Below are 54,909 nucleotides of genomic sequence, written 5' to 3' on the forward strand. Positions count from 1 at the left end.
GTCCCGGCTGTCGCCGTCGACCAGGTGATGCGACTGCACCTGAAAGCCACAGGCCGTCTCGCCGTAGTCGAGGTCACCCTGACCAAGCCGGGCAGCGGTGTCGTGACCGTCCCCCAGGGCACCCGCTCCCCCAAGCAACCCCAGGGCACTCTGGGACGCACCCGCAACGCTGCGGGCCGAGCCACCGGCTGGTACGTGGACGACGCGTGCGGCCACGACGGCCGCAAGCCGATCCGCGTCACCGGGCGCACCAAGGACGATGCCCTCCGAAAGTATCTGCGCGCGCTCGGCCTCTGGCCCGACGCGATCACCTACGCCCACTTCCACTACACGTCGCAGCGAGGCAACTGATCAATCGGCCGGAGACGGGGTGGCGCGGTCAGGGGCATGGCGTGGAGCTCGCCAAGCCCCGCGACGCCAGCCGTCCTAGCTGCACCTGGGCCACTGCTTCATTGCCGGACCCAGGCCAACCCTGAGCACCAGACCATCGAACGGCGACGGTCACGAGCTCGCCGTCATCCTGTTGAGAGAGGACCACTTGATGTGTAGTACGACGTCCCCCATGGCGGAGGGTCCGAACAGCGGAGCGGAGCCGGACGCGGTGGGCACGCTGCCCGAGTATGCGCAGGAGCCGGCGGTCGTCACAGCGCTGGGGGTGCTACGGGCGGGCGGTGTGACGCTGGCGACGGTGCCGGGCCGGAAGATGCTCTACCGGGAGTGGCACAGCGCGCAGGGGCCACAGGGCGCGTTCGTGTGGCCGGGGGCGGGCCGGACGCTGGAAGTGGTCTGGTTCATCAATGGGGCGCAGGACGAGCGGGGCATGAGGACGCGGGACACCCGGAGCGTGCGGGCCGCCCGTAACCAGGCCCTTGACGGCATCGCCTCGGTGTTCCAGGCCGCCGGCTGGAACGTGTGGCGGGTGGAGAGCCGCCGGACCGCTACCCGGCGCGCCCTTCGGATGGACGTGACACCACCGGCCGAGGACGACCCTCAGTCCGTCATCTCCGAGGAGGAAGCCGAAGCCCTGGTGGCCGAGTTCGGCATCGGGGAGGGCGACCTCGACGAAGCCGTGCACGACGCGGCCAACGAGGACGGGGCCGACGAGTACAACGGCGGCGCGCACCCGGAGTCGAGCGACGCGGACGCTTACGAGCAAGTTCACGAGGCGGCCGACGCGCGGGCGAGCAGCGTGAACAATCAGGGGGCAACGGCCCAGGTGCAGTTCCTCGCCGAATGCTGCGGCACCGTCGAGGGCCTCCGGTCACTCCTGGGGGATCTGACGTCGTCGCCTGCGGCGGCGAAGTCCATGTCCACCTCCTGACGCCCCCATCGCGGGCGGCGGCAGCGGAGGACCCCCCGCCCCGCAAGTTGCATAATTGGATTTAATCCCGTAGTGTGACAGTTGCAGTCAGGCTCCTGTAGCTCAGAAGGAAGAGCGGTCGTAAAACGGAACGACGACACGGTGGGACGGTTGCGGATGCACCGGGACCGGGCCCTGGCCAGCCAAAAGCTCCAGGGTTGGGGAACCTCAACGAGAAACCGCGCGAGCAGTTTCGAACCCCCGGCAGGGAAGCGCGTTGTCCAAGCCCACCTACTCGGCGCGGGTTCGAGTCCCGCCAGGAGCGCCTCTAGTTGCCATTCGACCGTAAATGCCTTACGCAGCTCAGAAGGAATCGCTAAATTGACTCGCCCCCGGCCTTTGCTGATGCTCGACGTCGACGGACCACTGAACCCATTCGACGCAAAGCCACACCGACGACCGCCCGGCTATCAAACACACCGCCTCAAGCCGGATAACTGGATTTCCCAGCACCCGGGGGTTCCTGAGAATCGAATCAGGCCCCTTCGTGTATGGCTCAACCCCGCACACGGCTCGGCCCTGATGGCGCTACCTTTCGATTTGGTCTGGGCCACCACCTGGGAGCACGACGCGAACGAGTGGATCGGTTGGCGTATCGGTCTGCCACGTGAACACGACTTTCCCGTCATCGAGTTTGACGACCAATTCACTATCCGCCCTGACGGTACCTACGTGAAAACATGGACGGTCGTCCAATATGCAGCAGGTCGCCCCTTCGCGTGGGTCGATGATCAAATCGAGGATGTCGACCGCGACTACGTCGCTCGACATCACAGTGGCCCCGCGCTCCTTCACCGCGTCGACCCACGCAAGGGGCTGCAGCACCACGACTTCGCCGCCCTCTCCGACTGGGCCTCACGGATCGGCAACGACTAACCCCTACACCCCCGGGGGCCGGCGTAACGCGGCGACCCAGGTCCGGGCGGGGCGGGCGGCGGGCATGACGTCAGAACGGCGTGCGACGGTCACGAGCCGCAGCGAGGCAGAGCGCACCGAGCTCCGGTGTGTCGCCTGCCCCTGACGCAACTGCGGAGAGGAGCTGCCGACGGATCCGCTGGACAGAACACCGCGCTCCTTCTTGGCCGGGCGCCCATCAGGGCCCCCGGCCGACTCACAGGCCGTCGCGCAGCAGCCGGTACAAGGAGTCAGGTGCCTCCAAGACGCCCCAGTTGCGGGGCGCGCACGGGCGCAGGGGCGGGGGCAGAACGATTCCCAGGTACGCACTGCCCCCGAGGTCCGACCAGGTCGGATCGATCACATAGCCGTTCGCGTCCGTACACCAGGCGTGGGCCGTCGGTACGGGGCTGCCGTCCGCGACGGCGAAGCCCTCGGTGTAGGCCAGGTGCGGGTGTTCCTGCTCGGTCGCCGCCGCGTTGGCGAAGCACTGCCGCTCCGGGAGGGCCTGGACCTCGGCCGGGAGGGCAGCGGGGATGAACCAGCGGCCGTGCGCGGCGACGAGCTCGTACACCGAACGATGCTTCCAGCTGGCGGTGCCGTCGTGGTCCAGCCGGCCCTCCAGCGCAAGGTGCAACTCCAGCCAGTCCAGAAGCACTTGCTCGGAGGGAGACGCCCGGCGGGCAGGGACAACAGCGCCGACGACGTCGCGGACCGTCGTCACGTCCGCCAGGACGCCCCCGCTGTCTGCATCACTCGGCATGCTTCCCTCCCCTGCCGGGGGCTCTCCCGGCGTTCCGGTCCGCTTCCTACCAGCACCGGAGGCTGCACGTCCAGCAGCAACGTGAGGCCGGACAGCGCGACGGGCCAGGACTCCTCGGGCGGGCATGCGAGACGAGACGGTCGTTCGCTCTGCCGGTGACCCGGCAGAGCCCCGACAGTCCGTCGGACAGCCTGATCAGCAGGCTTGCGAGGGTCAGCTGGTTGCCGGCACGTGCAGAGGGTGCCGGGGCAGGACGGCCGGTTGGCTGGGCGTCGGGGCGTGCTCGGCGAAGAGGATTCGAAGGCGCGTCGGTGGATGGGTGCACAGGCTGCGGGTCGTCGCCCAAACCCGGGGCAGGAGCGAGCGTGCTTGGTCGCGCTCAAGGTCCTCGCGCCACATGTCGGCCACAGCGGCCCGGCCGCAGAAGCGGACGGCCGCGAGGTCACAGGCGAGTTCGCCCCACCAGAAGAACAGGACGGTCAGCATCCAGGCGGCCGTTGCGGCAAGGAGGAAGGCAGGCAAGGACAGGAGGCCGGCGAGCAGGCCGACTACCGCCACGGCGAGGGACTCGGCGGCGAGGCGCTTGCCAGTGTCGCGGCGCTGGAGGTGGGCGAGCTCATGCTCCAGGACCGCGGGGAGGTGGGCGGTGTGACGGGGGTGGAGCCACCGCATGCCGAGCCAGACGTGTCCCCGGCCGCCGTGGCCGGTGGAGCGGGCATCGGCCCAGCTGCCGGTCTCGTCGGAGGTGCCCAGGGTGACCTTCTCCAGTCCACGCTCGGCGGTGGTGCGGCGTACGTGCTCGGTGGTCTGCCGCATCCTGGCAGCGATGCGTTTGTGCGTGTCGCTGTCGGAGGGGCGAGGCTTGCGGTCTGCGTGAACCTGCCAGGTCAGAGCCTGGGCTGTCGGCCCCAAGGCGACCGCCGACTGCTGACGGGCGCGCCCTTGAATCGCCCACAGCCCGCCCGCGGCCACCGCGACGGCGACGGCGATCCCGGCTGCCGGCCCGCGCAGGTGCGTCATGACGGCCTCGCTGATGATCGCCGTCGACACCACGGCCTGCGCGGCGTGGCGTTGCAGATTCTCCCCCAGTGTCATGGTGATCACCGTAGTCGGGCAGACGCGACCGTCCCGGCGTCTGCCGGTCGCGTCCCCTTCGCCTCGACACCGTGCCCATGGGGTCTCATGGCGGCCGCGGCGGCCGGTCCTCCGGTCTGCTACGGCGTGATGCTGCCGTTCTGGGTGTCGGCCCGTCGTGCGGCGGATGAGTTCCGTACGCCGGGTACAAGGCGCCGGGCTCTGTCCGCGACTGGTGCACCCACCAGTCCGACGTGACTGCAGGGCAAGCCAGCCCGCTCGCGACGGTGAGGTCATCCGCTCCAGGGGACGCGTGCGAGAACGAGTCCCCGGACGTCGGCGGCACCGGTCGCCCGGAGCCGACGCGCGACGTGCTGGAGCTGCGATCCGCTGGTGAGGACGTCGTCGACAAGGAGGACGGTGGCCCCTTTGATGTCGCCGGTGTCTCCGGTCCAGGTCAGAGCGGCCGCATGCGCGGCGGCGGCCGCGCGCTTCTCGTCAAGGGTGCGGCTCGCGGACCGGGCTGTCTCGGTCTGCTTCACCAGCCGGTGGCCGCCTGGCGGGCTGAGCGGGTACGCCCGTGTGACGTCCTCCGTGTAAGCGGCGTCCATGATCGCCTCGATGTGCTGGATGGGCTGACGCCCCTTGTGGGTCGGATTGCCGACGACATAGTCGACACCCCGCATGGCCTCGGGGTGGCTCTCCATCCAGCCGACGAGTAGGCGGCCGAAGATCATCGCCCAGCCCGTCTTCCCCTCGTACTTCAGTTTGTGGATCTTGTCGCGCAGGGCTCCGGAGTACATGGCCACCGCGTCGACGCGCGAGAACCCCCGTTCGGCCTCCGGCAGCGAGCACACCGCGTTGCTGCACGGCCTGCCGGGTGCGAGGCCCTGGGAGCAGACAGGGCAATGGGGCTCCGCGACGGGCTGGAGGGTGCGGCCGGCGCAGTCGGAGCACAGGCGGGCGGTGCCGGTGATGCGGTAGGCGCACACCGGGCAGTCGGGGAAACCTGCCGGATCCGGGAGACCTGCCGTCACAGGCCGGCCAGGGCGAGCTGCTGGCGCTGCTGTCCGGCGGCCTGGATGTCCGCGGCCTGGCCGAGGCGGTCGGTGATGTCGCTGGAGGCGGTGACCAGGATCGCCCGGCCCTCGTCGAGCATCTTCTTGGCCCAGGGCTGGGTGTCGGCGAGGGAGCGGATCAGGAAGACGAGCTTGCCGTGCTCGGCGGCCAGGCGGGCCTGCATCTTGGCGCCCGAGGTGCTGGAGGCCTCGATGACGACGCTGCCCAGGGTGGTGCCGGACGTGACGACGTTGCGGCGGGGGAAGGTGTACTTCGCCGGAGGGCTCGTGGGCCAGAACTGGCTCAGCAGAGCCCCTCCCGCGTCCAGGATGGCCTTGGCGAGCGGACGATTCTCCGCCGGGTAGATCGGGGCGGCGATGCCGGTGCCCATGACCGCGAATGTGCGGCCTCCGGCAGCGAGCGTGGCCTGGTGGGCGGCTGCGTCGATGCCCTTGGCGAGTCCGCTGGCGATCACGACGTCGTGGTCGACGAGCTCGCGGGCCATCCGGGCCGCCCGGCGCAGCCCGGCCTCGGAGGCCTGGCGGGTGCCGACGATCGCGATGGAGCGGGCGTCGCGCTGGTCGAGCTCGCCGCGGTAGAAGAGGAACGGCGGCAGGTTGCCGATCACCCGCAGGTTCGCCGGGTAGTCCTTGTCGAGGACCGTGACCAAGCGTGCGCCGATCTTGCCGGCCGCGGCCAGCTCGTCGTCGACGCGGGCGCGCGCGTCGTCGAGGCCGACGGTCAGGGCCTGCTGCAGCAGGGGGCGGTTCTTGGTTGCGGCACGTGAGTCCTCGTACAGCTGTCCGTCCATGAGCGCGGCCAAGCCCTCGGGGCTGTGGGCGCCGCGGGCGATCAGGCTCCAGTCGAGGGTGGCGTCGCCGGCGCGCAGCGCGCACAGGGTCAGCAGATCGTGCTGCTCAGCGGTGATATCGAGGTCCATCAAGGTGTCCTTCTACTCGTGGCCCCGGGATGTTCGAAGGATGAAGCGAGGTACTCGGGCCACTTCCCATCATGGCGTACGCGGTCCGCGTACGGGAGACAAGGGCACGGTCGACTCGATCCTCGGTACCGGCCGCCCGGGCCGCGCCGGCTCCGGCGGCCGCACAGAGGGCAAGATCATTCGGTGCTCTGCGCGGCGGCGATGAAGTGGGACATCGTGGCCTTCAGAGCATCATCGGGGCCCGGGCCTGCGGCTCCGGTGACGGGCGTCGTCACGAAGTTCGTGGCGGCCAGGTGGTAGCTGACCTGGAAGGGGTCGATCGTCGTGCCGGGTCGCAGCTGGTAGGCGGTGTGGCGAGAGGCGCCGTACTTGCCGATGGTCAGGGCGATGACCTGCTCCGCCTTGGCGCTGGTCAGGAGGGTGCGGGCCCATTCGATCGACTTGCCTTCGGTGGTGAAGTCGTCGAAGACGATCACGGTTTTGCCTTTGAGCTTGCCCTTGTACTTGGGGTTGATCCGGACGGTGCGGGCCTGGGCGCCGATCGAGATGTCCGCCGTGCTCGCCTCGCCGCGGCTCCTCCTCCACCGCTCCAGGCTGGTGTCGGGGGCCTGGCCGGTGCGCTCGAGGAGGTCTTCGCGGTAGTAGGAGCCGACCATGGCCTTGGCCTTGGTGAGGAAGCCGGCGAGCTGCTGGCTTACCTGGCCCGGGGAGCTGCTGGGGTAGACGCAGAAGAGGCTGCGGTGGGGCAGGGTGCCGTCGAGGTAGGCGGAGGAGAGCAGCCGCAGCATCAGGATGTCGCGGGCGTCTTGGGTGCCGACGGTGATGCTGCGGCCGCGGGTGAAGACGTCCTGGAGCTCGAAGGTCCGGGCAGGGGCCTGAGGGAAGCGCACGTTGGGGGGCAGCAGCGAGCGGATCTTGAAGGAGCGGGCGTCATCGTCGTGGCTGAAGGCCCAGCGAGGCTCGTCCAGGAGGAAGTGCTCCAGGAGCTCACCGACATCGCTCGGCTGGTCCGCCGACAGAGTGATCATGCCCTTCGCGTTCCGCACGTGGTTGGCCCAGCGGGCGAAGATGTGGACGACGCCGGCGTTGATGCCGGTGCGCCAGTCCAGCTCGGAGGTCCCCACGATGACAAGCTGATTTGCGCGCAGCTTGAGGCGGTCGGCGACCGTCAGCAGCCAGGCCGCGCCGCCGCGGGCCGGCTGGCCGGGGATGTCGTCACGGCACAGGTGGAGGGCGGGCGCGGGCAGGCCAGCGGCCCTCATGGCGGCCTCGGCGTCGAGGGAGTCGGTCGTGAGCAGCACGAAGGAGATGCCGCGTTCGCCGAGCCACTGCAGGAAGTCGGCGATTCCGTCGTGGGCGCGCCCGGGCGAGCGCAGGACCGCCTTGTAGTCGATCGCGACCGCGCGCACCGTGTTCATCTCGTCCATCGCCGCCCCCACTGCTGTGCCATGGTCATCAGCTGACCCTCCTGCCATGATCTCAGCCGGTCTGACCGCGCACCCTCGGTTTCCGGATCCCCCGCTCCCCTCGCAGCCGCCCGTACGACTCCGTCGACGGAGGATCGGTCACACACGTCACACCCGCCGCAACTTCGTCAAAAAGTCCACTCCTCTGCCTCGAGCGGCCTGTAGGGCGAGAGGGCCACACCGGCCCCTGGAACGGAGGCATGGACGATGGAAGAGCACGGCGCCCGCGCGGTGGCAGTCGAGAAGATCGTGGTGGGGTTGGCGCAGCGGCCTGGGACGGAACCGCCCTGCGCGGACGGAGCCGACGTGCAGCGCCGCGGTGACGTCGTGTGCGCCGCGGTGGTCGACGGGGCCGGCCATCATCCGGCCGTGGTCCGGTATGCGGCGATTACCCCGGCGGTCATCACCCACATCGGAATCGCGGTGGGCGGCCTGGCCGGCCTGATGACGGCCGGGCAGATGGCCGCGGCCTACGACCGGCCCCCGCACGCGTCCGCGGTCCTCGCCTGCGCGCAGCCGGGACAGCCGACCAGCGTCCACTGGATCGGGGACTGCAGGGCCTACGGGTGGGACGGGATCACGCTCAGGCAGTGGTCGACCGACCAGACGATGGGGAACTGGCTCCGGTGGAACGGGGGTGCCGCCGTGGAACTCGACGCCGTCAAGCATGACAACTGGTCGAGGCTCGGGTTGGCCCAGGCCGGGGCGGCGACGTGCCGGCAGGTTCAGGTCCCCTCGGAGGTCTCGTTGGTGCTGCTGATGTCCGACGGGGTCTCCGACCAGGTGCCCGCGGAAATGCTGGCCCGGCTGTGCCGCGAGCACGCGGACGACCCGCAGTTGCTCGCGGCGGCCTTGGTCGCGGCGGCCGCGGCGGACGAGGGCGGATATCGCGACGACGCCACCGTGATCGCTCTGCTCCGGGCAGAGGGGTGAGCACCCGCCCTGACCTGGTCGGGGACGGCTTGTAACGTTGACGGCATGTGTGTGGATATTCGTACAGTCTTGCGTAAGCAGGAGGAGGAGCTGCGGCGTTTTCGCCGGAGCCTTTTCTCCACGGACCCGGCCGACAGCGGCCTGGCCGCCGTGGTGCCCACAACCGTGCTGGAGCAGATGCGGGCGGAGGGAAAGACGGTGCCGCACAGTTTCGGACCGGTGCGTTCAGTGACTGACCGGCATGCCGTCCTGACCATCGTCGGGGACATCACGGACCAGGCCGTACTCCTGGAGCGGCCGGGCCGGGAGGGGAGCGTGCTGACGCTGTCGGTCGCAGCGAAGCACAAGCAGCTCGGCACGCGCCAGGCCGTTGACACGGCGGAGGCGCGGGCCTGGGTGGAAGCGATCGTGGGCCCGAGCTGGCTGCCGCATGTCTACTCTGCCGGCAACTTGAGCACCGTGGGCGGGACCTCAGCTCCGAGGCAGCTGACGACGGCGTACTTCTACCTGTTCCTGGGCGCGGACGGTGTCCCGCACGCGGAGCCGGAGCATGAGCTTGGCGTGACGCTGTCCCCGCTCACCGGCCTTGGCTGATGCGCCACTAAACTAAGCGGACGCCTGCCCGATTAAGTCCGGAACGCTTACGTGATCGCCGGGATATCCAAGGCTCATGGAATTACCCGATTCCGCCTTATTCCTGGTTGCCCACTACAGCGTCGTGGGGTTGGCGCTCGTCGTGGTTATCCGGGTGGTCAGGGTGGTCCCGCCACCGTTCGGCCAAATTCATGAGTTCCTGGAGAAGACTTTCGGCTGTAGCAAGGTCGTTGGCGTTTATGGCCTCGGCGAAGGTCTTTTCCAGATCATGGGCGGCGGTCCAATCGGCTTCGTACTCCTCGCGCCCGGCGGGGTACTGCTCGCCACGACGTTCCTCGAGCCGGTCGACCACGAACTGATAGGTACATACGCCGGTCTGCAGGTCAACGCGCATCGGTAGACATCCTTCGGTGGTCGGTGGTCGGTGGTCGGTGGTCGGTGGTCGGTGGTCGGTGGTCGGTGGTCGGTGGTCGGTGGTCGGTGGTCGGTGGTCGGTGGTCGGTCTGTCACCTGAGGGTCGCGCGGCACGGGCACGTCGAGCTGCACGATATGCCGCTGAGGGATCACCACCGACTCTGTATTGCTTAATTGGATTTATTCCTGTAATATCGAGGGTGAACCTCGGGTGAGACAGAGCCGCCGAGGGCCCGCTGCGGCCCACTGGCGCCTGCCCCGCAGCTCCCACCACTTGCCCCGGCGGCCGCTCTGCCGAGCCGCAGGCCGCCCCACAGGAGCCCTCGTGACCAAGACGACGCCCTTCGCCCCGATCCCCGCCGCACCTCCCACCGTCACCGGACTCGCCCGCCACGCCGAGCGAATGCGTGCACGGCTTGCCGACTTCTGGGGCAAGCCCGTCCGCGGCGTGCCGCTCGGCATGGACCTTTTCCAGGCCATGTACATCACCATGACCGGCGAGGACCCGACCGACGACGCTCTCAGCGCCTATCTCGCCCAGTGCGCCAACTTCGCCGCCGCCTACCGCACCAGCGATGTATGGGTCGCCCCTCACAGCATGGCCGCGCGCATCGCCGAGCACCCCTTCGTGAACAACGACAGCGTCGTCGCCGGGAACCTCGAAGACGCCGCCCCCGCCCGCGACGGGCTCGTCTACTTCCCCACCCCGATCAGCCTCGACGACCTACACCCGCTCTACGGCATGGCCTGGCACATGGAAGGCACCGGCGATGAGCTCGTCCTCGACGTCGAGACCATCACCGCCACCCGCCTGATCCCCACCCGCCTTCCGCCCCGGCTCGCCGCCTCCGCCGAACTGCCCCGTGGCCCGTACTGCCCCAACGGCGTGATCACCCTCCACGAGGGGATGCTCGGCGGCTACAGCAACTACCGCCTCTTCGGAGCGCCGGACCCGGCCAGCAGTCTCGCGATCCTCCTCGCCTTCTGGGATCTGCGCCGTCCCGCCGACGCGCCGGACACCCTCACCACCCCCGACGAGGACGTCGTGAGCGTCCCCCAGAACGACAGCACCGGCGCCAAGCCAACCAGCCGCAGCCGCAAGAACAAGCGCAGCAACCGGACCGTCCGCAAGCGCCGCATCCGCATCATCCGCGAACCCGTCCATGCGCAGGCCCCCAGCGACCCGGCCCGAGCGGCCACCGATGACTCCGGCCCCAAGTGGAAAGACGACACGCTCCGCTGGGAAGTCAGCGCGAGGTACCAGAACCGCTGCCCCAACCCCCGCCAGCACCGCGCCATCATCGAGGCCGGCGGCGAGTGCAAGCCCATCCGCGTTCCCGTCCAGGCGCACGTCAACGGCCCCAGGGGCCGCGACGTCGACCCCCGCCGAGCAGTGCGAATCGTCCCCCACCGATCCGGCACTCGCTCGTAACAGCCGCCCCGCCCCGGCCCGCCGCCGACCGCCGCGCGCGGGCCGAGCCGCCATCCCGCAGCATCACACCCAATGATATTGCTTAAATGGATTTATTGATGTAGGGTCGAGGTATCTACGGTGACCTTGATCCACGGAGGCATGATGCTCGTCCAGCAGTACGTATTCCTGGACATCGACGCCGTACAGGCCCTGACACCTGCTCAGGTAGAGACCTACCTCGCGAGCAAGGGCTGGACGAAGGCAGAGACGGAGCCGCCCGGCGGACAGATATGGACACGTCCCGACCACGAGCCCCTCCCTCCGCATCTCACGGCCCTCCCGGAGTACAAGCCCCACCTCGTGTGGCCGGGGTACGTGAAGTCCCTCACCAGCACCCGCTTCCGCGACTACGCCGCCCGCATCTGCGAACTGCTCCTGGCACTCGCCTTGTTCGAGCACCGGCTCGTCGCGGATGTGCTCGCCGATGTCCGCGCCCTTCCCGCTACCGAAATCCCGTGACTCCAGGAGGAGCTTCCCCATGACCCCCGACGAACTGACCGTGACCGGCCCGTGCTGGTCCTGTGCCGCCCTCACGACCATGTGCGCCCGGTGCGCCACCGCAGTGGAGATCGATCCTGCAACCGGGCAGCCGACTCTTGGCCGCACACCGACCTCGGTCCCGCGGCTTGTCTGCTCAGACTGCGTGACCGCCGCCAACAACCGCGCCCGCGAGCACGGGGGTCCGACCGTCGCGACCGAGCCCGAGCGCCACGCAAGCCACCGACAACACCTCTACATCTGACGGACCGGCGCCGCGGAACCCGGAAGACGGGGCCTGAAGCGCGCCGTCGGCCGCCGAGCACGCTCACCCGGTCGAGGCCTGGCGCGTCACAGCCGATTGTGGAGACGCCCGAGGAAGCGGCGCGGCGTCAAGCCGCGACGCGGGAGGCGTAGCGCCGCCTCCCGGTCAGCGGGGTCGGAGCGACCCGGGCGTATTCATCAGGAGCGCCGGGGGGGGCTGGAACGTCATGCCGGCTCGGGGACCCGGTGCCGCAGGAAGACGCAGGACTGCAGGCTTGCCAGGGCCGGGTGCGCCAGGACGTTCTCCAGCTCTCCGCTCCGGCCGGTCAGTACCCACGCGAACTTCCCGGGCACCAGGTGCGCCCACATGCCGTACAGCATCTCCAACGCGACGGTGCGCAGTTCGTGGGCGCCGAGCACCACGACCAGGCGTGGGGTACGCGTGAGTTCGGCAACGATCAGGCTCTCGGCATCCGCCAGGCTACGTGGCCGCGGGCCATGGGCACTGTCCAGGTGCAGCGCGGTGTACAGGGCATCCACCGCCGCAGCGCGGTCCCGCGGAGCCTTGGCATCGATCCACGCGACTTCCGGCGCCTCTTCGGACAGCTGTACCACCGCCCGAGTGACGGCCCCGGTGTACTGGAGTGCTTCCGGCCCTTCCACGCACATGATCGCCCTCATGGTGACGATCTCCTCCAGGTCTTCGTGCAGCTCCGTGTCGAGCACCGCGGGCCTCCCTGCCTGACGTCGTTTTACGGACGAGCCTGCACGTCGAAACAGGCCGGCGAGGGGTGAACGGTCAATGACCACTCGCACGAGGTGACCAGCACTTAGACTCCCAGTCCCGCGGGCAGCGCCGAACTGGGATGCAGCTGCGTGCCCGACTCGCACGCCCGACGCTCTCCGACCATGTCGAGGAGCGCCAAAGCGCTGATCACCGGATCAGGTATCTTCGAGCCCATCGCTCGTCAGCCAGGCGATCCACGCGCCGTCAGGGGCTCGGCCCAGGTGAAGGTCCGGCAGGTGACCGGCGGTGCGGGCACAGATACGGCCGTAGGCACCATGCCGATCAGGGCAGAGTTGGGCCAGGTCGCCGTCAGACAGTGCTGTCAGGTTGTCCGGAAGCTCTTGGCCCATCGCGGTCGCGCGAGCCTGTGCTCCGCGGCGCCTCTCGGCGGTGTCCACGCGCTCGGCGATCAGGCGGGCCCAGCGCAGATCGGTGTCCTCTTGGTCTACGGCGGGGGTGTAGAGGCACTGAGGCTGCCCGTGCTCCTCGAACTCGTCGACGAGCGTCATCCCGATCGACTCCAGCAAGCGGCGCGACCCTGCGTTCGCCGTCTGGGTGACCGCGACCATGGGGCCGCCCTTGGGTACGGTCTCTGTCCACCAGCTGACGGCCGCGGCCACCGCTTCCCGTCCCAGCCCTTTGCCCCAGGCAGAGGGGAGCAGCTGGTAGGAGATCTCGGCGGCGCCTTCGCACCGGTGGTCGGGGCCGATGGTCACCAGGCCGACCGGCTGGTCGTCGGCTGCCCGGACGACGGTCCAGGCGCCTGCTGTCGTCGGGTACGTGGTCTGCCGCGCGGCGACGCGCTCCTCCGAGGCCGGGCCGCCGAGGTGGGCGCGGACTGTGGCATCGGTCAGCAACTGGCGTACGAGGGGAGCGTCATCTGTGGTGACCGGCCGCAAGTGGAGACGGTCGGTACGCAGCTCGGCCGGCCACACGAGCCTCAGGGCGTCGTCGACGGAAGTCATGGCGTCAGCCTGCCAGGTGGCGGCCCGTCGCTGGGCCGTGCGGCGGAGGAACAGGTCCCGCTGGCCGCGTGACCACGAGCAGGGACATCAGTATTGTCTAATTGGATTTACTTCGATAGTCTCTAGATGTTCGGGCAGCGGGCTCCGCTCGCGCCCACTCGCGACGCTTCATCGAAGAGCGCACCTTCGGCGACAACGCCGACACCGAGAAGTGCGAAACGGAGTAATTCAGTGAACGGTTCCTGGCGCAGTGTGCCCATGCCGCAGCACGTCGCCCAGCTGCCCCGCAACACTGCGGGACGTCCAGTCCCCGGCAACATCTCCTGGTACGAGGCGGATGACGACGGTTCGATCCTCGTAACGTCGAACGACGAACTGGGAGGTCACATCACCTGCCCATGCACGCCGGGGCGCGGAAATCCCGCTTTCGGCGAGCAATGCCCGGTTCGGCAGCGCGAGTTCATGGTCCAGCGACTGTGCGGTCTGTGCACAAAGGGTATCGCCACCATGGAACAGCTGGCGTTCGTCGGCGAGACGGACGCCGGGTACTACCTGGAGCCGCCGCTCCATCAGGACTGTGCGGCGTATGCACTGCAGGTGTGCCCGCGGCTTCACGCCGCCGGCGACCGCATCGAAGTCGCCCTTGCCCAGACGTACACGCTGATGGAGGACCGGATCGTAGGCATGACGGCCGGGGGCGAGTTGCGGCGCGCGAGGTTCGCCTTCGGCGATCCGGTGGCTCGGCACCTGGCGGTCCTCGAGTTCTACCTCGCCGTCCCGGTTGCACCCACCCGGCAGACCGGGCCGGAATGGGTGGCGAACCGAACCCAGAGTGTTGCATAATTGGATTTATTCATGTAGCGTGTGGGCATGCCTGAGAGCTGATCGCTCTCCTTCACACGCCGGCCTCCTCACAGGCCGTTTCCCGGACGCCCACGTGGGTCCGGCACCGATGATTCACCCGGCGGTCTCCCGCCTTCTGGACGGAACCCATGCAGCACGACGCTTCTCCTGAACCCACACCCCCTGTACGTATCGGACGCGCCCGCTTCCGCGACCTGGACGCGGTCTGCGATCTGCTGTCGCTGGTCAGCCCTGGCGAGCCGGTCCCGCGCACAGTCCCGGTGGCCCTCTCCTTGCAGCCGGGACGGCTCACGCACGGAGACTGCCTGTGCCTGACGGCTCGACTCGGCGACCGCATCGTCGGCGTGCTGATGGCCAGCCCGCCTCACTGGACCGAGACCCACCCCCTACGCATCGAACTGGTACGCAGCGTCCTGTACATCGGGGGTGTTGCGGTCGCGCCCGACGTCCGGGGACAGGGCATCGCCAGCGAACTGCTGCGCGCGGCCGAGCATCACAGCCGCCTCGCGGGGCTTCGCCTGCTCGTGCTGGAGCACCCGCCCGGGCTCGCCGGCTTCTACACCCGGCACGGCTACACGGCGGGGCAGGAACGGCTGCTCGTCGCACTGCCCAACGGCATGCAGGTGCGCAAGATGCCCGGGCACCAGAGTGCTGTGAAGCCCCTCGTCCCCGGGGTCGGGCTCACTGAAGTGCCGGGGGCTCCGGCAAGGGTCGTCACCGGTCTGCTTCCCGGGTGTGCGGTGCCGCCGTCCGCCCGCTACCGCCACGGCCGCCTTGTCCTTTGATCCGCCCGGCCCCGGCCGCTCACCACGCCGCCTCCCGCCTCCCGCAGTCAGGCCCGTCGACTCCCGGAAGGACGCTTCCTTGATCACAACGCCCTCCCAGCACGCCGCGCTGATCGCCAGTGCGCTCGCGGACGTCATCCGCAGCGGTGCCAGGCAGCACCCCGACCGCGGGGCTCTGGAGCGCATCGCGGAACTGCTCGACACGGTGGTCATCGCCTTCGTCGACGCTGAGCCGGACGCGGACGCCGTCGCGGCTCCAGCGGACGCAGTCCTCGCGCTCCAGGACGCGGAGATCCTTGCCTCCCGGTCTCCGGGGGCCGGCCTGCCCCTGGGATTTACCGCGGCCGTCCTTGCGCCCGTCACGGGCCAAGCTCCCGAGTTGCCTGTCCCTGTCGGCGCGGCCTCCCCACAGCTCGCTGAACAGGATGCCCGGCTGCGGGCGCGGCTGGCGCTCGTTGAGGAGTGGCTGCTCGACACGCAGCACCCCGACATGGTGCCCGCGTACGCCTCCATGTCCCTCACCCTGCGCACCAAGCTGGCGCACATCGCCGCGGCCGTCGCCGTCGGCAGCCGGGCCTGACACCTCGGCTCTGCGCCCTCCTTACTACGGCCCGCCGCCCGGCGGGCCGTCCCGCGGCGGCACGTTGATGCGCCGCCACATCACCACATCTCATATGAATCGGGATTCTTCATGACCACCCTTGCCTCAGAACCGGTGCTGTCCAGCCGCGACGACTACCTGGCAGCGGTCCGCCAGGTGGTCGAGGCCGCCAAGGCCTACTTCGGCGACGGGGACAGCCCGCTCGACGACGTGACCTACGACCGGCTCATCCGAGCCATCGCGGCCTGGGAAAAGGACCACCCGCAGGACGTTGCCGCGGACTCTCCGACCGGCAAGGTCGGGGCGGGCGCGGCACCGACGGGCGATGTCCCCCACACGAAGGTGATGCTGTCGCTGGACAACGTCTTCAGCCGCGAGCAACTGCTCGACTGGGGAGCCTCGGCGGACCGGAGGCTGGGCCGCCCTCTCGCCGGTGGCTGGGCAGTGGAGGCCAAGCTCGACGGCAACGCCATCGCCGCCCGCTACGTCCGCGGCCGCCTGACCCAGGTTCTCACCCGGGGAAGCGGCAGCCACGGTGAGGACATCAGCCACGTGGCTGGCACGATCGTCGGACTGCCCGTCCGCCTGACGGAGCCGCTGACGTTCGAAGTGCGCGGCGAGGCCCTGTTTACCCGTGACCAGTTCCAGCGCGCGAACGAGGTGCGTGCCGCACACGGTGCGAAGCCGTTCGCCAACCCGCGCGCTGGGGCCTCCGGCACGCTGCGGGCCAGGGACCGCGACTACACGCTGCCGATGACGTTCTTCGCGTTCGGCGCGGTCGACCTTCCGGGAGAGACGTTCGTACGCGGGGGAGCCACGCACCTGGAAGTCCTGAAGGCGGTCGGCGATGCGGGGGTCCAGACGATCAGCGACACGCCGACCGGCAGCGTCGTGGTGGACACGCTGGCCGAGGCTGCACGGCGTGTCGAGGAGATCAGGGAACAGCGCGGCTCGCTGCCGTTCGACATCGACGGTGTCGTCGTCAAGGCCGTCAGTGCGGCTGAGCAGGCCGCACTGGGGGCCGGGAGCCGGTTCCCGTACTGGGCGGTCGCCCACAAGCTGCCGGCCGTGGAGCGCATGACCGTGCTCACCGCTGTCAGCTGGGAGACGGGCCGGACCGGCATCATCGCGCCGACCGCCGAGCTAAAGCCCGTCGAGGTGGAAGGAAGCATGGTGTCGCGTGCCACGCTGCACAACCCCGGCGACATCCGACGCAGGGATCTCCACCTGGGCGACACGGTGACCGTGCACAAGGCCGGCGATGTGATTCCCAGGGTCGAGGCCGCGGTGGTGGCCCGCAGGCCCAAGGACGCCGTGCCGGTGCCGCTGCCGGAGCGGTGCCCGAACTGCGGCGGAGAGATCGACAAGAGCCAGGAGCGGTGGCGCTGCGTCAAGGGCACCGCGTGCCGTCTGCCCGCCCTGATCGAGTACGCCGCCGGGCGCGACCAGCTCGACATCGACGGCCTGGGCGCCCGGTACGTCAAGGCCCTCGTTGACGCCGGAGCCGTCCGGGATGTCGCCGACCTCTTCACCCTCAGCACCGAACAGCTCACCGAGGCCTCCGGCAGCGCCAGGCGCGGAGCCAAGCTGGCCGAACAGATCCAGCAGGCCAAGTCACTGCCGCTCAACCGCATCCTCTGCGCTCTCGGCATCGTCGGCACCGGGCGCAGCATGTCCCGCCGGATCGCTGCCCACTTCGGCACCATGGAGGCCATCCGCCGCGCGGACGCGGCGACCCTGCGCGAGGTGGACGGCATCGGCGCGGAGAAGGCGCCCGTCATCGTCCAGCAGCTCGCCGACCAGGGGCCGGTCATCGACAAGCTCGTGGCCGCGGGCGTCACCCTGACGGAGCCCGAGGCCGCCAGCACGGGTCAGGGGCCGCTGACCGGCAAGGTCGTGATCGTCACCGGAAGGATGACCGGCTTCCTCGAAGGCCTCGGGCGCAGCGACATGACCGCGCTGATCCAGAAGGCCGGCGGCCAGGCGGGCAGCAGCGTCACCGCCAACACGGACTACCTCGTCGCTGCTCCGGCGGCCGGCGGCAAGCTGAGCACGAAGGCGGCCAGGGCCCAGCAGCTGGGTGTGGAGGTGCTCTCGCCGGACGCCTTCGCCGCACTGGTCATGGACTACCTCGGCTGATCCGGTGGACGCGGTGGCGGGGCGGGAGGCCGGGCTTCTCTCCCCGCCACCGCGCTCTTCCGTGGACTCACCCCCGTAGGTTGCTTAATTGGATTTATTGCAGTAGTCTTAGGGGAGTTGGGCGAGCGGTGGCGCCACGAGCGCCTCTTCGAGCACGCCGACTTCATGAGCAGAAACGAGAAGTACCTTGAACAAGCAGCAGCTGATCAAGGAGATCGCGGCCAACGGCAGCATCTCCACCGCCCGGGCCGCTGAGGCCCTGGAACTGGTACTGGACACGCTGGTCCGGCGCGTCCTGGACGGCGACGCCGTCTCCGTGACCGGGTTCGGCAAGCTCCAGGCGGTCCACACCCCCGCGCGCCGCGCACGCAATCCGCAGACCGGTGAACGAGTCCTGGTCCCCGCAGGCAGGCGGATCGTGTTCCGCCCGGGCGCCGCGTTCACCGCGATGGCGCGCGGCGAGCGCCCCGTCCCCGAGGCCGGACGCAGCGCCGCGCGAAAGAGTCCCAAGAGCGCGTAACGCCCAGCCCATGTCGTTCCCGCCGGGCCGGATCTTCCGGCCCGGCGGGACCACGAACGACGCTCCTCCTCCTCTGAGGAACGCCAACGTCAGCCGCACGCCTGTGCAGAAAGCACCGCTTCCATGACCGCCTCCGTCCGCGACGCCACCACGCACGCACTCGTCTCGATCCCGGCCGCGCACCGCGGGCGCGCCACCGTCACGGCCGTCCCGGAGGAAGGCGTGCTGATCACATTCGCGCCGCGCTACGTGACCTCCGAGGAGCGCGCCGCCGTCGACCGGCATGAGCTGGGCAGCAAGGCCCGGCGCCGTGCCGAGCACAAGCTCATCACCACGCTCGCCAGAGAGGCCCGCGCGGTGCGCGGCGCGTGCGAGGGGGCCTTGCGGGCCGCCGGGTACGACGTCGCCCATGAGGGGCGCGCGGACGACGTGCTGGGGCTGCTGGAGGGTTTCGTGCTGCGCTCCATGCGTGCCGTGCCGGTCGCGTACGGGCAGGCGTTCTCGTCCGCCGGACGGGCGTGGCAGTCGGGGGTCGAACACGGCTGGGACCACGCCGCCTTCGTCAGGGCGTACGGCACGGAGCACGACCGCCGCCGCCCCGCCGTGCCGAGCTACCACCGTGACCAGCACGAGGCGTACGAGCACGGCTGGCGTGAGGGCCGGAAGCGGTTCAACCGCGGCTGCTACACCGACAACACCCCGCGGTCCTAGGCGATGGGCCAGGCACTACGCGCCGGCCGCAGGGCCACGCACGCACCATCAGCCCGGCCAGGGGATCGGCCCCGGCCAGGCGGGCCGTCTCGCTCCGGCGCCCGTCCGAGCCGCAAGCCGACACAGCCTGTCCGGCGCGAGGCTCACGGATTTGTCCCGGCTGCGGCCGGTGAGATGCCAGATGGCGCCCACTCCTTCGTCCGAGCCGAGGGGAACCCGGCGCTCGCCGCGTGCCGGGCCACGGCAGCGGCTTTGACCGCGTACGCCGCTGAGCACCCCGGGCCCGAGGCGGCGGAGTGGGCCTTCGTGGCGCAGGAGCGGGTCGCCGAGTGCACGTACCGGATTGACGAGGGGGCCGGACAGGACGAGCTCCAGGGCCTGGCCGACGCTGCCCGCGGCGAGCTCGCCGCGCTGACGCTGGGCCTGCTTGGCGAAGCCGGTCCCATGACGGCCGAGCGGCTGGCGGCGCTGGACGCGGACACGCTCGCGCTCCTCACCTGGTACGCGGCGCCGTGGCCGGTTCGCTGGCTGTGGCCTCCCGAGACAGATGCGCACGGGGTGGCGCTCCGGCCGCGGATCGTGAACCTGTTCCACGGACCGGGCGGCTGGAGCGAGGGGATCTGCCGTGTGCTGGGGGCGGACGTCGACATGATCGGCGTCGACCTGGACCCCGGCGCGGCCGCTACCGCGAATGCCGCCGGACACGTGTGCATCGTCGCCGACGTCGCCGCCCTGGACCCTGAACACCCAGCGCTGCAGTGGGTCGTCGGTGTCATCCTCTCCCCGCCGTGCCAGGCCTTCAGTCCCGCAGGGCGCCGCCGGGGGCACGAGGTCGCGGCGATCGAGCTGGTCTGCTCGGTGATCCGATCCGTGGGAGGCGCGGCCGGCTACCTGCAGACCGTGCACGCCGACGGGTCCGATGCCGGCTGCGCCCCGCGCTCGGGAGAGACGTGGCCCGAGGTCCGAGGCCAGCTCGCCGGCCTCGAGGACGAGCGGGCCGGGCTGATGGCCGAGGCGGCCATCTGGCCGCTGGCCATGCTGTGCAGCAACGGATCGGTCGAGTGGGTCGCCGTCGAGCAGTCCAGCGCCCTTCCGGCCGAGATCGAGGAAGCGATCTTCTTCGAGTTCGAGCAGGCCGGATGGCGCACCACGGAGGCCATGACCCTGGACTCCGTGGAGCACGGGTCGCCCTCGCACCGCAAGCGGCGCTTCCTGACCGCCTACCGCAACCAGACGCCTGTCATCAGCGTTCACCCCGAAACGCCCTTCCCTGTAACGACGTTCGCCCAGTGCGTCGGCTGGGGGCCGGGACGTCGGGTCAACACCCGGGGACAGCGCGGGATCGACCCGCGCACCGGCCGACCCAAGGGCGGCGGGGGCTTCTCCGCGGACCGGCCCTCGAACTGTGTGACGGCCACGGCCTACGGCTGGAAGGACGAGGACAGCGGACAGCGCATCCACCAAAACGACATCGGCCGTCTGGTCGGCTTCCGCAGCGACTACCCGTGGACCCACATCGGGCGCGGCGAAGGCATCAGGACCCGAGCCCAGCAGGCCGCCGACGTGGTGTGTCCGATGACCGCAGCGGCCGTGATCGGCCGCATTCTGAACCTACACTGGGAGGAACAGACCCGCACATACGTCACCAAGCTGTACGACACCACCGAAACCGCGTAAACCCCCGGCGTCGGGAGCTCGTACGGCCCCCGTAGACAGCACCTACCTACCCAAAACCTCTACGTTCGACCGCAGTTGATGTCCCTCTTCAGGATCGCTGGTTGGCGCGCTTCTGCCGATGCCCGGCCAACTGCGCCCGCCGTTCGGCATCATGCGAAGTACCTCGTTGGTGCGCCCGCCTTGCACCGGCGCCCGACGACACTGTGTGGCCCAGGAAGGAACTCCTCTTTTGTCCCGCGTTCAGTTCACCGCCGGCTCGCCCGTCGGTGCCCTTACCGACCCGGTCATGATCGACAGCAAGGAGACCGTCGACCGCGACGACGCCATCGCGGTCCACCCGACGAGTGACGGATGGCGGCTGACGGTCTATGTCGCCGACGTCGCCTCCGGAGTCGCCCTGGGCAGCGACGCCGACCGCAAAGCCCTGCGGCGACGCGAGTCGGCCTACGGCGGCTGGCGTGGCCGGGCCAAAATGCTTCCACGGCCCGTGGAAGATCGACTGACACTGGCACCCGGGCGCGCATGCCCGGCGTTGGCGGTGCAGATGAAGGTCGGCCGGGACGGATCCGTGAATCACGTCGAGGTCGAGCGGGCCACGGTGCGCGGCGCCCTGGCCATGGACCACGCCGAGGTCGCCGCCGCGGTCCGCAACTCCGACCACCCCCTGCACGCCGGTCTGCGCCAGGCCGCCGCGGTGAGCGAAGTTCTCCTCGCGCGCCGGCGGGAGCACGGGGCACTCGCCCTGTACGACCTGCTGTCCGGGTGGGCCACCGACGAGGACGGCACTGTGGTGCGGCTGGCATCCTTCGAACGGAACATCGCCTATGTGATCGTTCAGGAGTGCATGATCGCCGCAAACACGGCGCTGGCCGGGTGGGCTGCCGAACGCGACCTTCCGGTGCTCTTCCGCAACCACTCCGCCTCCAAGGTCGCCCCGCCCCGGGACGTCCTGCTCCACGACCTTGACCTTGCCTTCACCGCCCGCTCCGACGCCCGGCTGGCGGCGCTGCAGCAACGCACTCTCATGACCCTCAGGGCCGCCGAGTACGCGCCGTTCATGGGCGGACACTGGGGCCTGAACCTTCCCGGCTACCTCCACGGCACCTCGCCGCTGCGGCGCTATGCCGACCTGGTGGTGCAACGGATCATCCTCAGCCACCTCGACAAGACCGCCAGCCCCTACTCCGCCGACGAGCTCCACGCCGTCGCGCAGGCCCTGAACGACGGCGCGCGCCAGGACCGAGAAGCCGAGAGCGAGTCGAGGAAGTCCGTCACGCACTCCCGCACACGGCGCGCCGCGGCCGATGACTCAGCCGACTACTCCAGGCTCGACAGCGCGGCCTTCCACGCCATCCTCAAACGAGGCTGCAAGGAGCAGATCGCCGGGCCCTCGCTCGTCGACGAGGCCGCCCGACGCGCCGCCGACCAGAATCTCACCTCCCTGGAGCAGCAGCTCGTCTTGCTCGTCGCGGGCGGGGCCGGATGGCAGCCGGCCCGCGTCGCGTGCCTGCAAGCCATCGCGGCGTCGCCGGAGACGGCCGTGTCCGTCCTCTCGGTACACGCCCAGGTCAACGGGTGCGAGCTGCCCGAGTTCACCGTCGAGGCCCGAGGCCAGGGGCACGACGCCGTCTTCCGTGCCCAGGCATCCTGGACCTCCGGCGACGACCAGGTCACCGGCGCCGAGCGCTCGGCCTCCACGAAGAAGGGAGCCCGTCACCAGGCCGCTCTGAGCCTGCTCGCCCGCCTGGCCGACCTGCCCGACCCCTCGCGTGATCTTGCATCCTGGGATCGCACCGGGGCCGCACCCGCCTCGAAGGCCCTCCCGCCCGCTGAGGACCGTTCCCCGGTTTCGGTACTCAACGAACTCGAGCAGACCCGGGTCATCACCGGCCTGACGTACGGAATGTCCAGCGACGGCCCCGGCCATCAGATGGTCTTCTCGTGCACGGCACGCGCCGATATGGGCGGTCAGAGCCTGTCCGCCACCGCTTCTGCGACGAAGAAGGCAACTGCCAAGGCGAACGCGGCAGACGGCCTGCTCACACAGATCCGTGCCGCACGGACGGAGTCGCACGCGTAACACCGCCGAGGGCGCCGAGGGCGCCGCGGAGGCCACGAGCCCCCGCGGCGCAGTGCCCGCTGCACCGGCTCAGGCCGCCGGTGCAGCTTCTTGGTCAGCCACGACTTGATCGCGCTGTGGCCGGGACGTCCGGGCGATCCCTCAACTGGCCTCGGGCAACCGCGCGCCGGAGTCCGCAACGCGCCCGATGTGGGCTCGGTGTTCCTGGCGCGCGGTGTCCAGTAGCCGCCGCCAGGACGTGACTGTCGGGCGACGGCGCAGCAGGGCGCGCCGCTCGCGCTCGGTCATGCCGCCCCACACGCCATGCTCGACGCGGTTGTCGAGGGCGTGGGCGAGGCATTCCGTGCGCACGGGGCATCCGAAGCAGATCACCTTCGACCTGTTCTGTCCCGCCCCGTCGGCGAACAGTTCCTCGGGGTCGGCGGCCCGGCAGGCCGCGTGATCACTCCAGTGTCCGTCCGTTCTCACCCCGGTGCCGTCCTCTCCCCGTTCTGGCATGTGACTGCAACCTTACGCAGCGCCAGGTCAGAAGCGGTACGGCAAATCCGTGAGGGGCCGACACGAACGGCGCGGGATCCGCGGCACGGTGCCGCCTGGGCCTGATGCCGGTCGTCCGCTCCGTCCGTCTCAGTGTTGGAAGCCACCGCGCCGGTGGCGGCGTTGCCCGGCGCCGCCGCGCGCTACGGCACGTACCTTCCGGCCTCGCGGGTACGAGGGCTGCCGCGTCATGACCCTTTCTCGTCATCGGTCCAGCGGGGTGGTGAACTCGAGCCGGGTGCGGTCCCCGGCCAGGGCAATGTGGGCCACCTCCACCACTCGGCCGGTGGGGTCCTGCGCGACCTTTTCGATGTGCAGCACCGGGTCAGACGTCCCGATTCCGAGTTCCACGGCCTCGGCCGGCGTCGCAGACCGTGCAGTGACGTGCTCGGTGACCTTTCCGAATTCGATTCCCACGGTTGCGAGCTGCGATTGGGTTCCGCCGGGCCACGGTTCGTTTCGGCTGTCGAGGAGCTCCTGGTTCTGGGCGATGTCTTCGCGCACGAGGTACGAGCGGACGATGCCGAGTGTGTGCCGCTCGTCGACGTGCTGCGTGCGATAGCTTCGCTCGACCAATGCGGTTCCAGGCGAGACTCCGAATATCTTCGCCAGGTGACTGCAGGCCTCCGTCTCCCGGTAAACGGCGGAGAACACGAGGTCCTGCTTCTTCAGCCCGGTGTCGTGCTCTGTCGCCCCCGTCGCCTTGCGTTCCGCGAGCGGCTTGCGCACGCGCGCCTTCTCCCAGGCATGGCGGGTGTTGCTGCGGGTCACCAGCCGGCGGAGCGGCCTCGCGTTCCTCTCGTCCGAAGTTCCGCGTCCGCGCCTTGTGTCAGTGGTCACTGCCATTACACATCCTCAATCCGTAGCGCTCGTGTGCGTGTCCATAGAGGTGTGCGACCGGGCCTGCGTGTGACATCCCAAGAGGAGTCGGCCCGCAGCCCGGTGGCGGAGCCGTACGGGCGCTGATGCGGGCGCGCCGTCACACGGCCGGTCAAGGCAGCGTGCATTGGGCGCAGGAGGATGCCCGAGCCACGGGAGTTGTCGATGGACGAGGTCGGCGCGCTGTCGTGCCAGGTCGACCGGGCCGACCCTGGGCACGGTGGTCGGGGTCTGCGTCTGCAAGGCATCGCAGGCGCACAGGGCGAGTTCACCGCTCTCCGAGCTCATTCCGCGTACGGTGGGCCCGCCGCCCCGCACCATCGGCGTGCGGGATGTCGGGAACGCGAACGGGAGGAAGAGCAGGATGACGCAGGCCGCGGTGAGCGAGCTGGACGAGCGGGTGCCGGGGCGCCGGTGGACTGTGCGTCTGGATGCCGCCGGTCGGGGCAGTACGGCGGTACGCATCTCGTGCAGCCGCCCCGCCTGCCCCGAGCAGCGTCTGCCGTCCGCGGCCGCCGGCCGTGCGGCGGCGGTCGCCCACCTCAAGGCGCATCTGCGCGCTGCCCCAGCCCCCAGGCCCGGCGCGTACTGCGCATGCAGAGCCGACGGCTGCCACACCCATCTGCCGGACACCGGCCGGCATGCCCGTGCCGAACCCTGGCGATGCGGCGGGCCGGTCGTCCTGGCCGTGATCACCGACCGGGAAGGACGCTGGTGGAAGGCCATGGAGTGCTGCTCGCGGTGCGCAGCCGCCACACCCGGCGCGAAGACGGCAGCCACCTCCCAAGCCCCCGGACCCCAGACCGGGGACGAACCCCCGACCCCCGTAGCCCCGGGGGCGGGCACGCCGCAGTTCTCCGACCGCCAGGCCGCAGCCAGGACAGGGGTGCCTGCTCCCCGTTCCGCCCCGGTACGCCGCCGCCCGCCACAAGCGAAGATCGCGCAGCGTGTCATCCCCCACGATCTGCGGCCGGTCGCCCTGCGGGACGAGCTCGTCGAACTCGGTGACCTCTTCCGCGCCTACCAGCAGCGCACCGAGCCCGACCTGAAGCTCCTCGCCGACCTCCACGAGCGCAAGGCACAGGCCTTCACCACCTGGGCCGACGTCAGCGGCATCACGAGCCTGCGGATGGAGGCCCGGCGCGCCGAGCAGGCCGCCACCGCCGCCCGCTTCCAGCACCAGCAGCGCACCGGCGGCATCGCGGACAGCGACGGGCCGGCCGTATCGCGCCTGTTGACCGCACCGACACAGGGGGATCACGCGCGCTCTGTCCTCGCGTACGTGGCCGACCACAGCCCGCTGCCCGGCTCCGAGGCACGGCTGCTCACGCTGATGCTGACTCTGCGCACTGCGCACAAGGGCACCGGCAACCTCGTCGGCCAGGACCTCAACGCGCTGGGCCTGACCGACCCGGAGGACCTGGTCGAGAAGCTGACCGGCTGCGGCTGGCTCACCCTGCCCGGCACCGCCGGCGACCTGCTCGCCTCCCGGCCCGAGAACCCCACCCCGATCACCATCCCCTCCCTGGTCCCCCGCGACGGCGAAGCCGGCCCGTTCACGTTCGGCAAGAAGATGCGGCCCAAGCTCTCCGGCTGGGCCCAGAAGGTCATCTCGGACAAGAAGCTCCGCAAGGCCAAGGCCACCGCCGGCACGCGGCTCCTCGCGCTGACGCTGGCCACCCAGACCGACGCCGCGGGACGCCTCGGTCCCGGTGGCCAGGGCATCGCCTTGCACGCTCTCACTGCTTGGGTCCCGATCGAATCGGGCGAACTGCAGCACCTGGTCGACCAGCTGACCACAGCAGACTGGCTCGCCGAGACCGCCCTTACCGACACCCAGCTCACGGGGCAGCTGACGGAGCGCGTGCTTCCGCTCACCTGTCCGCTCCCGGCTTGAGGCACGGCGCCCGCCCGGGCGAACACCCTTACGGTACGGCCGTCTTGGCCCGGCCATCTGCGGGATGACGGGCAAGCCGGCCACTGCGAAAGCGTGATCGGGCCGAGCTGGGGATCGGTTCAGTGCCTTGAGGCGGGGGCTTTGTGGATCGCGCCGGCGCGTGCTCTGGGGCGCCGTGCGGTCGTTTCACGGAAGGCGACCAGTGGCCGTTGGCCGACACACGGATTCACGTGGTGGTGGGCATCCGGGTTCCGACGTCGCCCCAGGGTCGGTGCAGGTGGGGACAGCTCGAGGTCGGATCTGGTCTGTCATCCCGCAAGGTGTTCACCCCTGCCAAGGTCCGGGATGTTGACGGTGGTCACCCGGGCCGCGTCGATCAGATCGAGGACCTCTGTGGTGGGGCGTACGTCGCCGAAGGATCGGTAGATCGTGGCGAGCGTGGCGTTGTGGTCCTGATCTTGGCCGGTCGCGTTGGCGTCGGCGACCATCACCACTCGGTAGCCGCGGGTGAACGCGTCGCGGGCCGAGGACTCGCAGCACACCTGGGTGACCGTGCCCGTGATCAGCACGGTGTCGATGCCGCGCTCCTGGAGCAGGTCCGGGAGCAGGCAGCGGCCGGGAAAGAAGGCGCTCGGCGCGCTCTTCTCCACGAAGATGTCGTCCGGGCCCGTGACGAATCCGGGCCACAGCCGGCCGGGCAGCGGTCCGGTGCCGCCGGAGTTGCGGAACATCTCGGCGGCGTCGGGCCCGTGGAACTCGTCTCCGACCGGGGTGCGTTCGGTACGGGCGGGCACCACCCAGGCGACGGTCCCGCCGGCCGTCCGCAGCCGGTCGGCGAGCTGCTGGATGTTGGGGGCGATACCGCGGGCGTAGGGGTTGGCGTCGACGAAGAACGGCACCATGTCGATGACGACCAGTGCGGTGCGGGCGGGCGTGAGGCGCGGGAAGGCGAAGCGGCGGCCGCGGCGGTCCTGCTGGCGCCGGTACTCGCGCTCCTCGATGTGCCACGCGTGCATGCGGGTCTCGGTGTTCTCCACAGCGGGGTCCCTCTCAGTCGTGGTCGGGGCTGAGCTTGCGGTGGCTTCCGGACCGGCCGATATCGAGTTCCACCAGGGAGCTGAGGGTGGTGCCGCTGTTCCAGAAGCCGAGCAAGTCGACGTCGACGAGGCACAGGCCGTGCCGCGCGGCGAAGTCCCGGGCCGGCCGGGTGAAGACGCAGGACGCCACGAACACCGGTACATCCGCGCCGTGCTCGGCACGCGCGGTGCCGTTGAACGTCTGGATGTCACGGCTTCCCACCGAGCGGTGCTTGGCGTACCTCTTGCACTGCACCACGATCTTCCTGCCATCGGGGAGGTAGCCGATCACGTCGGCGCCGAGATCGCCCGCGCCGCCCACCCGCTGCACCTGGGTGCAGCCGTCACGGCGGCACAGACCGGCCACGTACTCCTCGAAGGCGCGGTCGTCCATCGCCCACACCGCCGCCAAGGAGCGCCGGGCTTGGAGCTGAGCGTCCTCGGCGAGCCGCTGCTTCTCGGCCCGTGCCTCGCGCCGCCCGGCGCGCACGAGCCCCGTGACGACGACTGCGAGTACGACTGCGGCTAACGCCGCCAACAGCACCGTGCCCATCCTGTGCTCCCTCCCCTGATGGCTACGCCGCCTTCTCTCTCCCCAGTCCGGACCCTGCCTATCCGCCGGACGCGGGAGGGCCCTTGGGTCGGCGGACAGCTGTGGGAGCGGACCGGAGAATGCCCCTGGACATCCTTATGCGGCCGCGGGCACCGAGGGGAGACCGGCAGTCTCGATGGCTGGCAGCAGATGCCGCAGGTGCTCGATGCCTCGGGGCGTGAGGGGGACGGTTGTCTCGCCGGCCTCCTGTTCGAAGTACGGATGCCGACCGACCGCGCGGGTGTGAGTGATCGTGATCCGCTCTTCTTCCACGCTGATCACGGCGGGGTACACCGTCTCGTCCAAGTCATCTCGGACGAGGAACCAGCTCGTATCGGTAGCGGCCCAGTCCGAGAGCGTCGACACCATGATGTCGTGTATCCAGGCAGGCCTGGCAGCAAGGAGAACGTTCAGGGCGACGTGAGCAGCGGGGAGCACCCGTGCCCGTGGTGCCGGAGTGGTCATGGTGCGAGTGTGGCCGGTCTCCGAGACGGGTTCAGGGCGCCACACCGTTCATAACGGTCCCAGGCCCTGCGAGCGGGGTGCTTCGTCGGCTCGGGATTCCCGGCTGCTGCTCCGGAAAGGTCGGATCGTGCCGTCCGCGTAGCGCGGCGGGCAGCTTCGTCGTTCAAGGGCGTCTGCGATGGCTTCGTTTGCGGGTGAGCAGTCCGAGCAGGCGTCGCTTCCCGCGTGGCTGCGTCGGCAGAGGGGTCATGTGATGACCGGATGCGGTGATGATGTCCAGAGCGGTCAGCAGGCGCTCGCGTGCCGGTTCGGGGTCCAGTTCCCCTTCGCCGGCCAAGAGCCACACGTCTCGTTTGTGGGGGTGTGGCTGTATGCCGCCAGAGGCAAAGAGGGCGATCAGCGTGGTCGCCAGCATCCCGTCGGTCAGACCGGTGCGCTCACTGAGCCAGGCGTGTGGGGGCGCCGTGATCTCGTTGGCCGCGAGCCCTTTGGGGGTGGGCATCTCGTCGATCCACGTTCGCACGGCGTCCATCACCGTGGCGGTGTTGGCGTAGGCCGCCATGAACTGTTCGAACTGCTCTTGGCGGTGGGGCGGGACTCCGTCGTACATCGACATGCCGTCAGCCTAATCCGGGGTGTAGGCGGCTCGGTCCGGTCTTCGCAAGGGGCTGGGTGAGCGGTCGACAACGGGCAGCGGAACGCCTTCGGCCCTCATGGTCCTGGAGACCCGCTCTGAGACTGGCGCCGCTGTCCACCGGTGGGATCCGTGGCAGTGTCGTGGGCGTCGGGCAACGCCTGCTGTCAGCCTGGCCCGAGAGGCCTTCACCTAGAGCGGCGAGACCCGGCGCCTTCGCCACGGCCACGGACCCCACCACCGTCCGCACCTCGCGGTGATGACGCGGGCGCCGGGCTGATGCCTTCGTTTCCCCTGGTCTTCGAGACCTCTGTCAAGAGCGGCACAGCCCGGCGCCTCCGTGATCACCGTGAAACTCCCGGCGGCCGGCCGAACGTTGATCGTCACGGCACGAGCCCGCCCCAGGGTCGACCTCTTGTTTCACCCGCGAGCCCGCGAGCTCTGCAGACAGACCGAGCCCCTGGGGTGCGCTGGTGTCGCGAACGGCTACTGAGATGGCGGACCTGTGAGTCCTGGGATTAGGACGCTGCGCGACCCGCATGTGCTCGTGACCTGCATAAATGAACGGATCTGGGAGGATGGCTTGACCGTGTTCTGCGGCATCGACTGGGCGGAGCGCCACCACGACGTCGCCGTCGTCGACGACACCGGCACCCTGCTCGCCAAGGCTCGCATCAGCGATGACGCGGCCGGCTACAGCAAGCTCCTGGACCTGTTGGCCGAACACGGTGACAGCCCGGAGACCCCCATACCCGTGGCCATCGAAACCAGCCGTGGGCTGCTCGTGGCCGTCCTGCGCACCAGTGATCGCAAGGTCTTCGCGATCAACCCGCTCGCCGCCTCCCGCTACCGCGACCGGCACGGCGTCAGCCGCAAGAAGTCCGACCCCGGCGATGCCCTGGTCCTGGCGAACATCCTGCGCACCGACATGCACGCCCACCGGCCGCTGCCCGCCGACAGCGAACTCGCCCAGGCCATCACCGTGCTGGCCCGAGCCCAGCAGGACGCCGTCTGGAGCCGCCAGCAGGTAGCCAACCAGGTCCGCTCGCTGCTGCGCGAGTACTACCCCGCCGCCCTGCACGCCTTCCAGGGCAAGGAGGGCGGCCTGACCAGGGCAGATGCCCGGGTGGTCCTTGCCCTCGCCCCGACCCCGGCGAAGGCCGCGAAACTCACCCTTGCCCAGCTGCGCGCCGCTCTCAAGCGCAGCGGCCGCACCCGCGGCTTCGACACCGAGACCGCGCGCCTGCGAGAGATCTTCCGCTCTGAGTACGCCCGGCATCGCCCGGCCGTCGAGGACGCGTTCGGCCAGCAGCTGCTGGCGCTGCTCAAGCAGCTGGATGCCGCCTGCCAGGCCGCGGACGACCTCACCACGGCCGCCGAAGCCGCGTTCAAGGAGCACGCCGACAGCGAGATCCTGCTCAGCTTCCCCGGCCTCGGCCCCCTGCTCGGAGCCCGGCTGCTCGCCGAGATCGGCGACGACCGGACACGGTTCGCCGACGCCAGAGCCCTGAAGTCGTACGCCGGCTCGGCCCCGATCACCCGGGCCTCAGGCAAGAAGCATTTCGTCGGCCGCCGCTTCGTCAAGAACAACCGGCTCATGCACGCCGGCTTTCTCTGGGCCTTCTCATCCCTTACCGCCTCACCAGGTGCGAACGCCCACTACCGGCGCCGACGCGAACACGGAGACTGGCACAACGCCGCCCAGCGCCACCTGCTCAACCGCTTCCTCGGACAGCTCCACCACTGCCTCCAGACCCGGCAGCCGTTCGACGAACAGCGCGCCTTCGCGCCACTCCTTCCAGCTCAACTGGAGGGCGTGACAGGGGCCCGCAAGCCGAGCCACTGATCAGCGTCCCAGGCCCGGAACCGTTGCGCTTCGGTGAACCCCAGCTTCGCCGCGAGGCGCATCGAACGGACGTTGGCGGTCTGAGTGGCGAGCACCACTGGCTCACCCGGAAGGACGTCTTCGAGCCAGCCGAGAGCCGCCGCGCACGCTTCGGCCGCATACCCGAATCCCCACGCCTGCGGCAGGAACAGGTAGCCGAGATCGACTTTCCCCACGGCAGAGGGGCAAGCGTGCTCCGTTACTCGTCTGAGCAGGATCTGGCCGATCATCACCCCGTCGAGATCGACGACGAAACTCCCGGACCGCCGCCCGGGCACCTCGGGCATCTCGCCCTCAAGCTCGTCACGCGGCCGGGGGCCGCCGAGGTAGGTGTGCACCTCCGGCGAGGCGTGCAGCTCGATGAACGCCGCACGGTCCCTGACCTCGGGCTCACGCAGCACGAGCCTCTCGGTCTTGATGGGTGCAGGCGGCCATGCAACGGGTCCGAGATCATTCATGTCGGCCAGCCAATCAGCGGCCTCGGTAGCGATCAAGACCCGTGGTCCCTCTTGACTTCTTATCCCCCTGAGATGTCTAGGTGGGTGCAGTGGTGTGAGAAACGTCCGCCTCCTCGGGCTCGCAGTCGCGGCCCCGGGGGGCGGTTTCCTTCAAGCTGGCCCAGCGGACGGTCCTGGTCGGACCGCGCGGTGATGATCGCCGCCACGTCACTGTCGTCGGCGAACGTGGGGCCCTGCCATGCCGGTGGTGCGTCGATGGGTTCGAGGCGGACCTCGGTACCGAATCTGTTGGACGCGTCGTACAGGCTCTGCAGGATCTGCAGTGCGCGGGCGTCGAGTTGGCCGATGAAGGCTGTCCACAGGGCGGTGGCTGGATCGAATGCGGCTACCGCGCTTAGGAGTTGGCGCTGCTGCTCGAAGGCCTGGTCATCGATCGGGGCGGATCGGGCGGAGATGCGCAGTATCCAGCCTGCGCGAGGACCTTGAGGTGCGGCTGTCATGGAGGTGACCGTAACCGCTGGCGCTGACATCGACTCGCGTCCGCCGCCGTGCCGGGGCCCCTCCTGGGCGCCCCGGCACGGTGCGGGTCAGGCGTCGTCTCCGAAGACGTCGTCGACCCAGGACTCGACCTCGTGCACCTCCAGTGGGAGGGTCGCCACGATGCTCAGGAACTCGTCGCTGCCGCCGTGTCGCCACCGCGGATCGAGGTCCCTCAGCGCGGCGAGATCTGCTGTCCGAAGGGCCTGGGCCCCGGCGCGGTGGCGTTCGGCCACGTCGTGCTCGCCCGGCATCTCGTCGGCTGCGGCCAGGTAGCACTCGACGAAGGGGTCGAAGGCTGCGCGGTGTGCCGCCAGATGCCGGCGGTAGGCGGCACTGCCGACGCCGGCGTGGTTGGCCTCTTCGTCGACGAGGGTGCAGGGCTGGCCGTACCAAGTACTGATGTGTCCGGTGAAGCTGTTGGGGAAGTCCCCGTCGTCTTCGAGGCTGCGGTGTCCGTCGGGAAGGCCGGCGGTGGAGTGGACGCGGTAGCTGAAGTAGGTCAGTGCCTGGACGAGCCCGCGGAAGTCCAGCACGTCGTGCGCGTGGGCGGCGAGGATCAGGTCCGTGATTGTCGGAACGCTGTCGGTGGCGATGGCATCCGGCTTCGAGAGGCGCCACGTGTCGTGTTCGCGCCGGAGTTCAGCCGCACCGACGTCTTCGATGGCTTCGTGCACAGCGATCATGTGCGATGCGGCCTCTTGCGCCGCCCTCTGGAGCGTGCGGCGGGGGGCGGGGTGTTCTTGAGCATCGGCAAGGGGCGGGCTGGTCGCTGCGGCCAGCGCCCAGTTCAGCAGTTCGATCAGCGTGTCCACGCCCCACCACAGGGGGACTTGGTACTTCTCCAGGCCCCGGAGGTCGTCCAGTTCCTTCTGGGACAACTGGGCACGCAGCGCCAGAGTCCCGAGTTCGAGGAGGTCGATACCGGGAGCGTCGAGCAGCCGCTCCGTTCCGGGTGGCACCAGGCGGTCCTCGTGGGTGGAGTATTCGCCGCGGGCCGTTGAGCGACGGCAGGTGCCGATCCAGCCCCCGGCGTCCCAGATCGAGGTATGGGCCGGATCGTCGAGGACGGCCTGCGCGATCTTCAGCGCGTGTGTGGCCGCGCGCCGGGTGACCGCGGTGGCCTCCAAGTCCATGAGATGGCACAGGGATTCTGCCGGGTCGGTGGCGGTCGGCTGGGGCTTGAAGGCATTCACGGCGTCGAGTACGGCTGCTCCCGCGTCCGCCCTGCGCGGTGCGCGGCGGGCCGGCCACAGCTGCAAGGGCATGGAGAGGGCCTGCCACAGGGGGATGACGCTCAGGCTCTGCCGTCCTGCCGAGGCGTCGAGAAGGTGGGTCTGGCCGGCGTGCTCGGTGAGCATCAGGTGCACGCTGGAGTGCCGGTGGGCCACGTCCCAGAGCAGGCCGATGCGCCGCAGCGTGGCAGAGAGCAGCGTCGCCAGCTCGTGCTTGGGGGTGGTGTGATCGTGGCTGGCGGGTGGGGCCGGGCGCTGCGCTGCGCTGTCGGCCGCGTCGTGCCAGGCCGAGGGCGTGGCGGGGGCGAGGTTGATGCGCGCGCCGTTGATGGCGAGCGTGACGCCGGCGGTCGCCGTGCCGGTGTTCTGGGCGGCTGCTTCCGCGCGGATGTCGATTCCTGCGGCTGTGAGGGCACGGGCCCAGCGTTCGAGTTCACCGTCGGCGATGTGGATGGTGAGCTCGTCCGTGCGGGGCGTGATGCTGGTGATCCCGTACGGGCCGTCGGTCAGCTCGGGCCGGTGCATGCCGTACTCGCGGATGAGCGCGGTCAGGATGCGGGCCTCGGCGTGAGTCTGGGGCGTGGTGGGTTCGGGGATGAGCGGGCCGGTGTCGGAGATTTCCTGTCGGGCCGTGTCGTAGGGCTCGCGGGTGACCCACTGCCGCCATGTCGCAAGGGTGGAGGGTCCCGGGGGCCAGTCCGGGAAGTCGAACGGGTCGTCGCGTCGGGGCGGAGCCGTGAAGTCGTCGGGCACCGAGTCTCCTTCGTCCGGGGAGGGAGCGGATGTCGCCCATAGAGGTGTGAAGGGCGGTGTCCGTGTGACACGTGGCGGCCGTTTTCTTGCGGCGGTGCCCGGCCAACTGAATCTATATTGCTTAATTGGATTTCATCATGTAATGTATAGCTAGCAATCGGGGCGCGGCACCAAGTCGGCGCTCCTCGCCGATCCCGCCCTTACCGGTGCGGGACGCGGCACACCCGGCCCGCACCCCGCGGATCGATGACCGCCACCCCAGAGACCTCAAGGTGCGGGGTGGCGGGCCCCCTTTGACTCTGGACTGGAGCAGCCTTGGCGGTACTCAACTACCGGACCGGACCCTGGTCTCACGACGAGACCCGGCCCTTCCCGCGACGTCGCGGTGCGAACCGGCGCAACCAGCGCCGCAACGCCCGCCGCATGGCCAAGCGTGCCGAGGAGCGCCTGGCCGCTGCCGAGATCCGCCAGGACCGTACGGAGATCGAGGAATGAGTTCCGCGTACCTGATCGACGGACGGGGTCCCGTCGTCGGCGAGGCCGCGCCCGGCGGCAAGCTGCACCGCGCCGTCGTCTACCGCAGTGGCCCCGCTCCCTGGGCCGGATGCGGGCGCGCCCAACGGCTGGAGACCGAGTCGCTGGCCCTGGCCGATGACGCAGACCCCAGCCGCTTCTGCCGGCACGCCGGGTGCATGGGTTCGCGCGCCGGCTCGTCGCGGCCGCGCCCTCCGCAGCACCGCCATACCTCCAGGACCTGAACGGATCAGACAGTGCGCACTTACGACGGCCCACAAAGTCCTCAGCGGCCCTTCCTTGCCTCCGAGTTCGACGACACCTGTGAAGGATGCGGTGCCCCGCCCGGTGCGTACTGCCGCCCGAACTGCGACAGCGGCTACACCGCTGAGGACGCACGTGCCCACGCCGCACTTCTGAGCCGACACCCGCCCGGCCTCGCCTGATCTTGCAAAGCCCCGCCCCGCCCGTCACCGACGGGTCACCGCACGAACGGAACAGCATCCCCATGCCCGCGAACCCGCAGAAGCACCTTCTGAACGATGTCCGAGCCGCCCTCGGTCTCCTCGATGAGAACGGTTCCCTCGACGCGTACCGCGACGCCTCACCCATCGCGCTGAGCGCGCTGCAGGGCCGGGCCGTACGCGCGGTGCGCCGTCTGCGCGATGCCCTCTCCGAAGGGACCGGGGGCTACGTCGACCCCATCGACTGGCGCCAGGCCCAGAAGGACCAGCAGGACGACGCACAAGGGCTCGCCCTCCTGATCGCCGACACGCTGCGCGCCCAGATTCCCGGCGCCAGCTATCTGGTGTTTCACGTCAACGACAGCTACGACGCCGAGACCGGCCGGGACCTGGAACTGCACACCGTCCGCGCCGCCGACGGCACCGCCCTTCACACCTTCCACGATCTGCTTCCCGTCCCCGACGCAGGCCGTCACCACGAGATCGCCCACGCCTGGCGGGATGCACGACTCCCGCGGACCGGGCAAGACCTGGCCGCCCTCATGCAGCCGATGCGTGCCGCGGGCCTCGTGTTCGACGACTACCCCGAGCAGCTTCATCTGTACGGGCACCCTGTCCTCGGAAACGATCCCGAGCACGTGCTGTGCATGCTCTTGTCGGACTCCGCGCATCCGGAGCAGTGGGACCTCAAGGACGTCTTCGGCCCCCGACTGCTGCGTCCGTACGGCACCCCCCTGCCCGCCTGAAGCAGGCCGCCGCATGCGGCGGCAACCGCTCACCGACCAACGGCCTCGCGCCCTCCATGCAGCCACGCCCCCGTGTCGCGGCATGAAGCCCCTGCCCGAACCGCCTTCCGGTGCCGCGATCCCGGCGCCCCGTACTAACACCAGAGCCACATGACCCACCAGACCATCACTGTCCGGGCGAAAGCTGTCGTTGTCGCCGTACACGACGTCTCGCTCGCCGTACGAGTGCCCGGCGACCGCACGCCGAGCCGCGCCGAGGCCCAGCGCCTCCTTGAGGAGCTTGGGCCGGGCGTTCTCGACGCCGCGTGCACGCCCGACACCATCGATCATCACCGACGGGCGGAAGTGCTCGACGTCCTGGACGTCCAGGTCCTCGCCGCCGGAGCGGAGGCCAACCGTGTCCTCTAAGGCCCATGGACCCTTCGGGCGGGTAGTCCGCGTCGGTGATGCGACCGACGAGGCGTACCGCGCCCTTCTGCCGAACCCTCGTCTACGGAGCGGACTGGCCGACTTCCTGTGCTTCCTCGTCCCTCTCGCCATCCAGGAACAGAGCCGTATGTCGGCGGGACGGATCGATGCGCTACGCGAAGAGCTCATCGACATGATCGCGGAGCACGGGGACGATCTGCAGTTCGGTGGAACCCACCAGAAGTCGGCCCGAGTCGCGCTGGCCAAGGCCCTTGCCGTCCTGGCCACCGCGGAGGGTGGCGTCACGATTCTGGGCGTCCACGCCTGTACGGCGGAGCACGAAGGCTGCCCAGGTTCCACCCGTCCGGCCGCTGGCATGGATGCGGCCCAGGCCCGGTGATACGGCACCGGCCCGCACCTCGCCACGAGGCGGCACCTTCCGCCCCCCACCTCTCTCACGGATAACAGGAGGAATCCACATGGCACGAGAACCTGGCAGTTCGCCGACCGCGGGCCGATCGCCCGGCAGGCCCGGAGCGACGCCGCAGGGCGTAGCTGTGCGCCCCACCCGCAGTCACACGGTCGCACGGGCACTGGCAGCTCTGGACGTCGACCGGCTGTCCGCGTACAAGGTGAGGGATCTGCCTACCTCCGCCCAGCCGGAGGGCTTCACACTCCGGGACTCCGCGCACCCGTCCGGCGTCGTCGTGTCTGTGCTCGGCGCATACGGGCCGGATTGGAGCGCGCTACTGGTCAGGCTCCGGACTCACCTGGAACAGCCCTCGGTCGGCTACACGGTGGAGGCCCTCAAAGGGCTCGACGAACACGAGGTGATGGTCCGCCGGGCGAACGCGGACGAGTTGCAGGCCCGCCGAGCCCTCGAACCAGCACCGCCCGCAGAGGCGCCGGCCCCCTCCCGAGCAGAAGTCCTTGAGGCAGCGGGCCAGGAGATCCTCTTCTGAGCCGCCCGCCCCGTCCCTCGCACCGCATTCCGCACCCTGTGATGAATCCAGACCCATGACCGTCTACTTCACCTTCATCCCCTCACGCGAAAGGCGCCCGGTGCGCCTCGGTTCCTTGGAATTCGCCCCGAACCAGGCCGTCCCCGAGTGGGCCCTCAAGCAGCGCGTGCGCGGGCAGCACGGCCCGACGTACCACGACGGCGTGAACCGCACCGTCGCTCTGGCGGACCGGCCTACCGCGGACTTCCCCGACGCCGATCACAGTGCCTGTCTGCTCGTGTGGAAACGCACGGCAGCGCAGCCCGTTCCCCAGCAGGACGAGGCACCAGACGAGGTGTGGACGCTCACACCCCGCGGCCGCGTGGTCAGAAGCCCCTGGGCCGGCACGCCCGGCCACACCCCATCCCCCGCCAGGAAGAAGTCGGAAGGTCGCCACCATGGGTAACTCCTCGCGCCCCGGAAGCATCGTGATCCGTGAAATCGGCCACGCACCGTTCACCGTGCTCGGGGAGCAGTACGCCCTCCTGGAACTGGTCTGGAACGGCGACGTCGGCCGGTCATTCGACCTGGTGCGCGTGAGTGACAACACCGTGCTCACCGAGGACGAGTCCTTCGACAGCTACCCCACGGACGAACAGATCGCCGACACCCTCGCGGAGCACGACATCGACGCCGAGGTGGCGAGCTGCATGTTCTGCCGGCAGAACGTCTTGCTGGCCACCGCGCACCGGCACACCGGCGGCTGGATCGGCGATGCCTGCTGCTGGGACGAACGGCTGCGTTCCACGCAGTAAGACCAGCACCCCGAGAACCCCGCCCATGCGGTCGCTTCGGCTCGCCCGAAGAGCCTGGGCGCTCCCGCGGCGGTCAGCCCCCGTCTGACCGCTGCTACGACAACACCATCACCCTCAAGGAAACCCCTCGTGACTACCACTCGCTCCGGAGTCCGCATCGACGCCGACTCCACGACGATGAACACTGCCGTGCCCGGCCCCTGGGCCCTGAAGAGGGCGGTGCTGCACGACGAACTGGGCGGTGAACCGCACTTCGTGCGGTATGCGGCAGCCGACGGCACGGCTCTGCGAGTGATCTGCCGGGCGGCCACGGATACCGGCACGGCGTTGCCGGCCAACGAGCTGGCCACCGCCTTCGTTCGCCGCGCGACCGGGCAGGTCCTGGCCCGGCCGCTGCGCGGGCCCGTCGTAGTGCTCGGCGCAGGCCGCGTCGGCGGGCTGTGGCGCTCCGGCGACCTCACCGATTTTCACCGCGCGCTGCTGTACTCCCTCGCCCGTGAGCGAGGCTGCCCGGGTGACTGGGAGGTCGCGCTGTGACCGCCGATCTGCCGAGGTATCCGCGTACACCTCACCTGCCGGGGTCTCCGGGGGCGACGGACGACGACGTCTGGTGCGACTGGTCCCGTTTCGTTCCCGAGCCGGGGCGCGAGCTCGTCACCACGCTCAAGATGGACGGGGCGAACACGACGTTGCACGCGTGCGGGATGTACGGGCGCTCCCCCACCGGGCGCAGCCGGCCGTGGCAGAGCCGGATGCGGGCCTTCGCCGCAGCGGTGTGTCCGCTGATCCCGCAGGGAGTGCGGGTGTGCGGTGAGGATCTGACGGTTGCGCATTCGATCGTCTACGAGCGGGAGCTCCCGCCGTTCATGGTCTTCTCGGTGTGGGACGGCGACGTCTGCCTGCCGTGGGACGAGACGGTGGCCTGGGCGGGCATGCTCGGTCTGCCCACCGTCCCGCTGCTGGCCCGCGGGCCGCGGCCGGACGAACCGCAGCGTCTACGCGAAGCCTTCGACCAGCGCACGGACGTCGAGCGGGACGAGGGGTTCGTGGTGCGCGACGCGCAGGGCTTCGCGCGAGGGGAGTTCGCCGGGCGGGTGGCCAAGTGGGTCCGCAGCGGTCATGTGCGGACCGGAGCGCGGTGGCCCGCTCCTTGATTGCGTAATTGGATTTACCGCAGTAGAGTTGGGGTATCGGTTGCGGCATCGGTCGCACTGTCTCTCCCGGTGCCGCACCGCGCCCGCTTCGCTGCCACTTCTCAGGACACCGCAATGTCTTCTCGACGCTCCCGTTCCCCGTTCCGCCTCCGCGACGCGGGTCAGCGTGATGTGGAGGTCTTCATGGACCTGATCCGTCACGCCGATCCCGACCACCCCTCGCCGTTCCACGCGGCCCGGCTCACCTTGAGCCTCCCGCCGGAACCGCCTCTGTCCCACCAGCTCGACCTCTGTCTCATCGCCGAGGACCAGCGCGGCAAGGCCGTCGGCGCGCTGGTGGCCGGCCCGCCGGAGTGGCTCGTGGCGCATCCCGGGCTGCAGAACTCCGCGCTGCTGCTGGACCTGGTGCACCGGATCACCATGATCCATGGGGTGGCTGTCGCGCCGCGCTATCGCGGACGCGGAATCGGCCGGGCGCTGATCCGCCAGGCCGAGCAGCGCTACCGAGCACTCGGCTGGGGCCTGTCCATGCTCATCCACGCCCCGTCGCTGGCGACCTACTACGAGCGGCTGGGCTACGTGTCGCACCCGGCGCTCCTGATGAATCTCCCCAGCCCGCACCCCCTCATCGGGCAGGACTTCCTCGACATGCTCACCGCGCTCAAGCCTCTGTCCCCCGACGTCCGCCTGGCCGACGTGGCGTTCGCGCCCGCGCCCGTCATCTCCGGTGTCCTGCCCGGCAGCCAGGTGCCCGAGCACGCCTGGTTCGACGGCGCCGGGCTGTGCTACTGACCTCGCCGTTCCTACCGCCTCCGAGAGCCACCCCATGCCCAACTACGAAGCGGCCGTGCGTGTCCTGACCCAGGACGCGCTCGGCAACCAGCGCTGGAACGGCCTGACTCGTGAATGCGAATCCATGCCCACCAGCGCGTACCACGAGATGCGCGACGGCGCGGCAGCGATCGTGCAGCGCCTGGCCGGGGCCGTGAACTGGCCCCGGCTGCTGTTCGAGGCGGCTTCCCGTCACCTACGGCTTCACCCCGACCTCGAAGCCGAGGGCGACCCGCACTACCCCGCCCCAGTGGACGGCGTGTGCGGCGAATGCCTTCGCGAGGCCTTCCTGGCCGACGACACCGGGGCCCAGAACTGGGACGCCCGCCCCGTCGCGCCCCGCGAACACCTCGATACGGACTGGCCCGCGATCGTGGCGGCCGTCTTCCGTCACCGCGCGGCAGCGCACTGGCACCCGTTCAAGGACCAGTAGCCGCCCTCGCGCCCGTCCCTTCCACCGCCTCACCTCTTCAGGAGCTTCTCGTGCCCGTCGCCCGCTATGCCCTTCAGTACGCCGCCCAACTCGCTGACCTCCTGGGGCCGCAGTGGCGCGCGGCGAGCGCCGACTCGTCGACGTTCGCCGTACTCGAAGGCCCCGGCGTCGAATTCGACGTCCGCACCACCGCACCCGTACGGGCGCACACCCCGGTGACAGTGTCGACCCGCCCGCGGGGAGATCTGGTCTGGGGCAGGCGCTCGGACTACCGCGGAGAGGCATCAGGAGTCATCGGGGCCCCGGGGCCGGTCGCCGATGAGATCCGCTCCCACATCATGCCCGCCTGGCAGGAGCTGGTCACCGAGCTTGAGGCCCGCACGGCCCGGACGCAGGCGGCGATCCGGCACTTCGCTCCCCTCGCCGCCGAGATCACCGGGGCGACCGTCTCCTACGGCTCGCGCCCCGGTGTGGCCGACATCCGCTGGGAGGGAGGCCGCGCCGTGCTGTGGGCGAGCGACGAAGGACTCATCTCCTCCCCTTCCATCGAGATCACCAGGGCGCGCGGTGCGGACACCGTGTTCGCCGTGCTGCACAGCGCGGCGGGCACCGCACGGCGGTTCAGCATCGGCGACATCGGCGAGGCGGCCGCCCTGCTCCTCGGCGACGGCTGGAGCGCAACGTCGTCACCGTGGGGCGTCGCCGCGCATATCGCGCACCGGGACACCCCCGGCGCCGGCTACACCCTGGCTGTCGCCGAGGGCCACCTGTACGTGTCGGCCGACCTCGTCGACGAGTCCCGTACCTACCTGAACGACGTGTCCGACGCCGACGAGCTGGAGGTGCTCGGTGCCTGCGTCTGCGCCGTCGTGCGCCGCTTCCACAACGACAGCTGATCTGCACCGGCCGGGGCGCTGTCCGCGCCCCGGCCCCACGTCCACTCTCCTCCGGCAGCACGGACGACCGCAGTCCGTTCGGGCCGGCTTCTGCGCGAAGGCTTCCGTATGCGTCCTCCTGTGCTCCTGGACCTCTCCCCCACCCGCACCGTGCCGTTCGCCGGGCAGACCATGGGCCAGTGGCTCACCGGCATCCTCGAAGAGATCCGCGATCTGTACCGGGCTGATCAGGTGCCCTGGGTGGTGGGCTACAGCGGCGGCAAGGACTCGACGCTGTGCCTCATGCTCGTGTGGATGGCGCTGGCCGGCCTGCCTCCGGCCGAGCGCACCAAGGTGGTGCACGTCATCAGCACCGACACCGGTGTCGAGAACCCGGTGGTCGCCGCCTGGGTGAACGCCTCGCTCGACTCGATGCGGCGGGCAGCCGCAGAGCAGGGTCTGCCGATCGAGGCGCACCGGCTGACGCCGGCGGTCGAAGACTCGTTCTGGGTATGCCTCATCGGCCGCGGTTACGCCGCGCCGAGGCCGAAGTTCCGGTGGTGCACAGAACGTTTGAAGATTAAACCTTCGAATGCGTTCATCCGCGCTGTGGTGGCCGCGTTCGGCGAGGTCATCCTGGTGCTGGGCACCCGCAAGGCCGAGTCGCGGGCGCGGGCGCGGACCATGACCCGCCACGAGAAACGCAGGGTGCGCGACCGTCTCAGCCCGAACGGTTCGCTGCCCAACTCCCTGGTGTACTCGCCGATCGAGGACCTCAGCAACGACGAGGTGTGGGAGCTGCTCATGCAGCATCCCAACCCGTGGGGGCACAGCAACAAGGACTTGCTCACCATGTACCAGGGGGCGTCTCCGGACGCCGAGTGCCCGCTGGTCGTCGATTCCACGACGCCGTCGTGCGGCGACAGCCGGTTCGGCTGCTGGACCTGCACGCTGGTCTCCGAGGACAAGTCGATGCAGGCCATGATCAGCAATGACGCGGAGAAGGAGTGGATGCTGCCGCTGCTGGAGCTGCGCAACGCCCTGGACGTGGACGATGACCGGGAACTGAGGGACTTCCGGCGAATGAGCGGACGGCTTCATCCGTTCAAGGGCCGTCTGGTGCACGGCGCCTACCTGCAGCAGGCCCGTGAGGAGTGGCTGCGCCGGCTTCTGGAGGCGCAGACGTGGATCCGGGAGAACGGGCCCCAGTACGTCCGGGACCTGACCTTGATCACCTTGGAGGAGCTGCGGGCCATCCGACACGAGTGGGTGTACGTCAAGCACGAGATCGAGGACTCGCTTCCCGGCATCTACCAGTCTGCGACCGGTGAGCCCTATCCGGACCCGCCGGTGGACAGCGCCCTGGCCGTGAACGGTGCCGAGATGGTCGACACCCTGCGCGAGGTGTGCGGGGACGACGAGCAGCAGTTCCTGATGATCCGCGAACTTCTGGGCGTAGAGCGGGCCTTCCGGACGATGACGCGCCGCGCGGGTCTGTTCGACGCCCTGGAGAAGGTCGTCAGCAAGTACGCGTTCGAGGACGAGGAGGACGCTCTCGACTTCGCGCTCAGGCGGGAGCAGCACACGGCCGAATTGCGGGACCTGCCCCGGTCCGGCGCCCGCGCGGCAGGCGAGCCGCAGCCGTCCCCGCCACCGGAGGAGCGTTCCCCTACGGAGGCGGAGACGTTGGCCGCGGACCTGCGTGCCGCCGGACTGGTGCCGGCCGACACATCGTCGGATGGCCCGTAGGCCGGAACCTCATGGCGTTTGCCGTGCGGCTCCGGCGCCGGGAAGGCCGGCCGGAGCTGCTCAGGCCCCCTTGGCGGCTTCCTTGAGCTTGGACCCGGCGGAGACCTTCGCGCTGTAGCCGGCCGGGATCTGAATCGGCTCGCCCGTCTGCGGGTTCCGCGCGGTGCGCGCCGAGCGGTGGGTGCGCTCGAAGGTCAGGAAGCCGGGGATGGTGACCTTCTCGTCGCCCTTGGCGACGACCTCGCCGACCGTCTCGGCGAAAGCGGTCAGCACGGCATCGACGTCCTTGCGGGCCACCGAGGCTCGGTCAGACAGTGCGGCGATCAGCTCACTTCGGTTCATACAGCATCTCCGTATCTCGTGACATCGCACCGCGGCGTAGCGGCGCGACGGGTCGGTCAATCCTTGCATCCGCCACGAGCCCTCCCGCCGCCTGCGGGGCGGTGCACTGCGGCGGCATCTGTACAGTCCACTGACTCAGCCAAGCAGCGTCTGCTTGTGTGCTGGCGGGTCGGGCACGGGGGTGTACGTCATCTGGTCGGCGAGCTGGCGTAGCCCGTCGGGTTCGGTATGTGCATTGGTGATTCCTTCGGCCGCGCTTTTGAACTGCTGGAGTCCGCCCGGAAGCGCCCGATAGCCGCGCTTGACTGCCCACCTCGAGCCCGGCAGGTCGCCGTCCTGGAGGTAGCGGTGGGCCAGTTCCCGCGCCGCGCTCATGATGGCCTCGGTCATCTCCCGGAGGTAGGGGGCTGCCCATCCGTACCGGTCCGGGCGTATGGCTTCGGCGAAGGGTGGGCCCTCGACGAGCTGAAGGGCGGCGCGCAGGCATCGTGTGCCGGTCGGCGAGCCATCGCTCTCGCCCAGGGCAGCAAGTGCGCGGAACTGGCTCCAGTCGCTGGTGACTGACGGGGCGAGGACGTATCCGCTCTCTGGGGTCCACTTGGGGAAGTGGTCGACTCCGAGCCAGGCCCGCAGTCGGCTCATGGCCGTGTTGCGGCTGTCCGCGCGCGTCACTTGTTCTGGCCACAGGGCTGCATCCATGGCGTGCCGGTCGGTGCCGGGGTTCAGGTGGAGCCAGATCGCGTACTCGGTTAGCCGCGAGAGACGCTTGGTCTCGACGCGGCCTCGGGCACCGTGCACTTGGGGGGACCCCAGCAACATCAGGTAGATGCCGGCCGACGGCTGGGGGAAGGGCAGCCTGGCCCAGTCGATGGCCTGTTCCCGCTCGACGGGGACGGGAGGCTCTGCTGGTTCCGGGCGGTCCTGTTCTGGCAGCGGCAGCGTGTGGAGCAGGCCTTCCAGCACGCCGCACGTGATCGCCCATCCCTCGGCGAACATGTCCTCCCGTGCGTCGCAGTCGGCGGTGCTCGGCATGGTCCACGGCGCATCGGGGCGAAGGATCTGCCATGCGGGGTCCTCGGGCTGGCAGAGGGACTGGATGACAACCAGGGCGGCCGCTCGCCAGCGGGCGAGGTCGGAGATCGGACTGTTGGCATCGAGTGTCTCGGCCTCCTGGAGGAGGCGATGAGTGATCTGCCCGAGGCGGTACACGGAGCCCGGGTGAAGGAACTCGGAATGTCGGTGGACCGACACAGGGGCGGTGGAGGGGAGCGCGGAGAGAATGGTCATGATGCTCCAGATCAGATCCCTTGCTGGACTGCGGTGTTCACTGCTGTCGGAGGCCACCGCTGGTGCGCGCTTGGTTCAGCGGGCCGGTGATGTGCAGGTGGTGCTCCACGTCGCCACGGCGGGCACGTCGGGACAGGCCTCGCGACCGCCTTGCGCCGAAGAACGTCACGGGGATGCCGGCCGGTGAAGCCGAGCAGGGGATGGGTGATGAAGCAGCGGGCATGTCGCCTCCGTGGCATCGAGGAACCCGGTCGGGTATCTACGTGCCTATAGAGGCGTGAAATGTGGTGTCCGTGTGACATGGACGTCCGGCTTTTCTGCGCCACGGACGACTCAGGCCCCGGCGGACGCGCCGGGGCCTGAGTGAGAAGTAGCGGGGACAGGATTTGAACCTGCGACCTCTGGGTTATGAGCCCAGCGAGCTACCGAGCTGCTCCACCCCGCGTCGGTGCCCCTGACTATACGGGACAGGCGAGACCCTCAAACCGGATATTGCTTAATTAGTTTTACTGCGGTAGGATTGAGATCACTCGGGCGGACGGCGCGCCACGCCGGCTGCGGCCCTACACAGCCCGAGGGAAACCGCCGATCCAGGAGAACCTCTTGTCCTTCCACTCACCTACCGAGCTACGGCTCGTTCTCCGCCAGGACGTCACCGTGCCCGCCGTCGGGATGTTCGACCGATTCACCGGGCATGCCCGCTATCAGGTCACCGGTGACGAGATCCGCGGCACGTTCATCGTCGTCCCCGAGACCGCCCCCGGAAGCGACACCTGTCTCGTTCGGGTCATCTACGGCGATCATCCCGAGACGCCGCAGCGCGAGCGGGTGGACGAACCCCGCATCCGCCGGACCCGCGTGCGTGGCGAGTGCGGGCCGCTCGCGGTCGATGCGCTGCCTGATGCGTCCCGGCTGGAAGCGCGCGGCCAGTGGGTCAGGTCGGACGGGGCACTGCGACCCGTTCCGCGCAGCACAGCGCGGTCGCTGGCCGAAGTCGTGCGCGCCGTGGTCGCGCACTGGGCCACCCGGCCCAACCGACTCGGGCTTGTCAGGGCCGCCGCGCGCCATGCCCAGCAGCAGCCCGACACCCCGCGCCAGGCGGCACGGGAGGCGATGGAGCGGGAGCTGGACAGCATCCGCGCCCAGATCAGGCAGCACTGGTCCGTCCTCCAGGAGCTGGAGGCGGTCGCTCAGGCCGACACCCCGGCGCTGCCGGTTCTGCCGCCGCTCCTCCACATCGACTACCTCGACCCCATCAGCGGCAGCACCGGCATCCTCTCCGCCCGCCCCCGGCTCAACCCTTGCGACGGGACGATCACCTACAGCGTGACAGGGGGCACACGGGTGCGCGGAGACTTCACGGTCGGCCCGGTGCGCCTCAGCCGCGACCCTCTCCCCGGCGGGGTGAGCGTCCAGCTCGGAGCCGGTCTGCTCCCCGACGGAACGGGCCGGGAGGGCGAGCCGGTGGTCAACGGCATCCGGCTGCGAGGCTCGTGGAACTGCACCGACGCCGGGGCGTTCACGCTGGCGCTGCCCGAGTCGATTCCGGGTGTCCGGCGGGCCGACCGCCCCGACCGTCCGCTGCCCGCCCACACGGCCGCGTGGATCAGCAGCGTCATCCGGGCGCTCGCGGTCGCTTACCGCGACCGCAACGACGTGGACGTGCTGCGCCTGGTCGCCGGGAAGAACCGGGTGGACCAGCTGCGCCAGGCTCCTGCGCAGGCAGTCGCCGAACTCCGTCGGCACGAGGCGGCCGCAGAGGCACGCCTCACCGCCGCCCGAGAGGCCGAAGCCGCCTTCGCTTCTCTGTCCGCCTGACGCCGGGCGGGGCCGCCGCGCTCCCGGGAACGGGACAACGCAGCCCCGCTCGTTGTTTAATTGGATTTATTGCGGTAGCATTGTCTTTGCAGCGGGCGTGAGACGCCTCATCTCCCTCACGTGACCGCAGACCCGCGCTCCGCACTCATCCGGCTGATCAGCCGGCCCACACCGAAGCCAGGAGCATCTCGTGAGCGCACCCATGACCATCATCGTGGTCACCGCCGATGACCTCTGGGCGGCAGCCGCAGAGATCGAGCAGCACGGCCGAGTCGAATGGGCAGACCAGGGCGGCAACACCGTCCGCCTGGAACTCCCCCGCACGACAACGGCCGCCGACTCGTAACAAGGAAGAACCATGCACACACCCGATACGGCGGAAGCCACGTCACTCGCCGCCGAGGTCGCCGCACTGCTCCCCCAGCGCCACAACACCGGCTGGACCGTCAGCCCGGCCTCGGTCGCCGCCTGTCCGGCCGCCCGCCTGAGCGACGGCCCCCGCCACTTCCTCCTGGCGACGGACGGTGGTCGTACCACGCTGCTCACGGGAACGCCGCACACGGCCGAGGTGTCGCTCACCGTCACGGGCAGCGCTCCGGCTGCGGTGGCGAGCGCGGCACTGCGTTCCCTGCTCCCCCGCATCGACGGTGCCGTCGATGCGCCCCCGTCCAAGCAGCCGCACCGTCTCGCGCACCTCGCCGAAGTCGATACTCGGCTCCGTGAACTCGGCACCCCGTCCCAGCAGTTCGACCGCGCCGACAACACCACCGGGCTGGCCTGGCAGTGCCACGACGCGACCGTGAGCTTCACACTGCACGGCGCGTGCGCCACAGGGGCGGTGAGCTTCGCCGGAGGACTGGAAGCCCTGGAACGGTTCCTTGCCCCGTTCCTCCCGCCGCATCCCGGGCCGGGCCGTGTCCGCGCCGCTGTGCAGCGCGGCTGCGGCGGCGTCGCCCGGCGCGTCGTGGCCGCGTACCCGCATGCCGTCGAATGCGATGCAGACGGCTTCGTCCGGTTCGCGGACGCAGACGGCGGGCCGCTCCAGGGCTGGGTGATGCCGCGCGACGTGAACGGGCCGGTCGGACCGAGGACACCGGTCACGGCCGGAATCATCGGCGTCGGCGTCGACCTCGTACTTTCCGCGCTGCCCACGATCACCTGAGCCACGCCCACGCGCGCAAGCAGGGCCGGTCCGTCACCACCCGGTCCCTCGTCCACACAGCAACACCGCACCACCGCACCACCCGATCCGAGGAACCTCCGAAGTGAGCACCGCAGTCGTCACGAGCACGTTCACCCATCCCGACGTCGTGGCAGCGATCGACGCCGGAACGAAAATGGCCGCCGACGAGTCCGGCCGTTCCCTCGCCTCCGAACGCTTCACCTGGGCCACCGCAGCCGCCCTGACCTACCTCGACAGCACCGAGGCGCCGTGGGCAGACGTACAGGCCCGGCACCTGGAGATCACGGCCGCGCAGGCCGCCGCCGGCCGGGGCGACGAGGTCGAGGACACGTCGGACCTGTACGAAGGCATGCGCTACAGCCGGGGGCAAGTCTCGGCTGCCGTGAACGCGGGAGTCGACGCCGCCGCCGAAACGATCCGCGAGCAGTGCGCGGACGACATCGACAACCTGACGGTGAACGCCATCCTGACGCTTCTGGACCACCCCGACGCCTCCTTCGCCGACGTCGTGGCCGAGTGCTACGACGGCGACGGCGCCGATGACGTCAGCGGCTGGCTCGCCGAGGTCCCGGCCGACAGCGACGCCGACTTCGAGGCCCTCCAGGCGGCCCGGATCGACGCCTATCTCCGATCCGTCGGCCTGTGACCATTCCGCGCATCCCTGGCGCCGGGCGGCAGCCCGCCCGGCCCCCCGAAGGAAGGAATCTGTCGTGTCCGTAGTCCTGATCGGCCGGTGGGACGCCGAAACCCTGGAGATCGAGGAGTCCCACACCGTCGGCGACGGAGACCAGGAAGCGATCGACACCCTGCTCAGCGGGCGCACCGGCGACTGGTGGTCATGCGAGTACCTGGTCGACCGTCACCGTGACGCCGTCCAGCTCGCCTACGAGGGCCTTGCCCCCGGACAGGCTCTCGTCGACGAGGCCGAGGGCTTCGATCCCTCGCCTTGAGTCCGGCCTGCCGGCGCTATGGGCCGCCGCGCGGCGGCCCCGCCTCCTCCCGGTTCACATTGTCCACGGGGAGCGTGCAGGGCTGCTGCCGCGCCGTCAGGCCCCCTCGATAGCGGGCGGCAGAGCGATGGCGGCGGCCTCCTTCGCGGATTCCAGCGCGGCGGTGAACGTGGCCGCGACGGCCGCCGCCTGGGCGTTCATGCCGTCGATCTCCGCTACAGCGTGATCATGGCGAGCAGTGCGGGCCAGGAGTTCGAGAACATCCGCGCTGCCCTCGGTGAGCTGCTGGATCTGCTTCAGCTCCTGGAAACGGTCGTCGGCCCGGCGGACTTCGTCGGCGTACGCCTCCAGGGCGACGACCCGGCGTTGGATGCCTTGGAGACTGGCGGCGAGGGACTTGCGGCGTACGTCGATCACTGCGGCGACCATGCTGCCCCAGGGCCTGTCGGGTTCTGCCTTCATCAGACGGCTGTACTCGCGCAGGGCCTCGGCGATCTCCCACTCCTGGTGGGGAAGGGCCACCTCGTTGCGCTGTCGGTCGATCAGGTCGCAGCAGTGCACGGACGAGCCGAGTACGGTCCTTCTCGCCTGCTGGGCACGAGCCAGGAGCGATCGGGCCTCGTCCGTCAACTGCGATAGCTGTACGTACCGTGCTCGGGACTCGTCCAGTTCCCGCAGCGCCGCGTTGTATGTGGCCGTCTCCATCACCCTGAAGACGATGAGGACCGCGAGCCCGGTGACCGCGAGCGGCCAGAGCCGCTCGATGCCGCCGTGCAGCGCCTCGAGCGTGTTCCCCACCGTCTCGTGGAGGGCGTCGGAGAGGCTGGCCGTCGGCAGGTCGTCTGGAGGCTTCTGCGTCCGGTCGGCGCCGGTGGCCCGCCACATCAGTGCGGCACCCGCCGCTACGACGCCCCCGCGTACGATCTCGGGCGCCGCCGCCCGCCACGGGCTTCTCCGGCGGCCGCTGTAGCGGTGCGGGTGCTTCTCCGCCTCGCGCAGCAGCTGGCGGGCCGACTCGGGCAGTTGCGGATCGGCGACCGGTTCAGCCGCCTTGCCCGGCGGCACGGCCTTCGTCACGGCCCTGATCTTTCGCTCGTACGCCTTCGCCGGCGCATGCGTCCGTGCTCCCCGCAGGAGGGGGCGCGCTCGTCTGACCGTCCGCCCGCTGTCGCCTGCTTCCGCAGCGGCGGGCCGGGGCGCACCCGGCCTCCGCACGATGACCGTCGGCAGAGGCCGGGTGCGCCTGGCCGTCCGGCGGGCCCCGCCCTTCATGCGTGGGTGATCATTCCGGTGACGAACCACACCGCCCAGATCAGGGGCAGGACCGCGACGTACGCCATCGGCCGCTGGTGGACGGGCTTTCCCTCCTGGATGCGGGAGGCACCGTGGGCCGGCGGACCGGGCGTCGGCAGGGCGGCGAGCTTGCGGCTGGCCAGGAGGTTCCAGACCAGAGTGAACGGGCTGAAGAACACCAGCGAGAACGGAGACCACCAGCCCTGCCACAGGGTCTTGGTCGTCAGCTCGCGGACCAGCGCCGTGCCGCACGACCGACAGAAAGGTCCGTCGATCTTGTGGAAGCGCATCATCAGCAGCAGACCCTGGTGCGCGCGCACGGTGACGGCCGCGGCCGGCTGGGCGCCGCAGATGCGGCAGGCCAGTACACCGCTGTGCCAGCCGGGGTGGGCGGATGACCCGGAGGCCTGCGCTGCGTCGGGGGCGGGCATCGTCCACGGCGGGGGTGTGTAGGCGGAGGCGTGGGGGTTCGGCTGCGCGGCCGGGGTGCTCATCAGACGGTCTCCTGGAATTCGGAAGGGACAGAGGCGGTCCACCTGTGCCGGGTGGCCGGTGGGCGGAAGGGGCTGCTGAGCCAGTCGCTCCCCGTCGGTCTCGCTGCGGAGGTGACCGCGGCCACGGGAGTGGTGACGGGCTCGGTGAACGGGGAGGAGCTGGGGCGGGGAGCCTGCAGAACGAGGCGAGGCGGTGGCGCGGCGGCGTGTGAGAAGCGCGGCTTCAAGGCGTCGGACGGGGTGCGCGGGGCCTGGCGAGCAGGCCGCGCCTGGTATGCGCGGCTGCGGCCGGTGAGGTTGCGGTACCGCGGTTGGACGGCGGGGCGCGGCGGGGAGAGGGTCGTCATGCGCGATCCCGGGTCAGTCGTTGCAGCAGGCCTGCGAGGGGGGCGTGGTCGTAGGGGGTGATGCGGATCAACGCGTGGGCGGCGGCGAAGCCGGCTCCGCCGGGGCTGGTGTCGCGGTCGGAGTGGAGCCAGGCGGCGACGGCGTTGTTCAGGGTGCGACGGCTCTGTTCTTGAGGCCCGCCGAGCCGGTGGGTCGCGACGGCGGCCTCCGCGTAGAGAGAGGCCGCGGCAGCGTTGTCCCGGGCCATCGCTGCGAAGTACGCCTGCAGTTCGGTGCCCATCGCCACGTACGGGTGATCGCGGCCGTGCTGGGTGATGAGGTGCTGGGTCGCGCGGCGGGCGGCCTGCTGCGCGGCGCGCCACTGCCCGGCGCGCTGGGCTGCTCGGACGGTTGCCAGCAGACCGGTTTCTTCGGGGATGCCCTCGTTCCAGAGCGGGTCGACGACATGGGCGCCGGTGGGCGGGTCCTGGTCGGCGTGGATCGTGCCGTCCTCGGTGATCTGCTGGCGCTCGACGTGCCCGTTGGGGTGCCCGATGGACAGCCGGATCGGTCGGTTGTGCTGCGCGGCGGCGGCGCGCAGCGGTCCGCGTACGCGTTCGATGAGGGCCTCGAGCTGGTCGGGCGGGCCGTCGTGCAGGAGCCCTTGGGCATGGATGCCGCCGCGGGGCAGGACGATGAGGGTCTCGTGGATGTCGGTGGTGGGTGACGGGCCCAGGAGCATGGTGTGGCTTCCTCGGTAGGGGGCTGGCGGGGCGTGGGCCGTCAGCGGGAGTCGACCAGGGCGTAGCGGTAGTCGAGGATCTCCGGCTTGCCCTGGCGGGGCAGGTGGACGACGGCTTCACCTTGGAAGCTGTCCACCACCAGGGAACGCGGCGTCTTGTTGTAGACCGACTCCCGCTTGCCGGGGGAGATCTGCAGGCCGGCGTTCGTGACGAGGGACTCCTCCTTGTGGGCGAGAGCAGTGATCGCCAGGACCCCGGAGGAGGTGGTCAGGGTGTACGTCTTGTTGTGGGTCGGCGTGATCGGGAAGAAGTTCACCGTGGCCTTGGACCCGAGGTGGTCGCGGCGTTCCTTGTACGTCTTGATGATGGCCTTGGCGTTGTCGTTGGCATGGGAGAGTTTGCTGCCGTCCTTGGTGCCGCCGGTGGTGAAGAGGTCTTCGATGGCGTTGGTGACGCCGCTGGGTGCGAGGTTGCCGACCGGGGTGTCCTGGTCGGCGGGGACGGCCAGTCCACCCTTGATCTGCGGAGCTGGAAGCGGTTGCTGCGGGAACAGGGAGATGACCTTCTTCCAGGTGCCGCCGGTGTCGGCGGACTTCTCGAAGATCATGAATGTGTGATTCGTGCCGTTGGTGGAGGCCGCGGCCGCGAACCAGTTGCCGGTGGGCGGGATGTAGAAGGTGCGCCGGGTGAAGTAGAAGGGGGTGCTGTATTCCTTCTTCTCCTTCGCGCTCAGGGTGTCGAACTGCTCGTAGTCGGCCTTGCTGCGGGCGTAGAGCTGGCCAGCCTCCACCGTGGCGAGGAGGCCCGCGTCGCGGGTCTTGTTCGCCTTGTTGTTGACCTCTTGGTAGTGGTCGAGGATCTGGTCGGCCTCGGCGCGGGTCACTGCGCCTCGGGGTGCCGCCGTGGTGGCGGGTGTGCCGGTCGGGCCGTTGTGGGCGCTGGTGTCGCTGGGGCCGCAGGCGCTCAGTGCTGCTGCTGTCGCGGCTGCCGCGGCGAGCAGCAGGGTGGTGCGCTGGGATCGGCGGTGCTTCGGCAGGATGTGGACCATGGCCGGGGTTCCTTCCACGGGTGGTGCGGGTGGGCGGTGTGCGCCCACTGCGTGTTCCGGGGCGGGCTGTTCAGGCGGATGTCGGTCTAGGCAGCACCGGGCAGGCGGCGCACGCCGAGGGCCAGGTCTCGGGCGAGGGTGAGGGCGGCGCGGATGCCGTCGGGTCCCGGGTTGGCCTGGATGTGGCGGAGCAGGGCCGAGCCGACCACGACGCCATCGGCGTACTCAGCGGCCTGGTGTGCCTGTTCGGCATTGGAGATGCCGATGCCGACGCTGATCGGGAGCCGCGTGTATGCGCGCAGCCGGTCGACGAAGGCGGGAAGGTCTGGGGCGAGGGGGCCGGTGTGGCCGGTGACTCCGGAGGTGGCGGGGGCATAGATCATGCCGCTTGCTGCGGCGCAGATCCGGGCGAGGCGTTCATCGCTGGCGGTGGGCGGGGCAAGGGGAACTGCGTGCAGGCCGTGACGGCGGGCGGCGGCGAGCCAGGGACCGGCTTCTTCGAGGGGGAGGTCCGGGATGAGCGCGCCGGCTGCGCCAGCTTCGGCCAGTTCGGCGGCGAACCGGTCGGCCTGGTCGGCGACGGGCTGCCAGTACGTCATCACGAGCACGGCTGCCCTGGTGGCTGTCCGGATGGCGCGCACGGCGGTGAACAGGTCCTTCATACGGAATCCGGCGTCCAGGGCCTGGCGGGTGGCCTGCTGGATGGTCGGGCCGTCGAGGACCGGGTCGCTGAACGGCAGGCCCACTTCGACGACGTCGGCGTGCTGCGCCAAGGCTTGGAGGTTGACGAGGCTCTGCTCGACGGTGGGGAAGCCGACGGGGTAGTACGCCGCGAATGCGGCTCGCCGCGCGGCGCGGGCGGTGCGGAAGGCCCGGTCGAACGCGGCGGGGCCTGGCGTGAGGGTCATGGTGGTGTCCGTTGCTGTGGCGGCGTACGGCGAGTGGTGCGTGGTGTGAAGCGGCTGGGGCCGCGTGGCCGGGCGGGGGGTCTGCCCGGCCACGCGATCAGCGCCGTGCGGCGGGTGCGTCTGTTGAGGCGCGGTGGTTGTTGGCGCGGAGAGCGCTGGCGGTTACGCGAAGCCCCAGAAGTAGGCGCCGTACATCCAGCCGGTCCGGCCGGTGTTGGGGCCGCTGGTGACCTTGACCTGGTACCACTGGTACCGGGACTTGCCGTCCCACCAGAGGCACTTGGACGTGACACGAGTGCCCTTGCCGAGGACCCCGAGGGCCGTCGAGCTGGTGGAGTGGTTCGACCGGAGTTTCACGGCGGCCGTCGTCTTGCCGTTCTGCGTCCAGGAGTTGCACGAGGCCGCCGCCGCTTCGGGAGCGGTGGCCGCGGCCCCTCCCAGGGCGGCGATGGTGACCGCCGCTGCCGCGACGGCACTGCGGATCTTGTTCTTCATCATCTGATGAGCTGCCTTCGTCTTGGGTCATGGGCGGGTAGGGCCGGTTCCGGGGCGTGCGGCGCCCCAGAACCGCGCGGATCTTGGAAGGTCACGGCACCGGGCCGGTGCCGGGTGCGGGCCGGGCCGGCTACTTGGGGATGGGCGGGGTCGGCGCCGGGTTCGTGCCGTAGGGGTTGGCACAGCCGTAGGGCACGTAGCCGCGGATCTTGGCGCCGTCGCTCTTGCGGGTGACGGTGCCGCGCGTGTACCAGGCGCGTTCGCTCTTCTTGTACGCGAACTGGTCGTAGACGATCTTGTCGCCGCGGTAGGCGATGCCGTTGGCGGTGGAGTTCTTCGCCGGCTTCTGCCGGACCTTGGCGGCCTTGCAGCTGATCTTTCCGCGGCTGGAGTCGGCGGCCTGGGCGGCCGGGGCGATGGCCACGCTGGTGCCGAGCAGAGCGGCGCCGACGGCGCCGGCCGCCGCGATGCGGCCGAGGTGTCGCAGGGGGGTCATGTCAGCCTTTCCATCGGTGCTGGGTGGGTGGGGCGGGCGCTGGCCGGAGGGCCTCGGGGTCGCGGTGGATGGGTCATGGCGCCGGTGTCCTCGGCGAGGCGGCCGGGGTGAGGTGCGGGCGCAGGGCGGCGGCGAGCAGCAGGGCGCAGGCCGCGGCGGCGGCTGGGACGAGCCAGGAACCGTCGACCGCTCCGGCGAGGGCGGTCCCGGCGGCGGTTCCGATGCCGAAGGCGCTGACCAGCCAGCCGAAGGACTCGGTGACGGTCCCGGGGGCGGCGAGGACGTCGATGCAGCAGTAGGCGGTGGTCAGCAGCGGTCCGAAGGCCAGGCCGGGGAGCGTGGCGGCCAGCAGCAGGGCAGGCGGTGGTGCGGGCAGTTGGAGGGGCAGCCAGGCGAGGGTGAACGCGGTGGTGAACACGGTGAGTTGGGTGGACAGTGGGGCGGACCAGGCGTGTCGGCTGAACAGGGCACTGCCGGCGAGCGCGCCGAGGGAGAGGGCAGCCGGGACGGCGCCGCTCAGCCACGCAGCTCGGTGGTGTTCGGCCGAGGCCAGGGCGGCGACGTTCAGGGCGCCGAGTGCGGCGCCGACCGCGGTCATCGACAGCAGCAGGAGACGGATGCCGGACGGGCGCAGGGCTCCTGGCGCACCCGGGGTCCGTGCTCCAGCGGGCCGCCAGGTCTTCGACGGCGCGGAATGCGCGACCAGCAGTGCTCCGGCGAGCCCGGCGGCCGCAGTGACGGCGAGGGCGACGCGGGGATGAGCGAGCGTGGCGGTCAGCGTGGCCAGCAGCGGGCCGGCCACGTAGA

Annotated in this window: 64 protein-coding genes and 1 tRNA gene (1 of these 65 only partly in view); 37 read left to right on the forward strand and 28 right to left on the reverse strand. The window is 70.1% G+C overall.

The window, feature by feature from the left end; genetic code table 11:
• The 3 genes from SZN_RS41190 to SZN_RS00015 all read left to right on the forward strand — a co-directional run.
• On the forward strand, positions 1-351 hold a 351-nt coding region (locus SZN_RS41190), incomplete at its 5' end, for a hypothetical protein (protein WP_007490318.1).
• A 211-nt stretch (positions 352-562) separates the two neighbouring features.
• The gene (locus SZN_RS00010; protein ID WP_043727090.1) at positions 563-1,321 is read left to right on the forward strand and encodes a hypothetical protein; all 759 of its coding nucleotides are present in this window, start codon (positions 563-565) and stop codon (positions 1,319-1,321) included.
• Between the two features lie 384 nt (positions 1,322-1,705).
• Positions 1,706-2,236: a hypothetical protein gene (locus SZN_RS00015; RefSeq protein WP_043727092.1), complete on the forward strand. Its 531-nt coding sequence runs from the start codon at positions 1,706-1,708 to the stop codon at positions 2,234-2,236.
• Positions 2,237-2,471: 235 nt separating this feature from the next.
• On the opposite strand, the gene SZN_RS00020 is transcribed toward SZN_RS00015, so the two are convergent.
• From SZN_RS00020 to SZN_RS00040, 5 genes are all read right to left on the reverse strand, one after another.
• Complete coding sequence (locus SZN_RS00020; RefSeq protein ID WP_043727094.1) at positions 2,472-3,017, reverse strand: hypothetical protein; 546 nt, start codon at positions 3,015-3,017, stop codon at positions 2,472-2,474.
• 213 nt (positions 3,018-3,230) lie between these two features.
• Positions 3,231-4,112 (reverse strand): M48 family metalloprotease, encoded by an 882-nt coding sequence (locus SZN_RS40770; RefSeq protein ID WP_167546262.1) that lies wholly within the window; start codon positions 4,110-4,112, stop codon positions 3,231-3,233.
• A gap of 272 nt (positions 4,113-4,384) precedes the next feature.
• Complete coding sequence (locus SZN_RS42160) at positions 4,385-5,128, reverse strand: ComF family protein (RefSeq protein WP_244313255.1); 744 nt, start codon at positions 5,126-5,128, stop codon at positions 4,385-4,387.
• Complete coding sequence (locus SZN_RS00035; protein WP_007490327.1) at positions 5,125-6,090, reverse strand: DNA-processing protein DprA; 966 nt, start codon at positions 6,088-6,090, stop codon at positions 5,125-5,127. The genes SZN_RS42160 and SZN_RS00035 overlap by 4 nt, the downstream gene beginning before the upstream one ends.
• Before the next feature lie 176 nt (positions 6,091-6,266).
• On the reverse strand, positions 6,267-7,517 hold the full coding sequence (locus SZN_RS00040; RefSeq protein ID WP_139063487.1) for a hypothetical protein: 1,251 nt from the start codon (positions 7,515-7,517) through the stop codon (positions 6,267-6,269).
• A gap of 246 nt (positions 7,518-7,763) precedes the next feature.
• Between SZN_RS00040 and SZN_RS00045 the strand changes: the two genes are divergently transcribed.
• Positions 7,764-8,489 carry a SpoIIE family protein phosphatase gene (locus tag SZN_RS00045; protein ID WP_007490332.1) on the forward strand — a complete coding sequence of 242 codons (726 nt, stop codon included), beginning with the start codon at positions 7,764-7,766 and terminating at the stop codon, positions 8,487-8,489.
• 69 nt (positions 8,490-8,558) lie between these two features.
• Positions 8,559-9,083 (forward strand): hypothetical protein, encoded by a 525-nt coding sequence (locus SZN_RS00050; RefSeq protein WP_244313256.1) that lies wholly within the window; start codon positions 8,559-8,561, stop codon positions 9,081-9,083.
• Positions 9,084-9,180: 97 nt separating this feature from the next.
• Here the strand turns inward: SZN_RS00050 and SZN_RS37980 are convergent, their stop codons facing one another.
• Positions 9,181-9,477, reverse strand: coding sequence for a hypothetical protein (locus SZN_RS37980; protein WP_078508299.1), 297 nt, complete (start codon positions 9,475-9,477; stop codon positions 9,181-9,183).
• A gap of 345 nt (positions 9,478-9,822) precedes the next feature.
• Between SZN_RS37980 and SZN_RS00060 the strand changes: the two genes are divergently transcribed.
• The 3 genes from SZN_RS00060 to SZN_RS00070 all read left to right on the forward strand — a co-directional run bounded on the left by SZN_RS00060 (position 9,823) and on the right by SZN_RS00070 (position 11,713).
• Positions 9,823-10,929, forward strand: coding sequence for a hypothetical protein (locus tag SZN_RS00060; RefSeq protein WP_007490337.1), 1,107 nt, complete (start codon positions 9,823-9,825; stop codon positions 10,927-10,929).
• A 120-nt stretch (positions 10,930-11,049) separates the two neighbouring features.
• Positions 11,050-11,430: a hypothetical protein gene (locus SZN_RS00065; RefSeq protein ID WP_007490338.1), complete on the forward strand. Its 381-nt coding sequence runs from the start codon at positions 11,050-11,052 to the stop codon at positions 11,428-11,430.
• A gap of 19 nt (positions 11,431-11,449) precedes the next feature.
• A complete protein-coding gene (locus SZN_RS00070) occupies positions 11,450-11,713 on the forward strand; it encodes a hypothetical protein (RefSeq protein WP_007490340.1) in 264 nt (87 codons plus the stop codon).
• Positions 11,714-11,937: 224 nt separating this feature from the next.
• On the opposite strand, the gene SZN_RS00075 is transcribed toward SZN_RS00070, so the two are convergent.
• Both SZN_RS00075 and SZN_RS37475 read right to left on the reverse strand, forming a co-directional pair.
• Entirely contained in the window at positions 11,938-12,438 is a 501-nt protein-coding gene (locus SZN_RS00075) for a hypothetical protein (protein WP_007490342.1), read from the reverse strand.
• Positions 12,439-12,654: 216 nt separating this feature from the next.
• A complete protein-coding gene (locus SZN_RS37475; RefSeq protein ID WP_007490344.1) occupies positions 12,655-13,464 on the reverse strand; it encodes a GNAT family N-acetyltransferase in 810 nt (269 codons plus the stop codon).
• A 258-nt stretch (positions 13,465-13,722) separates the two neighbouring features.
• Here SZN_RS37475 and SZN_RS00085 point away from each other — a divergent pair, with 258 nt between their 5' ends.
• From SZN_RS00085 to SZN_RS00120, 8 genes are all read left to right on the forward strand, one after another.
• Positions 13,723-14,307 (forward strand): hypothetical protein, encoded by a 585-nt coding sequence (locus SZN_RS00085; protein WP_043727095.1) that lies wholly within the window; start codon positions 13,723-13,725, stop codon positions 14,305-14,307.
• 149 nt (positions 14,308-14,456) lie between these two features.
• Positions 14,457-15,113 (forward strand): GNAT family N-acetyltransferase, encoded by a 657-nt coding sequence (locus tag SZN_RS00090; RefSeq protein ID WP_007490347.1) that lies wholly within the window; start codon positions 14,457-14,459, stop codon positions 15,111-15,113.
• A gap of 79 nt (positions 15,114-15,192) precedes the next feature.
• Positions 15,193-15,693 (forward strand): hypothetical protein, encoded by a 501-nt coding sequence (locus SZN_RS00095; protein ID WP_007490349.1) that lies wholly within the window; start codon positions 15,193-15,195, stop codon positions 15,691-15,693.
• A 111-nt stretch (positions 15,694-15,804) separates the two neighbouring features.
• Entirely contained in the window at positions 15,805-17,853 is a 2,049-nt protein-coding gene (gene ligA, locus SZN_RS00100; protein WP_043727097.1) for an NAD-dependent DNA ligase LigA, read from the forward strand.
• 187 nt (positions 17,854-18,040) lie between these two features.
• Positions 18,041-18,373, forward strand: coding sequence for an HU family DNA-binding protein (locus SZN_RS43105; RefSeq protein WP_007490353.1), 333 nt, complete (start codon positions 18,041-18,043; stop codon positions 18,371-18,373).
• 123 nt (positions 18,374-18,496) lie between these two features.
• On the forward strand, positions 18,497-19,084 hold the full coding sequence (locus SZN_RS00110; protein WP_007490355.1) for a hypothetical protein: 588 nt from the start codon (positions 18,497-18,499) through the stop codon (positions 19,082-19,084).
• A gap of 252 nt (positions 19,085-19,336) precedes the next feature.
• Positions 19,337-20,761 carry a DNA cytosine methyltransferase gene (locus SZN_RS00115; RefSeq protein ID WP_007490357.1) on the forward strand — a complete coding sequence of 475 codons (1,425 nt, stop codon included), beginning with the start codon at positions 19,337-19,339 and terminating at the stop codon, positions 20,759-20,761.
• Positions 20,762-21,047: 286 nt separating this feature from the next.
• Entirely contained in the window at positions 21,048-22,841 is a 1,794-nt protein-coding gene (locus SZN_RS00120; protein ID WP_167546263.1) for a ribonuclease catalytic domain-containing protein, read from the forward strand.
• 141 nt (positions 22,842-22,982) lie between these two features.
• On the opposite strand, the gene SZN_RS00125 is transcribed toward SZN_RS00120, so the two are convergent.
• Both SZN_RS00125 and SZN_RS00130 read right to left on the reverse strand, forming a co-directional pair.
• Complete coding sequence (locus tag SZN_RS00125) at positions 22,983-23,339, reverse strand: WhiB family transcriptional regulator (RefSeq protein WP_050814967.1); 357 nt, start codon at positions 23,337-23,339, stop codon at positions 22,983-22,985.
• A gap of 243 nt (positions 23,340-23,582) precedes the next feature.
• A complete protein-coding gene (locus tag SZN_RS00130) occupies positions 23,583-24,149 on the reverse strand; it encodes a UTRA domain-containing protein (protein WP_167546264.1) in 567 nt (188 codons plus the stop codon).
• Between the two features lie 472 nt (positions 24,150-24,621).
• Here SZN_RS00130 and SZN_RS00135 point away from each other — a divergent pair, with 472 nt between their 5' ends.
• Positions 24,622-26,154: a hypothetical protein gene (locus SZN_RS00135; protein ID WP_007490366.1), complete on the forward strand. Its 1,533-nt coding sequence runs from the start codon at positions 24,622-24,624 to the stop codon at positions 26,152-26,154.
• Between the two features lie 308 nt (positions 26,155-26,462).
• Here SZN_RS00135 and SZN_RS00140 read toward each other — a convergent pair whose 3' ends face one another.
• From SZN_RS00140 to SZN_RS00155, 4 genes are all read right to left on the reverse strand, one after another.
• On the reverse strand, positions 26,463-27,191 hold the full coding sequence (locus tag SZN_RS00140; RefSeq protein ID WP_007490368.1) for a cysteine hydrolase family protein: 729 nt from the start codon (positions 27,189-27,191) through the stop codon (positions 26,463-26,465).
• 13 nt (positions 27,192-27,204) lie between these two features.
• The gene (locus SZN_RS00145) at positions 27,205-27,783 is read right to left on the reverse strand and encodes a restriction endonuclease (RefSeq protein WP_007490369.1); all 579 of its coding nucleotides are present in this window, start codon (positions 27,781-27,783) and stop codon (positions 27,205-27,207) included.
• Positions 27,784-27,918: 135 nt separating this feature from the next.
• Positions 27,919-28,287 carry a hypothetical protein gene (locus SZN_RS00150; RefSeq protein WP_139063489.1) on the reverse strand — a complete coding sequence of 123 codons (369 nt, stop codon included), beginning with the start codon at positions 28,285-28,287 and terminating at the stop codon, positions 27,919-27,921.
• Between the two features lie 163 nt (positions 28,288-28,450).
• Entirely contained in the window at positions 28,451-28,903 is a 453-nt protein-coding gene (locus tag SZN_RS00155; protein ID WP_007490374.1) for a hypothetical protein, read from the reverse strand.
• Between the two features lie 586 nt (positions 28,904-29,489).
• Here SZN_RS00155 and SZN_RS00160 point away from each other — a divergent pair.
• Positions 29,490-30,767, forward strand: coding sequence for an IS110 family RNA-guided transposase (locus tag SZN_RS00160; RefSeq protein ID WP_043727201.1), 1,278 nt, complete (start codon positions 29,490-29,492; stop codon positions 30,765-30,767).
• On the opposite strand, the gene SZN_RS00165 is transcribed toward SZN_RS00160, so the two are convergent.
• The 3 genes from SZN_RS00165 to SZN_RS00170 form a co-directional block, all read right to left on the reverse strand.
• The gene (locus SZN_RS00165; RefSeq protein WP_043727202.1) at positions 30,725-31,264 is read right to left on the reverse strand and encodes a GNAT family N-acetyltransferase; all 540 of its coding nucleotides are present in this window, start codon (positions 31,262-31,264) and stop codon (positions 30,725-30,727) included. The two genes, SZN_RS00160 and SZN_RS00165, sit on opposite strands and share 43 nt — an antisense overlap.
• A 59-nt stretch (positions 31,265-31,323) precedes the next feature.
• Positions 31,324-31,764: a hypothetical protein gene (locus tag SZN_RS40775; protein ID WP_139063490.1), complete on the reverse strand. Its 441-nt coding sequence runs from the start codon at positions 31,762-31,764 to the stop codon at positions 31,324-31,326.
• 87 nt (positions 31,765-31,851) lie between these two features.
• Complete coding sequence (locus tag SZN_RS00170) at positions 31,852-33,789, reverse strand: hypothetical protein (RefSeq protein WP_007490379.1); 1,938 nt, start codon at positions 33,787-33,789, stop codon at positions 31,852-31,854.
• Positions 33,790-34,104: 315 nt separating this feature from the next.
• On the opposite strand from SZN_RS00170, the gene SZN_RS00175 reads away from it, so the two are divergent.
• The 14 genes from SZN_RS00175 (at position 34,105) to dndC (ending at position 42,718) form a co-directional block, all read left to right on the forward strand.
• Positions 34,105-34,284, forward strand: coding sequence for a hypothetical protein (locus SZN_RS00175; protein WP_007490380.1), 180 nt, complete (start codon positions 34,105-34,107; stop codon positions 34,282-34,284).
• Positions 34,281-34,547 carry a hypothetical protein gene (locus SZN_RS00180; protein ID WP_007490382.1) on the forward strand — a complete coding sequence of 89 codons (267 nt, stop codon included), beginning with the start codon at positions 34,281-34,283 and terminating at the stop codon, positions 34,545-34,547. The genes SZN_RS00175 and SZN_RS00180 overlap by 4 nt, the downstream gene beginning before the upstream one ends.
• A gap of 263 nt (positions 34,548-34,810) precedes the next feature.
• Entirely contained in the window at positions 34,811-35,512 is a 702-nt protein-coding gene (locus tag SZN_RS00185) for a hypothetical protein (protein WP_007490384.1), read from the forward strand.
• Between the two features lie 150 nt (positions 35,513-35,662).
• Positions 35,663-35,920, forward strand: coding sequence for a hypothetical protein (locus SZN_RS00190; RefSeq protein ID WP_007490386.1), 258 nt, complete (start codon positions 35,663-35,665; stop codon positions 35,918-35,920).
• A complete protein-coding gene (locus tag SZN_RS00195) occupies positions 35,910-36,320 on the forward strand; it encodes a hypothetical protein (RefSeq protein WP_007490388.1) in 411 nt (136 codons plus the stop codon). The genes SZN_RS00190 and SZN_RS00195 overlap by 11 nt, the downstream gene beginning before the upstream one ends.
• A gap of 79 nt (positions 36,321-36,399) precedes the next feature.
• On the forward strand, positions 36,400-36,882 hold the full coding sequence (locus tag SZN_RS00200) for a hypothetical protein (protein WP_139063491.1): 483 nt from the start codon (positions 36,400-36,402) through the stop codon (positions 36,880-36,882).
• A 55-nt stretch (positions 36,883-36,937) separates the two neighbouring features.
• Entirely contained in the window at positions 36,938-37,327 is a 390-nt protein-coding gene (locus tag SZN_RS00205; RefSeq protein ID WP_007490392.1) for a hypothetical protein, read from the forward strand.
• The gene (locus SZN_RS00210; RefSeq protein ID WP_007490394.1) at positions 37,320-37,676 is read left to right on the forward strand and encodes a hypothetical protein; all 357 of its coding nucleotides are present in this window, start codon (positions 37,320-37,322) and stop codon (positions 37,674-37,676) included. The genes SZN_RS00205 and SZN_RS00210 overlap by 8 nt, the downstream gene beginning before the upstream one ends.
• 129 nt (positions 37,677-37,805) lie before the next feature.
• Complete coding sequence (locus tag SZN_RS00215; protein WP_007490396.1) at positions 37,806-38,213, forward strand: hypothetical protein; 408 nt, start codon at positions 37,806-37,808, stop codon at positions 38,211-38,213.
• On the forward strand, positions 38,210-38,830 hold the full coding sequence (locus SZN_RS00220) for an RNA ligase family protein (RefSeq protein ID WP_007490398.1): 621 nt from the start codon (positions 38,210-38,212) through the stop codon (positions 38,828-38,830). The genes SZN_RS00215 and SZN_RS00220 overlap by 4 nt, the downstream gene beginning before the upstream one ends.
• Before the next feature lie 183 nt (positions 38,831-39,013).
• Positions 39,014-39,622, forward strand: a complete 609-nt coding sequence (locus SZN_RS00225; protein ID WP_007490400.1) for a GNAT family N-acetyltransferase — start codon at positions 39,014-39,016, stop codon at positions 39,620-39,622.
• Between the two features lie 34 nt (positions 39,623-39,656).
• Entirely contained in the window at positions 39,657-40,094 is a 438-nt protein-coding gene (locus SZN_RS00230; protein ID WP_007490402.1) for a hypothetical protein, read from the forward strand.
• Positions 40,095-40,144: 50 nt separating this feature from the next.
• Positions 40,145-40,990 (forward strand): hypothetical protein, encoded by an 846-nt coding sequence (locus SZN_RS00235; protein ID WP_007490403.1) that lies wholly within the window; start codon positions 40,145-40,147, stop codon positions 40,988-40,990.
• Between the two features lie 108 nt (positions 40,991-41,098).
• A complete protein-coding gene (gene dndC / locus SZN_RS00240; protein WP_050814969.1) occupies positions 41,099-42,718 on the forward strand; it encodes a DNA phosphorothioation system sulfurtransferase DndC in 1,620 nt (539 codons plus the stop codon).
• Positions 42,719-42,778: 60 nt separating this feature from the next.
• Here dndC and SZN_RS00245 read toward each other — a convergent pair whose 3' ends face one another.
• From SZN_RS00245 to SZN_RS00255, 3 genes are all read right to left on the reverse strand, one after another.
• On the reverse strand, positions 42,779-43,060 hold the full coding sequence (locus tag SZN_RS00245; RefSeq protein ID WP_007490405.1) for an HU family DNA-binding protein: 282 nt from the start codon (positions 43,058-43,060) through the stop codon (positions 42,779-42,781).
• Positions 43,061-43,195: 135 nt separating this feature from the next.
• The gene (locus tag SZN_RS00250; protein WP_007490406.1) at positions 43,196-44,347 is read right to left on the reverse strand and encodes an AfsR/SARP family transcriptional regulator; all 1,152 of its coding nucleotides are present in this window, start codon (positions 44,345-44,347) and stop codon (positions 43,196-43,198) included.
• Positions 44,348-44,718: 371 nt separating this feature from the next.
• A tRNA-Met gene (locus SZN_RS00255) sits at positions 44,719-44,792 on the reverse strand.
• A 158-nt stretch (positions 44,793-44,950) separates the two neighbouring features.
• Here SZN_RS00255 and SZN_RS00260 point away from each other — a divergent pair.
• The 5 genes from SZN_RS00260 (at position 44,951) to SZN_RS00275 (ending at position 48,298) form a co-directional block, all read left to right on the forward strand.
• Positions 44,951-46,165: a hypothetical protein gene (locus SZN_RS00260; RefSeq protein ID WP_007490407.1), complete on the forward strand. Its 1,215-nt coding sequence runs from the start codon at positions 44,951-44,953 to the stop codon at positions 46,163-46,165.
• Between the two features lie 190 nt (positions 46,166-46,355).
• Positions 46,356-46,511 carry a hypothetical protein gene (locus tag SZN_RS41195; protein ID WP_167546265.1) on the forward strand — a complete coding sequence of 52 codons (156 nt, stop codon included), beginning with the start codon at positions 46,356-46,358 and terminating at the stop codon, positions 46,509-46,511.
• 12 nt (positions 46,512-46,523) lie between these two features.
• Complete coding sequence (locus tag SZN_RS00265; protein ID WP_007490409.1) at positions 46,524-47,327, forward strand: hypothetical protein; 804 nt, start codon at positions 46,524-46,526, stop codon at positions 47,325-47,327.
• 103 nt (positions 47,328-47,430) lie between these two features.
• Positions 47,431-47,994: a hypothetical protein gene (locus SZN_RS00270; protein ID WP_007490410.1), complete on the forward strand. Its 564-nt coding sequence runs from the start codon at positions 47,431-47,433 to the stop codon at positions 47,992-47,994.
• Positions 47,995-48,058: 64 nt separating this feature from the next.
• Positions 48,059-48,298 (forward strand): hypothetical protein, encoded by a 240-nt coding sequence (locus SZN_RS00275; protein WP_007490411.1) that lies wholly within the window; start codon positions 48,059-48,061, stop codon positions 48,296-48,298.
• A gap of 96 nt (positions 48,299-48,394) precedes the next feature.
• On the opposite strand, the gene SZN_RS00280 is transcribed toward SZN_RS00275, so the two are convergent.
• The 8 genes from SZN_RS00280 to SZN_RS00315 all read right to left on the reverse strand — a co-directional run.
• The gene (locus tag SZN_RS00280; protein ID WP_007490413.1) at positions 48,395-49,375 is read right to left on the reverse strand and encodes a hypothetical protein; all 981 of its coding nucleotides are present in this window, start codon (positions 49,373-49,375) and stop codon (positions 48,395-48,397) included.
• Positions 49,376-49,566: 191 nt separating this feature from the next.
• A complete protein-coding gene (locus SZN_RS00285) occupies positions 49,567-50,085 on the reverse strand; it encodes a hypothetical protein (RefSeq protein ID WP_007490415.1) in 519 nt (172 codons plus the stop codon).
• Positions 50,086-50,428: 343 nt separating this feature from the next.
• Entirely contained in the window at positions 50,429-51,154 is a 726-nt protein-coding gene (locus tag SZN_RS00290; RefSeq protein ID WP_007490416.1) for a hypothetical protein, read from the reverse strand.
• A 41-nt stretch (positions 51,155-51,195) separates the two neighbouring features.
• Positions 51,196-52,203, reverse strand: a complete 1,008-nt coding sequence (locus SZN_RS00295; RefSeq protein ID WP_007490418.1) for a DUF8094 domain-containing protein — start codon at positions 52,201-52,203, stop codon at positions 51,196-51,198.
• A gap of 86 nt (positions 52,204-52,289) precedes the next feature.
• Positions 52,290-53,111, reverse strand: a complete 822-nt coding sequence (gene trpA, locus SZN_RS00300; protein ID WP_007490420.1) for a tryptophan synthase subunit alpha — start codon at positions 53,109-53,111, stop codon at positions 52,290-52,292.
• Between the two features lie 162 nt (positions 53,112-53,273).
• Positions 53,274-53,609, reverse strand: a complete 336-nt coding sequence (locus tag SZN_RS00305; protein WP_007490423.1) for an SH3 domain-containing protein — start codon at positions 53,607-53,609, stop codon at positions 53,274-53,276.
• 127 nt (positions 53,610-53,736) lie between these two features.
• Positions 53,737-54,102 carry a hypothetical protein gene (locus tag SZN_RS00310; RefSeq protein WP_007490425.1) on the reverse strand — a complete coding sequence of 122 codons (366 nt, stop codon included), beginning with the start codon at positions 54,100-54,102 and terminating at the stop codon, positions 53,737-53,739.
• A 73-nt stretch (positions 54,103-54,175) separates the two neighbouring features.
• Positions 54,176-54,909, reverse strand: the 3' portion of a protein-coding gene (locus SZN_RS00315; protein ID WP_007490427.1) for an MFS transporter. It continues 493 nt past the right edge of the window; 734 of the gene's 1,227 nt are visible here — the last part of the coding sequence; the start codon falls outside the window, past its right edge; it ends in the stop codon at positions 54,176-54,178.

This window comes from Streptomyces zinciresistens K42, assembly GCF_000225525.1.
GTDB lineage: Bacteria > Actinomycetota > Actinomycetes > Streptomycetales > Streptomycetaceae > Streptomyces > Streptomyces zinciresistens.

Bases quoted from the DNA above. Each gene is read 5' to 3' on its own strand.
- SZN_RS00010 (WP_043727090.1), top strand. From the start codon at position 563: ATGGCGGAGGGTCCGAACAGCGGAGCGGAGCCGGACGCGGTGGGCACG.
- SZN_RS00015 (WP_043727092.1), top strand. From the start codon at position 1,706: ATGCTCGACGTCGACGGACCACTGAACCCATTCGACGCAAAGCCACAC.
- SZN_RS00020 (WP_043727094.1), bottom strand. From the start codon at position 3,017: ATGCCGAGTGATGCAGACAGCGGGGGCGTCCTGGCGGACGTGACGACG.
- SZN_RS40770 (WP_167546262.1), bottom strand. From the start codon at position 4,112: ATGACACTGGGGGAGAATCTGCAACGCCACGCCGCGCAGGCCGTGGTG.
- SZN_RS00035 (WP_007490327.1), bottom strand. From the start codon at position 6,090: ATGGACCTCGATATCACCGCTGAGCAGCACGATCTGCTGACCCTGTGC.
- SZN_RS00040 (WP_139063487.1), bottom strand. From the start codon at position 7,517: ATGGACGAGATGAACACGGTGCGCGCGGTCGCGATCGACTACAAGGCG.
- SZN_RS00045 (WP_007490332.1), top strand. From the start codon at position 7,764: ATGGAAGAGCACGGCGCCCGCGCGGTGGCAGTCGAGAAGATCGTGGTG.
- SZN_RS37980 (WP_078508299.1), bottom strand. From the start codon at position 9,477: ATGCGCGTTGACCTGCAGACCGGCGTATGTACCTATCAGTTCGTGGTC.
- SZN_RS00070 (WP_007490340.1), top strand. From the start codon at position 11,450: ATGACCCCCGACGAACTGACCGTGACCGGCCCGTGCTGGTCCTGTGCC.
- SZN_RS37475 (WP_007490344.1), bottom strand. From the start codon at position 13,464: ATGACTTCCGTCGACGACGCCCTGAGGCTCGTGTGGCCGGCCGAGCTG.
- SZN_RS00085 (WP_043727095.1), top strand. From the start codon at position 13,723: ATGCCGCAGCACGTCGCCCAGCTGCCCCGCAACACTGCGGGACGTCCA.
- SZN_RS00090 (WP_007490347.1), top strand. From the start codon at position 14,457: ATGCAGCACGACGCTTCTCCTGAACCCACACCCCCTGTACGTATCGGA.
- ligA (WP_043727097.1), top strand. From the start codon at position 15,805: ATGACCACCCTTGCCTCAGAACCGGTGCTGTCCAGCCGCGACGACTAC.
- SZN_RS00110 (WP_007490355.1), top strand. From the start codon at position 18,497: ATGACCGCCTCCGTCCGCGACGCCACCACGCACGCACTCGTCTCGATC.
- SZN_RS00120 (WP_167546263.1), top strand. From the start codon at position 21,048: ATGATCGACAGCAAGGAGACCGTCGACCGCGACGACGCCATCGCGGTC.
- SZN_RS00125 (WP_050814967.1), bottom strand. From the start codon at position 23,339: ATGCCAGAACGGGGAGAGGACGGCACCGGGGTGAGAACGGACGGACAC.
- SZN_RS00135 (WP_007490366.1), top strand. From the start codon at position 24,622: ATGACGCAGGCCGCGGTGAGCGAGCTGGACGAGCGGGTGCCGGGGCGC.
- SZN_RS00145 (WP_007490369.1), bottom strand. From the start codon at position 27,783: ATGGGCACGGTGCTGTTGGCGGCGTTAGCCGCAGTCGTACTCGCAGTC.
- SZN_RS00150 (WP_139063489.1), bottom strand. From the start codon at position 28,287: ATGACCACTCCGGCACCACGGGCACGGGTGCTCCCCGCTGCTCACGTC.
- SZN_RS00155 (WP_007490374.1), bottom strand. From the start codon at position 28,903: ATGTCGATGTACGACGGAGTCCCGCCCCACCGCCAAGAGCAGTTCGAA.
- SZN_RS00165 (WP_043727202.1), bottom strand. From the start codon at position 31,264: ATGAATGATCTCGGACCCGTTGCATGGCCGCCTGCACCCATCAAGACC.
- SZN_RS40775 (WP_139063490.1), bottom strand. From the start codon at position 31,764: ATGACAGCCGCACCTCAAGGTCCTCGCGCAGGCTGGATACTGCGCATC.
- SZN_RS00180 (WP_007490382.1), top strand. From the start codon at position 34,281: ATGAGTTCCGCGTACCTGATCGACGGACGGGGTCCCGTCGTCGGCGAG.
- SZN_RS00185 (WP_007490384.1), top strand. From the start codon at position 34,811: ATGCCCGCGAACCCGCAGAAGCACCTTCTGAACGATGTCCGAGCCGCC.
- SZN_RS00190 (WP_007490386.1), top strand. From the start codon at position 35,663: ATGACCCACCAGACCATCACTGTCCGGGCGAAAGCTGTCGTTGTCGCC.
- SZN_RS00200 (WP_139063491.1), top strand. From the start codon at position 36,400: ATGGCACGAGAACCTGGCAGTTCGCCGACCGCGGGCCGATCGCCCGGC.
- SZN_RS00205 (WP_007490392.1), top strand. From the start codon at position 36,938: ATGACCGTCTACTTCACCTTCATCCCCTCACGCGAAAGGCGCCCGGTG.
- SZN_RS00210 (WP_007490394.1), top strand. From the start codon at position 37,320: ATGGGTAACTCCTCGCGCCCCGGAAGCATCGTGATCCGTGAAATCGGC.
- SZN_RS00225 (WP_007490400.1), top strand. From the start codon at position 39,014: ATGGACCTGATCCGTCACGCCGATCCCGACCACCCCTCGCCGTTCCAC.
- SZN_RS00230 (WP_007490402.1), top strand. From the start codon at position 39,657: ATGCCCAACTACGAAGCGGCCGTGCGTGTCCTGACCCAGGACGCGCTC.
- dndC (WP_050814969.1), top strand. From the start codon at position 41,099: ATGCGTCCTCCTGTGCTCCTGGACCTCTCCCCCACCCGCACCGTGCCG.
- SZN_RS00245 (WP_007490405.1), bottom strand. From the start codon at position 43,060: ATGAACCGAAGTGAGCTGATCGCCGCACTGTCTGACCGAGCCTCGGTG.
- SZN_RS00250 (WP_007490406.1), bottom strand. From the start codon at position 44,347: ATGACCATTCTCTCCGCGCTCCCCTCCACCGCCCCTGTGTCGGTCCAC.
- SZN_RS00265 (WP_007490409.1), top strand. From the start codon at position 46,524: ATGCACACACCCGATACGGCGGAAGCCACGTCACTCGCCGCCGAGGTC.
- SZN_RS00285 (WP_007490415.1), bottom strand. From the start codon at position 50,085: ATGAGCACCCCGGCCGCGCAGCCGAACCCCCACGCCTCCGCCTACACA.
- SZN_RS00290 (WP_007490416.1), bottom strand. From the start codon at position 51,154: ATGCTCCTGGGCCCGTCACCCACCACCGACATCCACGAGACCCTCATC.
- SZN_RS00295 (WP_007490418.1), bottom strand. From the start codon at position 52,203: ATGGTCCACATCCTGCCGAAGCACCGCCGATCCCAGCGCACCACCCTG.
- trpA (WP_007490420.1), bottom strand. From the start codon at position 53,111: ATGACCCTCACGCCAGGCCCCGCCGCGTTCGACCGGGCCTTCCGCACC.
- SZN_RS00305 (WP_007490423.1), bottom strand. From the start codon at position 53,609: ATGATGAAGAACAAGATCCGCAGTGCCGTCGCGGCAGCGGCGGTCACC.
- SZN_RS00310 (WP_007490425.1), bottom strand. From the start codon at position 54,102: ATGACCCCCCTGCGACACCTCGGCCGCATCGCGGCGGCCGGCGCCGTC.